The following is a 57,671-nucleotide window of genomic DNA, read 5'->3' as shown; positions in this document are numbered from 1 at the left end:
GCGCAGGAACAGGGCGTCGCCGTCCTTCCACTCGCCGGTCTGGCGGTCGAAGGTGCGCGGGGTGGACGCCACCGTGAAGTTGGCGACGGCGGCCCCGGACGGGGTGAAGCGAAGCTCCGGATCGGCGGTGAGGTTGCCGATCACCGTGATGACGGTCTCGCCGGCCATCGCGATGCCCTCAGCCCGCGGGGGCGGGTGCGACCCGCCGCGGCTCGGCTGCCTTGGCGGCGCGCTTCTTCGGGTCGCGCCGCAGCACCTTGGTGCGCAGCACCGACTCGTTGAGGTTCAGCTGCCGGTCGAGCTCGGACACGGTCGCCGGCTCGCAGGTGACCTCGAGGACCGCGTAGATGCCCTCGGAGTGCTTCGCGATCTCGTAGGCGAGGCGCCGCTTGCCCCACACCTCGATCTTCTCGACAGTTCCCCCGTCGTTGCGCACGACGTTGAGGAACGTCTCCAGGGACGGCGTCACGGTGCGCTCGTCGAGGCTGGGGTCGAGAATGACCATCAGCTCGTAATGACGCATGAGAACCACTCACCTCCTATGGACTGGAACGGCCGCGGTCCTTCCGCGGCAGGAGGTTCTCACCTGGCCCCGACGACGACCGCCGCCGAAGCGGCGGCGCGGACGGCGCTCGGCGAGCGCCGGTCGGGGCGACTCATCGAGGCTACCAGCGCGAACGTGGTGGCCCGCGGCCGGCACCGGGGTTCGCGGCGCACCGCACCCGTGACGCCGACGTCGGGGGTGGTCACTACTCTGGCCCGCATGCTCATCGGGGCCCATGCGCGCGAGGACGACCCGCTCGTCTCGGCGGCGGAACGCGGCGCCGACATCGTGCAACTGTTCCTGGCCGACCCGCAGAGCTGGAAGAAGCCACCGAGCCACCCGCAGGCGGCGCAGCTGCGCGAGAGCGACCTCGCGGTCGTCGTGCACTCGCCGTACCCGGTGAACCTGGCATCGCTGAACAACCGCATCCGCATCCCCTCCCGCAAGATCGTGGTGCAGCACGCGGAGCGTGCCGCCGAGCTCGGGGCGATCGGCCTCGTCGTCCACGGCGGCCACGTCACCCAGGGCGACGACCCGGCGAAGGGCTTCGAGAACTGGCGCAAGTTCATCCAGCGCCAGATGGACGAGGGCGGGTTCGCGGTCCCGATCCTCATCGAGAACACGGCGGGCGGTGAGAACGCGATGGCCCGCAGGCTCGACGACCTCGCCCGCCTCTGGGACGCCGTCGGCGAGTTCGGCGTCGGCTTCTGCCTCGACACCTGCCACGCGTACTCCGCGGGGCTGGAGCTCGCCGACGTCGTCGACCGCGCCAAGTCCATCACCGGCCGGATCGACCTGGTCCACCTCAACAACTCGCGCGACGAGTTCGGCTCCTCCCGCGACCGCCACGCCAACATCGCCGACGGCACGATCGACCCCGACGAGCTCGTCGCGGTGTGCGCGGCCGCGGGCGCACCGATCGTCGTCGAGACCCCGGCCGAGGGCCAGGCCGCCGACATCGCCTTCCTGCGTGAGCGGCTCGGATCGTGACGCCGGTCGCAGGGGCGGCGCCCGCCAGCGGGTCCGGGCCGTGACCGGCGCCGCCGTGAGCACCGCCCCGGGCACGCACGTGGCCGCCGCGGTGCCCCCGGCCGCCCGCACCAGCCGGGTCGTGCTGGCGGTGCTCGTGCTGCTCACCGGTTTCACGCTGCTGCTCGGCTACGCCAACAAGGCGCGGTGCGCCGGCCCCGAGTTCGACGCGGCCGGCCGCAGCACCCCCGACTACGCGGTCCGCATCGAGCGCGACGTCTGCTACTCCGACATCCAGCACCTGTGGATCGGCCGCGACATCGACCGCCACGTCTTCCCGTACGTCAGCGGCTCGATCACCCCGGAGGGGCAGCTGCAGGGCGGGTCGGTCGAGTACCCGGTGCTCACCGGGCTCCTGATCTGGGCGGGCGCGCTGTTCGCCACCACCGACGCGGGGTTCCTGCTCGGGTCCGCGCTGCTGATGGCGCCGTTCGGGCTGGTCACCGGGTGGCTGCTCGGCAGGCTCGCGCGGTGGCGCGCGCTGCTGTGGGCGCTCGGGCCACCGCTGGTGCTCTACGCGTTCCACAACTGGGACCTGCCGGTGGTCGCCTGCGCCGTGGCCGCCGTCTTCGTCGTTCACGGCTGGCGCACCGACCGACCGCTCGCCCAGCGCGCCACCGTGGCGGGCGTGCTGCTCGGCCTGGGCTTCGCGTTCAAGCTGTACCCCGGGGCGTTCGTGGTGCCGCTCGCGCTCCACGTCCTCGTGGCCTCGCGGCCGGGCCGCCTCGACTGGCGGGCCGCGCTGCGCGTGCCGCTCGCCGCCGCGGCCACCGTGGTGCTGGTGAACCTCCCGTTCGCGATCGCGGGCTACGAGGGCTGGCGGGCGTCCTTCACGTTCCAGCAGCTGCGCAAGGTCGACTTCACCACCAACTCGATCTGGTTCTGGGGCTTCCGCCCGCACTCCGACCCCGACGACGTCGACTTCCAGTCGACGATGAACTGGCTCTCGCCCACGCTCGTGCTGCTGTCGTTCGCGGTGGCCGTCGCGGTGGGCTGGTGGCGGTACCGCCGCGACGGCGACTACCCGTGGGTCGGGGTGAGCGCGGCGATGCTCTGCGGCTTCCTGCTGCTGCACAAGGTGCACTCGCCGCAGTACACGCTGTGGCTGCTGCCGTTCTTCGTTCTCGTGCAGGTGCCGTGGTCGCTGGTCGGCGCCTACCTCGTCGCGGACCTCGCGATGGGCATCGGGATCTTCCGCTGGTACTACCACCTGCATGCCGGCCTGCCGTCCGGCATCTACGACGGCTTCGCCGCGCAGGCCGTCACGATCGGCGTGTGGGGGCGGGCGGCGCTGCTGGTGGCGCTGTTCGTCGTGTTCCTGCGGCTCCCCGACCGGCTCGCGGCCACGCCGCCGCCCCGGCGCACGCCGCTGGTGGAAGCGGTCGTCTGACCGTTCCTTCGACGATCCCCCGGCCGGGGACGGCGTTTCGCCGCCGACGTGTCGGACCTCGACGGTACGGTGCCAACCACAACATCTAGTGGCGATGGCCCATGTGAATGCCCACATGTGCCACCGGAAAGGACATCGGCCGTTCATGGCGCTCCCGGCACCCAGCAGCGATCAAGCCCCGTCGGCCGAGCAACGGATGCCCCGCTCCCGCCGAGGTACCACCACGTCGTTCCACTTGGCGGGCGCGGAGGTCCACCTCATCGCGAACGCCGACGCGCAGGGCTCGCTGGGGGAGGTGTTCGCCCGGTTCGGCAAGGGGGGCTCCACCGCCGCGGGCCTGGTGGAGCTGCTCTCGATCGCGGTCTCGCTCGGCCTGCAGCACGGCGTCCCGCTCGAGCGGTACGTGGCGCGGTTCGCAGGCCAGCGCTTCGAGCCGATGGGACCGACCGACGACCCCGACGTCCCGCACGCCGGCTCGGTGGGCGACTACCTCGCGCGCAGGCTGGCCCACGACTGGCTGGACGTCGACGCCCGCAGGCGCCTCGACCTGCTCACCGCCGAGGAGGAGGCCGAGCTGCCCGCCGACGCGTACGCCCCCACCCCGCTGCGCCGGGCGGCGCGCCCCTGACGGCTCACCGCCAGGCGAACACCGGCTGCTCGAGGTGGGCCACCCTGGTGTCGCGACCGTGCAGCACCACCTCGCGGAACTGGTGGAGCACGGCGGCGGTCGGCGCGTGCACGTACCGGCCGAGGATCGGCAGCTGGATGACCGGCGCGTCGGACTCGGGGATCGCGACGAACCGGGGATCGACGTCGATCACGTCCAGCGGCACCCGGTGCACCTCGGACACCTCGCCCGGGTTGGGCCGCAGCGGCGGCTCGTCGCCCGCCCACAGCACGACCGGCGTGATCAGGTACCCCGAGCGGGTGGCGTAGTCGTCGAGGGCCCCGAGCTCGGCGTCGGCGTCCAGCGCGAGGCCGAGCTCCTCGGCGAGCTCCCGGCGAGCGGCCGCGGCCGCCGACTCGCCCGGGTCGGTCCGCCCGCCCGGCAGCGCCCACTGCCCCGCGTGCCCGCGCAGGGTCGGCGCGCGCCGCGTGAGCAGGAACGCCGACCCGTCGCCGACGAGGGTGATCCCGACGGCGGCGGGTTTCAGGTCGGGCCGGTCGAGCGGGCGGCGGGGGAAGCGGCGCAAGGCGGCGACGACGTGTTCGCGGGAGACGGGCACACGGGCAGGGTGCCAGCCGTCAGCGCGCCGCGCCGACCGCCACCGGGGATCGGGCCGGCGTCGCGGGCCAGTCCGGGTCGACCTCCGGTGAACCCGGGAACCGGCGCACCGGGTCGGTCTCCGGGTGCAGCACCGAGCGCACGACCAGCACGCACAGCAGTACCACCACGGCGTCGCGGACGACCACCGTGCCGAGGAACCAGTCCGGCGGCAGGCCCTTGTTCGCCGGGGTCAGGTAGTAGTACATCCGCGGCACCCAGACCAGCGCGTCCACCGTCATCCACGCGAGCAGCAGCCGCCAGTGGGGGAGCGCCAGCGCGGCGAGCGGGACGAGCCACAGCGAGTACTGAGGGCTCCACACCTTGTTCACCAGCAGGAACGCCGCGACGGTGAGGAACGCGAGCGAGGCGAGCCGCGGGGGCCGCGGCGCACGCAGCGCGAGCACGCAGATGGCGGCGCAGCACAGCGCGAACAGCACGGCCGACACGGTGTTGAGCACGACCGGCTGCTCGCCGTCGGCGAGCTCGCCGTCGAACCCGGGCCAGCCGGTGAAGTACTGCACGACGAAGTAGAGCGAGTCGGGGTCGGCCGGCCGGGTGCGGTTGAGCCGGAAGAACTCCGCCCACCCCGTGGGGTACAGCAGCGCGACCGGCGCGTTGACGAGCACGAACGCCACGACCGCTGCCGCGATCGTGCGCACGCCGGTGCCGATCCGGCGGCTCCGCACCGCCACGAGCAGGACCGGCAGCAACAGCATCAGGGGGTAGAACTTGAAGGCGCCGCCGACGCCGAGCAGGGCGCCCGCGAGCAGGGGCCTGCGCCGGGCGAGCGCGAGCATCCCCGCGGTGGCGCAGGCGACGGCGAGCGCGTCGAAGTTGGTGAACACGTGCACCGCCACCAGTGGGGACAGCGCGACGAGCGCGGCGTCCCACGGACGGCTGGGCCGCAGCGCGTGCACCGCCCACACCGCCACGAGCCACGCCAGCGCCAGCCACGCGGCGCTGATGTCGAAGTACACGACGACGGGCAGCGCGGTCGGCAGGATCGGGACGACGCCCGCCGCCCACAGCCACGCGTCGGCCAGCCGCGCGTTGGCGTACTGGAAAAACCCGGTGAGCACCGGGTACTCCATGTAGCGCACCCGTTCGCGGTCGGTGCCCGCCCCCTCGACCCACGGGTCGCGGTAGGGCACGGCGCCGCGGTCGAGCCCCTCGATGCCCCACAGCGGGACCGTGTCCGAGTAGCACATCGCGACGTACTGGCGGTTGTTGCGCCAGTCGAGCGCGAGCGTGCCGTCATCGGTCGTGTACTGCTGCAGGCACGGCGCCTTGCCCAGCCAGCCGATGGCGAGCACCACCACCGCGAGCAGCAGGACCACGCGCAGCGGCGTCCAGAACCGGCTCCGCCCCACCAGGGCGTGCTTGCCGAGCGGTCCGCCGACGAGCCGGCTGGCGCCGTAGGCCAGTGGCTCGGTCCACGTGGGGACCACGCGCGCGGGAGGAGTCTCCGGATCCCGCACCGGCCGGCTCACCCGACGGGACCGGTGTCGGTCGTCCTGTCCGCCGCGGTGCTGCCCGACTGGCCGCGGGTCGCGGCGCCCGACGTGCCGGTGTCGCGCGAGCTCGCCGACGTCGGCCGGTCGCTGCTGCCGCTGCTCGAGCTGCTGTCGTCGTCGTCGAAGTTCGACCGGGAGCTGCGGTTCGAGGACCGGTCGTCGTCGTCATCGTCGTCGGACGATCGACGCGAGTCGCGGTCGTCGTCGTCGCGGTCCTCGTCGTCGTCATCGTCATCGTCGTCGTCATCGTCGTCATCGGAGCGGGAGTCCTCGTCGGAGACCGACTCCGCGACCGGCGGGTCGCCGATCGGCACGAACGGGGAAAACTGCTCCGGCGGGTCGTCCTCGGTGGCCTCCTTCATGAAGGCGTGCCAGATCTGGCCGGGCAGGCCGCTGCCGAAGATCGGGCGGCCCTGCGCGTTGCGGATCGGCTCGCTCTTGTCGGTGCCCACCCAGACGGCCGTCGCCTTCGCCGGCGTGAAGCCGACGAACCAGGCGTCGCGGTTGTCGCTCGCGCTGCCCTCCAGCTGCGCGGTGCCGGTCTTCGCCGCCACCTGGCGTCCGCCCAGGTCGAAACCCTTCTTCGGGGCCACCTTCAGCATCGCCTCGATGACGTTGCGCGCCACCTGCTGCGACATGACCTGGCGGCCGTCGTCGCCGTCGTTCTCGTAGAGCACCTCGCCGTCGGCGGCCTCGACCCGGGACACGATGTAGGGCTCGTGGTAGACGCCCTCCGCGGCGAACGTGGCGTACGCCGACGCCATGTCGATCGGGTGCACCTCCTTGTCGCCGAGCGCGATGCCACCGGTCGGGTTGGGCAGCAGGTCCTGCGGGATGCCCGCCCGATGGGCGACCTCGGCGACGTTCCCCGGTCCGACCATGAGACCGAGTTCGTAGAACCAGGTGTTGATCGACTCGGTCATCGCGAGCTCGGCGCCGCAGCGGTTGCAGCTCACGCCCTCGACGTTGCGCACCACGCCGGGCCGGCCCGGGAACGCCCGCGGTCCGCTGCCGTCGAGCTGGGTGCCGAGCCCGAAGCCGGTGTTGCCCTCCAGCGCGGCGGCCAGCACGAACGGCTTGAACGACGAACCGGGCTGGCGGAAGGCCTCGCCCGCGTAGTCGACGCCCAGCCCGTTGCTGCCGCCGTAGTAGCTGAGGATCGCCCCGGTCTTCGGGTCGATGGAGACCAGCCCGGTGCGGAGGTTGTCGGGCTGGCGCGCCATCAGCTTCTTGACCGCGTCCACGGCCTCCGCCTGCAGCGGCTGCTGGACCGTGGTCGTGACGGTGACGCCCCTCGTGGCGATCACGTCCTGGGTGATCCCCTTGGACTCCAGCTCGGCGAGGGCGCGCTCGTAGATGTGGTACCGGTCGTCGTCGGGGATGCCGACGCCGGACTTCTCCTTGACCTCCGGGAGCTCGGGGAAGGTCTGCGCGGCCCGCTCGGCCGGGTCGAGCCAGCCCTTCTCGACCATGCCGTCGAGCACGAAGTTCCACCGCTCCTGGGAGCGCTCGAAGTTCTTCGCGGGGTCCCAGCGCGACGGGGACTGGATGATGCCGGCGAGCATCGCGCCCTCGGAGACGGTCAGCTCCCCGACGTCCTTGTCGAAGTACGCATGCGCCGCGGCCTGGATGCCGGACGCGCCGCGGCCCCAGTAGATCGTGTTGAGGTAGTTCTCGAGGATCTCGTCCTTGGTCTTCTCCTTGGAGATCTTGACCGCGAGGACGACCTCCTTGTACTTGCGCCAGAGGGAGAAGTCGTCCTCCCCCGTGGACACCTTGATGTACTGCTGGGTGATGGTCGACCCACCGCCGACGCCGCCGGTGAGCTGGTTGTAGACCGCCCGGCCGATGCCCATGAAGTCGAAACCGGGGTTGGAGTAGAAGGAACGGTCCTCGGCGGCCAGCACGGCGTGGCGGACGTGCATCGGCACCTTGTCGAGCGTGACCGCGATCCGGTTCTCGTTGTCCGGCCGCAGGGTGGCGAGGTCGGTGCCGTCGGCGAACTTGAACGTGGCCACCTGGGCGAGCGCCACGTCCTGCGACGAGGGCACCGGGAAGATGAACCAGCCGATCGCGAACGCGATGAACGGCCCGAGCAGCATCAGGCCGAGCGCTGCGAGGCCGATCCGGCGCACGCGGCGCCACGGCGAGACCTTCGTGCGGCCCCTGCTGCGCGCCGTGGGCGGGCGCGGCCGCGCCTGCGCGGCGGCGCGGGCGCCCGGGCCGCTGACGATCGCGGTGGCGTCGTCGTCCTCGTGGGTGAGCAGTGGCACCGCCGGGGCGGGGCCCGGCGGGCGCGACCGCCCCGCGGGGACCGGGGGCCCGTCGGCCCGGTAGCGCTGCGGCGGGACGCGGTGGTCCGGCGGCGGCCCCTGCCTGTGGTGCGGGCCGCGCGGCGCGCCGGGCCCGCCCCGCCTCGGCGGCGGGGGGCCGTACGGACTCCGGGGGCGGCCCCGTGGTGCGTCGAACCGGGGGTCGCGCTGATCACTCACCGCTGCTCCGGGGGTTCGGGGGAAGGGTTGGTGCGGTCACTCGGCGGCGGTCCTGCGTCGGTCGGACCCGCGGCTGTGGGGAGCGTCACCCCGGCCCATCACGTAGGACAGGACGAGGTGGTTCCAGCTGCAGGTGCGGCAGACCTCCACCACGTAGACGGTGAAGTCGGCGTGGACGTTCGCCAGCTGCTCGATCTCCTCGGGCTTGCGCGCCGATCCCGCGGCGTGCCGGAGCTCGTCTCCGAAGATCCACGAGACCTGCGTGAGGCGCTCCTTGCGGCAGACCGGGCAGCTGCGATCGGTCTCCTCGCCGTGGAAACGCGCTGCTCGGAGCAGGTACGGGCTCGCGTCGCACACCTCGGCGACCCCGACCCGACCGGCGTGGACGTCCGCGAGCAGCGCACGGCGCTGCAACGCGTAGTCGACCACCTGCCGCTGGGTGCGCACCCGGTCAGGGTACGCGGAGAGCGCCCGCGAACGCGCGTGAACGCCTCCGGCAGCCCGATCGATCGACGACGGGTCGTCCCGTCGCGATTTCAGGACTGCACCCAGATGTATCGGCTCGATATACTGCAGCGCGCTATCGACGCGTCGTATCGCAGCGCGGCAACGGAGGTGAGGTCGTCATGCTCGAGCTGGCGATCCTCGGCGTGCTCCAGGAGGCCCCCGCGCACGGCTACGAGCTGCGCAAGCAGCTCAGCCTGCGGTTGGGCGGCTTCCGGCTGTTCTCCTACGGGTCGCTGTACCCGGCGCTGCGCCGCCTGACCCGCGCCGGCCTGATCGTCGAGGACCCCGAACACCAGGAAGCGGAGCCGGGGTCCTGGTCGCGGCGCAGCAGGCGGGTGTACCGGATCACGGCGGAGGGAAAGGAGCGCCTCGCCGAGCTGCTGTCCGAGTCCGGGCCGCAGGCGTGGGACGACGAGGGCTTCGGGGTGCACCTGGCCTTCTTCTCCCGCACGCCGGCGGAGGCGCGGATGCGGATCCTCGAGGGCCGCAGACGCGCCATGGAGGAACGTCGCGAAGGTCTGCGCGCGGCGCTCAGCCGGGCCCGCGAGCAGATCGACAACTACACCCAGCAGCTCCACCAGCTCGGGCTCGACGCGTGCGAGCGGGAGGTGCGTTGGCTCAACGAGCTGATCGCCACCGAGCGCGCGGCGCAGGACGAGGCCCGGGAATCGCCAGCACCTGAAGGGCAAGACCAGGAAGACGAGAGAAGGAGCCGCAATGAGTGAGGTCCGTGTCGCGATCGTCGGCGTGGGGAACTGCGCGGCGTCGCTGGTGCAGGGCGTGCACTACTACGCGGACGCCGATCCGGCCACGCGCGTCCCCGGTCTCATGCACGTCGACTTCGGCGGCTACCACGTCCGCGACGTCAAGTTCGTCGCCGCCTTCGACGTGGACGCCAAGAAGGTCGGGCGCGACCTCTCCGAGGCGATCACGGCGAGCGAGAACAACACGATCAAGATCTGCGACGTCCCGCCGCTCGACGTCCAGGTGCAGCGCGGCCACACCCTCGACGGGCTCGGCCGGTTCTACCGCGAGACGATCGAGGAGTCCGACGACGAGCCGGTCGACGTCGCCCAGGTGCTGCGCGACACCCGAGCCGACGTGCTCGTGTCGTACCTGCCCGTCGGCAGCGAGGCGGCCGACCGCTTCTACGCGCAGGCGGCCCTCGACGCCGGCGTGGCGTTCGTCAACGCCCTTCCGGTGTTCATCGCCTCCGACCCGGAGTGGGCCGAGAAGTTCCGCGTCGCGAGCGTGCCCATCATCGGTGACGACATCAAGAGCCAGGTCGGCGCCACCATCACCCACCGGGTCCTGGCCCGCCTCTTCGAGGAGCGCGGCGTCCAGCTCGACCGCACGATGCAGCTCAACGTCGGCGGGAACATGGACTTCCTCAACATGAAGGAGCTGGAGCGGCTCGAGTCGAAGAAGATCTCCAAGACCCAGTCGGTCACCTCCCAGGTCGACCGCGAGCTGGGCAAGGAGAACGTCCACATCGGGCCGTCGGACTACGTGTCGTGGCTCGACGACCGCAAGTGGGCCTACGTCCGGCTCGAGGGCAGGGCGTTCGGCGACGTGCCGCTGAACCTCGAGTACAAGCTCGAGGTCTGGGACTCGCCGAACTCGGCGGGCATCATCATCGACGCCGTGCGCGCGGCGAAGATCGCCAAGGACCGCGGCATCGGTGGGCCGATCCTGTCCGCGTCGAGCTACTTCATGAAGTCCCCGCCGGAGCAGTACAGCGACGACGTCGCCCGCGAGGCGGTGGAGAAGTTCATCAGGGGTGAAGTGGAGCGCTGACCGGCTCCCGTAGCCCCTTCGGCCCCGGGCGTGGCCTCGAGCCACGACCGGGGCCGATTTCTTTGCAGATCGACAACCTTTACGAAAACGGGCACTCGGTTCCAGACCGGAAACAACTTCACTCGTCCGCACCAATCACGAACGCATCACGGCACATCTTGTGCCGCAGGTCACCCAGGGTATGGCGACCGGACGCGCCGCCAGGCCAGCCAAATCACACCACTATGCCCCGTTCGGCGTAGCGCGCGGGCGCCGAGATTCACCGGATAGCGCGGGCCATATTGAGAGATGCGTCATGGCAACCCGATGAAATGCGTTCGTAATCTGCCGGACGGCCGTGCGCCACCGATGCCCACCCGGGGCGTCGGGCGCAGGGTCACCGCCGGACAGGCGGGAGGCGGCACGGCCCAGCTGCGAGACGAGGCCGTGCAGGGCGCCCCCGTCGGCCCCGCGGGCTCCCCCCGGCTCGCGGGGCCCGTCCGCCGGTGCGACACCCCGAGGACCACCCGTGCCCAAGAAGCTCCCCTCTCTCGTGGCTCGCGTCGCGGTCGTGACCACCACCGCCGCCGCCGCGTCCGTGTTCTCCGTGCTCCCCGCCGCCGCCGAGCCGGCACCGGCCGTCACCCCGGTCGCCGCCGCCGGCGCGCTCCCGCAGCCCGCAGCCGCGGCGGCCGCGACCCGCACCGCCGCCCTCGAGCACGCGATGAGCAAGATCGGCGCCCCGTACCGGTACGGTGCGGCCGGCCCGAACGCCTTCGACTGCTCCGGCCTCGTGTCGTGGGCGTTCAAGAAGGCGGGCGTGTCGCTGCCGCGCACCAGCCGGGCGATGTCGAAGGTCGGCACGCCGGTCTCGCGCGACCAGCTGCGGCCGGGCGACCTCGTGTTCTTCTACAAGCCGGTGAGCCACGTCGGCATCTACATCGGCAACGGCAAGATCGTGCACGCCAGCAACAAGAAGAGCCCGGTGAAGGTCTCCGACATGAGCCGGATGAAGTTCAACTCCGCCCGCCGCATCTGACCGGCGGGTCCGTCGAAGGATCGATGCCGGGCCCCGCCCGCGCTCGTACGATCGAAGGCGTGAGCCAGGACGCCGACCGCCGTCACCTGCGGGTCTCCGATGCCGACCGCGCCGAGGTGGCCGAGCGGCTGCGGATCGCCCTCGACGAGGGCAGGCTCGACATCACCGAGTACGACGAGCGGGTGCGCTCGGCGTACGCCGCCACCACCTACGGCGAGCTCGAGCCGCTCACCGCCGACCTGCCGCCCCCGGCCCCGCCCGCCGTCAAGGAGACGGCCGCCGTCGACCGCCGCAAGTGGGTCGAGGAGTGGCGCGAGTGGGCGGGCGGCGCGATCATCATGATCACCATCTGGGGCGTGGTGTCGCTCGTGTCGGGCTCGCTGCACATGTTCTGGCCGGCCATCCCGCTCGCGATCTGGGCGGCCGTCATCGTCGCGGGCGCGATCGAGAAGAAGAAGGAGAACGACGCCTAGCCGCTGTTACCGCGTGGCCTCGGCGAGGGCGAGCAGCGAGAGGGCGTCGTGGTCCGGCGTGCCCGGCTCGGCCTGGAAGACGGTGATCCGGATCCCGTCGTCGCTCGTGCGCAGCACCTCCCACGTGGTGGTGACCGTTCCCACCGCGGGGTGGTGGAAGGCCTTCTGGGTCCCGACCTTGCGGCGGACGTCGTGGCGCGCCCACAGCGAGGCGAACTCCGGGCTCGCCGCGGACAGCTCCTCGACCAGCGCCGCGACGTCGGGCGCCTCGGGGTCGGTGGCGAGCACGGTGCGCAGGTCGGCCACGGCGCCCGCGGCCGTCGTCTGCCAGTCGGCGAACAGCGTCCGCGCGAGCGGGTGCCGGAAGATGTAGCGAACCGTGTTGCGCTGCTCGGGCGGCCAGTCCGTGAGGCCCTGGTAGAGCGCGTACCCCTCGGGGTTGGCGGCGAGGACGTCGCCGGTGCGGCCCAGCACCAGGGACGGGCACGGCCGCAGGTTCTCCAGCAGCAGCCGCAGCCCCGCCGGGACCGTCCGCGCAGCCGGGCGGCGCACCGGCCTGCGCCGTGCGGCGTGGTCGGCGAGCGCGAACAGGTGCGCCCGGGCGTCGTCGTCGAGCTGCAGGGCGTTCGCCAGCGCCCCGAGCACCGCGCTGCTCGGGTTGCGCTCCTTGCCCTGCTCCAGCCGGATGTAGTAGTCGACGCTCACCCCGGCGAGGGCGGCGAGCTCCTCCCGCCGCAGGCCCGGCGTGCGCCGCAGGCCCACGCCGACGGGCAACCCCACGTCCTCCGGCCGCACCCGGGCCCGGCGGGCCCGCAGGAACGCGGCCAACGCTGTCGAGCTCACGCCACCATGGTCGCGCGAACGGCGCGGTCGTGGGTGGCCCTGTCACTGCTACCGACGCGAGGACCAGGAACGGCACGACCTGAACGGCGCGCGCGAACGGCCCGATCGTGGTGGCATGCAGACCTCGACCCCTGTGCGTGAACGCCCCACCTCGACCGCGCCGCGGCGCTGGAAGATGTGGGTGCTGCTGACCCTCGCGATCTACCCGCTGATCCTCCTTCTCGTCACGCTGACGAATCCGCTGCTGGCCGGGCTACCCACGGCCGTGCGCTTCCTCGTCGTGGTGCCGCTCATGTCCTCGACGGTGGTCTGGGTGGTGATCCCCCAGATCCACCGCTGGTTCGGGCGGTGGCTCACGACCTGACCGCCGATCGGCGAGATCCGGCCCGGTCGGCGGCCCCGGTGATCCGTACGGCGGCGCACGTGCTCGAGGGCTCGGCGGGCGGCTGCGCGTCCGCGACCGCGGTGACAGGTGTGGCCGGGGGCAGCCTTCTCGCGCCTCCGAACCGGAGTCGGCGGCCGGCGGTCCGCGCCCGGGGCCCACGATCTCGATCATGCCGACCACCGACCTCGCGCCGTTCCACCTCGCCGCCCGGAACGGCTACTTCGAGGGCGTGCACGTCGAGACGGTCACCGCACTGACGCGGCCAGGCGTCGCTCGCCGAGCTGATCACCGGCGAGGTGGACGTCGCCTACGGCGGCTGCACCCGTTCTCCGTGGCGCAGAGCCGGGGCGCAGCCGACCTGCGCGTCGTCGCGGACGCCTCGTCGGCCGCGCCGGCCACCACGATGGTCGTGGCGCTGCCCGGCTCCGGGGTGCGCTCACTCGCCGATCTCGCGGGCAAGCGGATCGCGGTCACCGCGACCAACACGATCTCCGCCACGTTCGGTGAAGTCGGCGGTGCGGGAGGCCGGGGTCGCCCCTTCCGGGGTGCAGCGGATCAGCATCCCGTTCCCCGAGACGGCGGGCCGGGCTCGACCGCGGTGACGTCGACGCGGCGTTCCAGCGCGCCCCGGCGTTCCGGGGCGGGCACCGCGCGGTCGCCGACCTGTGCTTCGCCGTGGCGGCGGGCGAGCTCGTGTGCGTGGTCGGGCCCCGTCCGGTTGCGGCAGGTCGACGCTGCTGCGCGCCGTCGGCGGGTTGCTCGCGCCGGAGCACGGCGAGGTCCGGCTGCGCGGCGACCCCGTCCGCGGGGTGCCGCCGGACCTCGCGATCGTGTTCCAGGACTACACCCGCTCCCTCTTCCCGTGCTCACCACGCGTCAGAACGTCGCGTTCCCCCTGCGGTGGCGCGGGTTCGACCGGGCCACCCGGCGCCGGCCGAGGACGCCGTGCACCGCGTCGGGCTCGCCGGCAGCGGCGACCGGTAGCCGTGGCAGCTGTCCGGCGGCAGGCAGCAGCGCGCGGCGATCGCCAGGGCGCTGGTCTGCCGGCCCACCGTCCTCCCGGTGGACGAGCCGTTCGCGTCGGTCGACGCGCAGACCCGCCTCGAGCTGGAGGACCCGCTGCCCAGGTCCAGCCCGGGTTACCGGACGTCAGACCACCACGTTGACCAGGCGGCCGGGCACCACGATCACCTTGCGGGGCGAGCGGCCGTCCAGCGTGGCGGCGACCTTCTCGTCGGCCAGCGCCGCCTGCTCCACCTGCTCGTTGGTGGCGTCGGCGGGCACGGTGACGCGCGAGCGCACCTTGCCGTTGATCTGGATCGGGTACTCGACGGTCTCGGCCACCAGGTAGCGCTCGTCGGCCACCGGGAACGGCTGGTAGGCCAGGGTGGTGTCGTGGCCCAGCTTCGCCCACAGCTCCTCGGCGATGTGCGGCGTCAGCGGCGCCATCATCAGCACCAGCGGCTCCGCGACGGAGCGGGGCACGCCGACCGAGCCGTAGACCTTGGTCAGGTGGTTGTTCAGCTCGATCAGCTTCGCGGCGGCGGTGTTGTAGCGCAGGCCCTCGTAGTCGCTGCGCACCCCGGCGATCACCCGGTTCAGGATGCGCAACGTCTCGGTGTCCGGCTCGTCGTCGGTCACCCGGGTCTCGCCGGTGTGCTCGTCCACCAGGTTGCGCCACACGCGCTGCAGGAACCGGTGCGAGCCGATCACGTCGCGGGTGGACCAGGGCCGGGACGCCTCCAGCGGGCCCGTCGACATCTCGTACAGGCGGAACGTGTCGGCGCCGTAGCGCTCGCACATCTCGTCGGGCGTCACCACGTTCTTCAGCGACTTGCCCATCTTCCCGTACTCCTGGCGCACGGGCTGGCCGTTCCACGTGAAACGGCCGTGTTCGTCCTCGACCACCTCCTCGGCCGGGACGTAGGCGCCGCGGGCGTCGGTGTAGGCGTAGGCCTGGATGTAGCCCTGGTTGACCAGCCGGCGGAACGGCTCCTCGGAGCTCAGGTGGCCCAGGTCGTACAGGACCTTGTGCCAGAACCGCGCGTACAGCAGGTGCAGCACCGCGTGCTCGACCCCGCCGACGTACAGGTCGACGCCACCCGGGTCGTCCGGCCGCGACGGGTCCTTGCCCATCCAGAACTTCTCGACCTCGGGGTCGACGAACCGCTCGTGGTTCTCCGGGTCCAGGTAGCGCAGCGGGTACCAGCACGAACCCGCCCACTGCGGCATCGTGTTGGTCTCGCGCCGGTAGCGCTTCCTGCCCTCGCCCAGGTCCAGCTCGACCTCGACCCAGTCCTTCGCGCGCGACAGCGGCGGCTCGGGCTCGGTGTCGGCGTCCTCGGGGTCGTAGGTCTTGGGGGAGTAGTTCTCCAGGTCCGGCAGCTCGACCGGCAGGTGGTCGGGCGGCAGGGCGATCGGGCCGTGCTCGTCCCAGACGATCGGGAACGGCTCGCCCCAGTACCGCTGGCGGGAGAACAGCCAGTCGCGCAGCTTGTACTGCACGACCGCCTCGCCTGCGCCCTTGCCCGCCAGCCACTCGGTGATGGCCTGCTTCGCCTCGGCGACGCCCAAGCCGTTCAGGCTGATCTCGTCGTTGGCCGAGTTGATCGCGGGCCCGTCACCGGTGTACGCCTCGCCGTCCCAGCCCTCGGGCGGCTGCACGGTGCGCACGATCGGCAGACCGAACTCCTTCGCGAAGTCCCAGTCGCGCTGGTCCTGGCCGGGCACGGCCATGATCGCGCCGGTGCCGTAGCCCATCAGCACGTAGTCGGCGACGAACACCGGGATGTGCTCGCCGTTGACCGGGTTGGTGGCGTACGCGCCGGTGAAGACGCCCGTCTTCTCCTTGTTCTCCTGCCGGTCCAGCTCCGACTTGCGCGCGGCGGCGTCCCGGTAGGCGGAGACGGCCTCGCGCGGCGTCGCGGCGCCACCGGTCCAGCGCTCGTCGACGCCGTCGGGCCACCGCTCGGGCACGATCTCGTCGACCAGCGGGTGCTCGGGGGCCAGCACCATGTAGGTGGCGCCGAACAGCGTGTCCGGGCGGGTGGTGAAGACCTCGATCTCGGTGCCGTCGACGGGGAAGCGGACCTGGGCGCCCTCGGAGCGGCCGATCCAGTTCCGCTGCATCGTCTTGATCGACTCCGGCCAGTCCAGCCGGTCCAGGTCGTCGATCAGGCGGTCGGCGTACGCCGTGATCCGCATCATCCACTGCTTCAGGTTGCGGCGGAACACGGGGAAGTTGCCCCGCTCGCTGCGCCCCTCCGCGGTGACCTCTTCGTTGGCCAGCACCGTGCCCAGGCCGGGGCACCAGTTGACGGGCGCCTCGGAGACGTAGGCCAGCCGGTAGCCGTCCAGCACGGCACGCTGCTCGGGCCTGGTCAGCTCGGACCACGCACGGCCGTCGGGCGTGGGCCGCTTGCCCTGCGCGAACTCGGCCTCCAGCTCGGAGATCGGCCGGGCCTTGTTCTGCTCCTCGTCGTACCAGGAGTTGAAGATCTGCAGGAAGATCCACTGGGTCCAGCGGTAGAACTCCACGTCGGTGGTGGCCACCGACCGGCGCTCGTCGTGGGCCAGCCCCAGCTGGCGCAGCTGCGCCTTGTACCGCTTGATGTTCTCCTCGGTGGTCTTCCGCGGGTGCGTGCCGGTCTGCACCGCGTACTGCTCCGCGGGCAGGCCGAACGCGTCGAAGCCCATGGCGTGCAGGACGGTGCGGCCGTTCATCCGCAGGTAGCGGCCCAGCACGTCGGTGCCGATGAAGCCCAGCGGGTGGCCGACGTGCAGCCCGGCTCCCGAGGGGTACGGGAACATGTCCAGCAGGTAGACCTTGTCGCGGCCGACGACACCGGGCTCGCCCCACGGCCCTGCCGGGTTGGGGGCGTGGAACGTGCCCTCGCGCTCCCACCGGTCCTGCCACCGGCGCTCGATCTGCGCGGCCAGCGCGGCGCCGTAGCGGAACGGCGGGGTGCCGTCGTTGCCGGCGGTCTCGGCGCGCTCGGGCGCGGCTGCGGTCGTGTCCGTGCTCATGTCCCGCTCCTGGGAAGTCCGTTGGTGGCCCGAAACCAGAAGACCCCCCTGCCCGAGGCAGAGGGGGTCGGCCGCGCCGGGGCGTGTGACACGCTCAGTGCGGCGCGGCCTCGAGAAGAAGTCGGCGAGCCACGTCCCCAGGGTAGCGCCGCCCCTTCGGCCGGCGCGATCGGGTATGCGCGGGACAGCCGGACGAGCCCGCGAGCGGGCCGGTGGTGACCTGCGGAGGAGACACGCAGGACCCGAGGAACGAGCACCCCAGCACCGAGGGAGCGGGACGCCGCCTCACCGGGGCCCACGAGCCGCCGCAACGACCACGGACACCCCCCGAGCGGGCCCGGCGGCGACCCGCGGAGGAGGCCCGCAGGGCGCGAGGAACGAGCGCCCGAGCACCGGGGAGCGGGGCGCCGCCTCATCGGGGCCCGCGAGCCGCCGGAGCGAAGCGGAGGCGATCCAACGCAGTAGCCTGGTTCGCGTGCCGCTTCCCGTCCGCCTGACCCTCGGCGTCCTGCTCGTCGTCCTCGGTGCCGCGCTCCTCGTGATCGCGCTGCTGGGGATGCGGCGGAAGCTGCGGCGCAACCGCTGGGCCGGGGTGCGCACGGTCGCGAGCCTGCGTTCGGAGGCCGCCTTCGCGGTGGCCAACCAGGTGGCCGCGGCGCCGCTGGGCGCGGCGGGTGGCGTGGCCGTCGCGGGCGGCGCTGCGCTGCTGGCGGGCGCCACCGGCGTGCTCGGGTGGACGCTGTTCGCGGTGAGCACGCTCGCGGCCCTCGTCCTCACCGGGGTGGGGGGTGTCGCGGGCGACCGCGCGGCCGCCGCCGTGCCGCTGCCCGCGCCCGGGCCGTCGGCCTGCGCGGGGACGTGCGCCGGCTGCGACCTGGTGGCGGGCTGCCGCACCGCGGCGGCGACCACCCAGGAGGCGGCCTCCCGGAACGGCTAGTTGTTCCGCAGGTCCAGCGGGTACGTCGCGAGCAGCGCGAGCGGCATCCCCTGCCGGCGCAGCACGTGGCCCCACAGGCTGCCGTTGTTGCGGGCCAGCACGTCGTCGGGGATGGCGGGCACGACGATCCAGTCGCCCCGCGCGATCTCGGCCGCGAGCTGCCCGGCGTCCCACCCCGAGTAGCCGGCGAACACGCGCAGGCCGCGCAGCCGCGGCGCGATCGCGGCCGGGTCGGAGTCGAGGTCGACCAGCGCCACCGGGCCGCGCACCGCGATCAGCCCGTCGACCGCGTTCGGGTCCTGCCCGGTGCGCACGGCCGCGAGGCACAGCGCCGTCTCGCTCTCCACCGGGCCCCCGACGAAGACCGACGGCGGCTGTGACGACAGCGGCGCCCACGACGGGAGCACGTCGCGCACGGTGACCTCGCTCGGGCGGTTCAGCACGACCCCGAGCGTGCCCCGCGGACGGTGCTCGATGATGTAGATCACGGTGCGGCGGAAGTGGGGGTCGAGCAGGCCGGGAGCCGCTACGAGCAGCGTGCCCGGGGCCACCTCCGAACCGGGAACCGAACCAGAACGGGAGCGCTCGTCCACCACGCGAACATCGTTGCACCCCGCCCGGGGCAGTAGCCTCCAGCCGTGCCGTCTTCGGGCTCGGGTGCGCCGTCCGCCGCTGCCGAGGCCCCCGGCTCGACCCGGGGGAGCAGGCTCGGCCTCGTCCGGTTCGTGCGGACCGGGGGCTTCCGGCGGCTGTTGGGTGTGCGCTTCGCCACGCAGTGGGGCGACGGCATGTTCCAGGCCGCCCTGGGTGGCGCCGTGCTGTTCAACCCCGAGCGGCAGGCCGACCCGCTGGCCGTCGCGGCCGGGCTCGCCGTGCTGCTGCTGCCGTACTCGCTCGTCGGGCCGTTCGCGGCGGCGCTCATCGACCGCTGGGACCGCAGGCGGGTCCTGCTGGGCGCGAGCCTCGTCCGGGCGGTGCTCGTGGTGGTCGTCGCGGCGGTGGTCCTGTCCGGCGGGGCGGGCCTCGCGCTCTACCTGCCGGCGCTCGCGGCGGCCGGGGTGAACCGGTTCGTGCTCGCCGCGCTGTCGGTCGCGCTGCCCCACGTCGTGCCGCGGCAGCACCTGGTGGAGGCCAACACCTTCGCCGTGACGGCAGGCGCCGCGGTGGCCGCCGTCGGTGGGGCGAGCGCGATCGGGTTGCGCGAGCTCGTCGGCACGGGCGACGCGGGATCGGGCGTGGTGACCCTGGTCGGCGTCGCGGGGTCGCTCACGGCCGCGGTCGTCGCCGCGGGCTTCCGGCGCAGGCAGCTCGGCCCCGACCGCACCGACGGGCGCCGGTCCACGATCGCGAGCGTCCTGCACGGGTTCTCCGACGGGGCGCGGGCCACGATCGCCACCCCGTCGGTCGCGGGCGCGTTCCTGGCGCTCGGGACGCACCGGCTCGCGTTCGGCGTCTCGACGCTGCTCACGCTGCTGCTGTTCCGCTACGCGTTCACCGACGCGGGCCCGCTCCGCGCTGGCATGGCCGGCCTCGGCGAGGCCGTCGTGCTCGCCGCGGCCGGGCTGGGCGCGGCCGCCGTGGTCACGCCGTGGATGGTGCGCCGGTGGGGGCGGCCGCGCACGGTGCGGGTGTCGCTCGTCGTCGCCACACTCGCCCAGCTCACGCTCGCGGCCCTGCTGTCGCTGCCGATCGTGATGGTGGCGGCGTTCGTCCTGGGTCTCACCGGGCAGGTCGTCAAGCTCTGCGCCGACGCCGCCGTGCAGGCCGAGGTCGGCGACGAGGTGCTCGGGCGCGTGTTCGCCCTCTACGACATCGTGTTCAACGTCGGCTACGTGCTGGCCGTGGCGTGCGCCGCCCTGCTCAGCCCGCCGGACGGGGCGGCGCCGTGGCTGTTCGGCAGCGCCGCCGTGCTGTACGTGGTCGGCCTCGCGGGGCACGACCTGCAGCTGCGCCGGGCCCGCAGGCGCGCGGCGGCCTGACCGTCAGGCCAGGCCGTTCTCCGCAGCCCACCGGCGCAGCTCGGCCTCGGCCTCCTCGCGGGGGAGCGGCCCGCGTTCCATGCGCAGCGCCAGCATGTGCTTGTAGGCCTTGCCCACCAGCGGGCCGGGCGGGATGCCCAGGATCTCCATGATCTCGTTGCCGTTCAGGTCCGGGCGGATGGCGTCGAGCGCCTCCTTCTCGCGCAGGCGGGCGATCCGCTCCTCGAGGGAGTCGTAGTTGCGCTGCAGCGCGGCGGCCCGGCGGCGGTTGCGGGTGGTGCAGTCCGATCGCACGAGCTTGTGCAGCCGGTCCAGCAGCGGGCCCGCGTCGGTGACGTAGCGGCGGACCGCGGAGTCGGTCCACTCGCCGCCCGAGTACCCGTGGAAGCGCAGGTGCAGGAACACCAGCTTCGAGACGTCGTCGACGATCGCCTTCGGGTACTTCAGCTCGCGCAGCCGCTTGCGCACCATCTTCGCCCCGACCACCTCGTGGTGGTGGAAGCTCACGCGCCCGTCGGGCTCCTTGCGTCGCGTCGCGGGCTTGCCGACGTCGTGCAGCAGGGCGGCGAGCCGCAGCACGAGGTCCGGCCCCTCGGTCTCGCGGTCGATCGCCTGCTCCATGACGACGAGCGAGTGCGTGTAGACGTCCTTGTGCTGCATGTGCTCGTCGATGGCGAGCCGCATGGCGGGGACCTCGGGGAGCACCTGCTCGCACAGGCCGGTGTCGACCATCAGCTCGATCGCCCGGCGCGGGTGCTTGCCGAGGATCAGCTTCGTGAGCTCGGCCTGTACGCGCTCGCGGGTGATGCGCGAGAGCTCGCCCGCCATATTCGTCATGGCGACGACAACCCGCTCGCTCGGGGTGAGGCCGAGCTGCGAGACGAACCGGGCGGCGCGCAGCATCCGCAGCGGGTCGTCGGCGAAGGAGTCTTCGGGCGCCGTCGGCGTGTCGAGGACGCCCGCGGCCAGCGCGGCGAGCCCGCCGTGCGGGTCGACGAAGCGCCGCTGCGACCCGGTGAGCTCGACCGCCATCGCGTTCACCGTGAAGTCGCGCCGGACCAGGTCGTCCTCGATCGACTCGCCGAAGCTCACGACCGGCTTGCGCGAGACCCGGTCGTAGGCGTCGGCGCGGAACGTCGTGATCTCGACGGTGGTGTCGCCGACGCGGGCGCCGACGGTGCCGAAGTCGATGCCGGTGTCCCACACGGCGTCGCTCCAGCCGCGCAGGACGCGGAGGATCTCCTCCGGCCGGGCGTCGGTGGTGAAGTCGAGGTCGGACACATCGCGGCCGAGCAGGGCGTCGCGGACGCTGCCGCCCACGAGGTAGAGCCGGTGGCCCGCATCGGCGAACCGGGCGGCGAGCTGCTCGGCGACCGGGCCGATCGTGACCATCTGCACAACCGCATTTTCCTGGGCTCGCAGGAGTTCGGCAGGTGCGGCGCCGGAGGCCGTGGCGGGTGCAGACACGGCGCGCCAGTCTATGCGTCCCCCGTCCGGGCGGCGACGAGGATGTGGCGAGGTCGCTACCGGCCCGGTCACCGTCGGTAGCGAGCCGGGGACCGACGGACACGGCGCACGGCTCGTGGCGGCGTTCACCGCCCATCGCTCGTTACGATCGCCACATGTCTTCATCCCGCGGCCGCTCCGGGGGGCGTCGCGGGGGCAGGTCGGTCGAACGCCGCAGGCGGCTGCGCACGGTCGACGAGACGTCGGCGGGCGGGCTCATCGTCGACCACGCCACGGGCGCAGCCGCGATCATCGGCCGCCTCGACCGCAAGGGACGACTGCTGTGGTCGCTGCCGAAGGGCCACATCGAGCCGGGGGAGACGGCCGAGGAGGCGGCGGTGCGCGAGGTCGAGGAGGAGACCGGCATCATCGGCCGTGTGGTCGCACCGCTCGGCACGATCGACTTCTGGTTCGTCGCCGAGGACCGCCGCGTCCACAAGACCGTGCACCACTTCCTGCTGCAGGCGCTCGGCGGCGAGCTGTCCGACGACGACGTCGAGGTCGCCGAGGTGGCGTGGGTCCCGCTCGAGGAGCTCGAGCAGCGCCTCGCCTACGCCGACGAACGCCGTTTGATCAGGAGAGCCACCGAGCTGCTGGAGGAGACCGCGTGAAGCCGGTCGCGACGCTCGTCGCGATCACCCTGCTGGCGCTGGCCGGGCTGTTCGGCACCGGTCCGGTCGCCGGCGCGGCCGCGGAGCCCTCGGCGGCGGGGCAGCGGGCGGCGGACGGCCCGCTGCGGCTGGACCTCACGGACATGTCCCCCCGGGTGGTCGCGGCGGGCGGCCCGCGCGACCTCGTGGTGGCCGGCACGATCACCAACACCGGCGACGTGCCGGTGCACGACCTGCTCATCCGGGTGCAGCGCGGCGACCCGCTCCAGTCGGAGGGCGCGCTGCGCGACGCGCTGGACGGCACCGCGCGCACCGACGCGATCACACCGCAGTTCATGCCGCTCCCGGGCGAGCTCGCGCCCGGTGAGCAGATGCCGGTGCGGCTCACGCTGCCGCTGCGGGGAGCGCCGGAGACGAGCCTCGCGCTCGAGTCCACCGGTGTGCACGAGCTGCTCGTCAACGTCAACGGGTCGCCGGGGGACGGGCCGCGCGCCCGGCTCGACGCGGCGCGGGTGCTGCTGCCGGTGCTGTCGCTGCCGCCCGACCCGGAGGCCCCCGACGAGGTGCCCCAGGCCACCACCGGGGGCGCGACGCCGTTCGCGATGCTGGTGCCGATCACGGACGTGCCGCGCAGGCTCGCGACCGTCCCCGGCGAGCCGACCCTGCTCACCGACGACGAGCTGGCCACCTCGTTCACCCCCGAGGGACGCCTCGGCGGCGTGGTGGGCGCGCTCGCCCGCAACGCCCCCGAGGGCTCCCGGGTGCGGGAGGCGACGTGCCTCGCGATCGACCCGGACCTGGTGCAGACCGCCGCGCTGATGAGCAGCTCGGACGGCTACCAGGTCCTCGGCCCGGACGGCGCGCCGGTGCCGGGCGCGGGCGGGGCGGCCGCGGCTCAATGGCTCCAGCAGCTCGCCTCGGTGGCGCGCACCGGCTGCGTGGTGGCCCTGCCCTTCGCCGACGCCGACCTCGTCGCCCTCACCCGCGCCGGCCTGACCGACCTCGCCGAACGCGCGATCACCGAGGGGCGGCAGGTGCTGCAGGAGATCCTCCAGGCGCCGGTGGTCCCGGACGTGACGTGGCCGGTCGAGGGCGCCGTCGACGAGGCGACGCTCGCGCTGGCGGCGCGCGCGGGCGGGCGGTCGCTGCTGCTGTCGGCGGACGCCGTCGAGCAGCGCCGCGCGACGGGGGACGCGGGCGTGTTGCCGATCGCGGGTGGGCAGCGCACCCAGTTCGCGGTGCTCACCGACCCGCTCCTCACCCGGGCCGCCGCCGGCCTCCCGGACGCGCCGGGAGGCGACCTCGGCGCGATGCGACGCAGCTCGGCGTCGTCGGCGAGCCCCGCGGGCACCTCGAGCCCGCTGTCCACGCAGGACCTCATCGGGGCGCTCGCGTTCCGCACGCAGGACCCGGAGGACATCGCCGAGCGCGCGAGCGGTCCGCTCGTGCTCGCCCCACCGCACCAGTGGATCGCGGGCGGCGCCGCCACCGAGGCGCTGCTCGGCGCCGTGGACCAGCTGCTCGACGTCGGGCGGATCGTGCCGCAAGCCCTCGACGACCTGCTCGCCGTCGGGCCGCCGACGGGCACGGCCGCCCTGCCGATCACCTACCCGCTGCACGTCGGCGCGCGCGAGGTGACCGGGCCCGCCATCGACCGGGTCCGCGCCACCTCGGCGGCCATCGAGGACCTCGCCACCGCCGCCGTGCCGAACTCCGAGGTCGGCGTCAGCCCCGAGGAGGCGTTCACCCCCCTGCGGCGCGGCCTGCTGCGCCCGGTGTCGGCGGCGTGGCGCGCCCGGCCCGAGGCGGCCGAGGCCGCGGCCGAGGAGCTCGCCGACCGGGTGGCCGCGCTCAGGGGTTCCATCCGCGTGCTCGAGCCGCCCGGCCCCTACTCGCTCGGCACGTCCGACGCGCCGCTGCTCATCACCGTGGCCAACGGCCTCCCGGTCACCGTGCGGGTGAACGTGGACATCCTGCCGTCGTCCGGCCTGCGGGTCGCCCCGATCGAACCCCAGGAGGTGCCGCCGCTGGGCAGGCGCCAGGTGCGGGTGAGCGCGCAGGTGACCCGGTCCGGCCAGTTCAGCGTCCAGGCGACGGTGCGGACGCCCGGCGGCGAGCTGCTCGGGCAGCCGAGCCGGTTGCGGGTCCGCTCCACCGCCTACGGCACCATCACGGTGTGGCTGACGGCGAGCGCGGGCATCCTGCTGGTGGTGCTGGCCGGCCGCAGGATCGTGCGCCGAATCCGTGGGGAGCCGCCGAACGGACGGCCCGGCTCGGCCCCGCCGCCCAGCCCCCCGGACCGCCCGACCGACCCGCGCGCCCCCCACGCGGGGGAGGCGTTCCCCGACCCGAACGCCGTCACGGACCGCCTCCCGGCGGTCCCGCCGCCGGGCCACCGCCGCCCGCCCGGCCCCCCGCGCGTCCCGAGCCCGTGACCGACCCGGCGCCGGACGACGCGGTCACCGAACGGATCCCGGTCGTGCCGGCGTCGCAGCCGCGGTCCGAACCGTCGCTGGGCCGGTCCAGCAGCCTGATGGCGCTGGGCAGCCTGGCCAGCCGGATCACCGGGTTCCTGCGGCAGGTCGCGCTGTTCACGGTGCTCGGCGCCACCGTGCTCAACGACTCCTACACGCTGTCGAACACGCTGCCGAACATCGTCTACGAGCTGCTCATCGGCGGCGCGCTCAGCAGCATGATGATCCCGCTGCTGGTGCGGGCGCAGCGCGAGGACCCCGACGGCGGCGAGGCCTACACCCGCAAGCTGATCACGATCACCGGCGCGGCGCTGCTGCTCGCCACGGCGGCGGGCATGCTAGCCGCCCCGCTGCTGACCCGGCTCTACCTGGGCGGGCAGACCAGCAGCACGGCCGACCCCGAGCTCGCCACGACGCTCGCCTACATGCTCCTGCCCCAGGTCTTCTTCTACGGCCTGGGCGCGGTGCTCGGCGCGGTGCTCAACAGCCGCGGCTCGTTCGGGGCGTTCGGCTGGGCGCCGGTGCTGAACAACGTCGTGGTGCTCGGCGTCGTCGGCGTCTACCTCGTGGTGCCGGAGGGCGCCCGCCTGCTCGTGCTCGGCCTCGGCACGACGCTGGGGATCGCCGCCCAGACCCTCGTGCTGCTGCCCGCGGCGCGGCGCGTCGGCTTCCGGTACCGCCCACTGTGGGGTTGGGACCCACGCCTGACCAAAGCGGCAGGTCTCGGCGCGTGGGCCGTGGTCTACGTCCTGATCGGACAGGCAGGTCTGATCGTCACCACCCGGGTGGCGACCTCCGCCGACGCGGGCGCCTTCGCGATCTACACGAACGCGTGGCTCCTGCTGCAGGTGCCCTACGGCGTCCTCGGGGTCTCGCTGCTCACCGCGCTGATGCCGCGCATGTCGCGGGCCGCGGCCGAGGGCCGCACCGCGGACGTGGCCGCCGACCTGGGGCTGGGCGGCAGGCTCGCCTCGGTGCTGCTGGTGCCGATCTCGGTGTTGCTCACGGTGTTCGGCACCGCGGTCGGGGTCGCGCTGTTCGGCCTGAGGTCGGGCAACCTCGACGGCGCCGGCCGGCTCGGCGCGGCCCTCGCGGTGTCGGCGTTCGGGCTGCTCCCGTTCGCCTTCACGATGCTGCAGGCCCGCGTGTTCTACGCGCTCACCGCGCACCGCACGGCGACGTTCGTGCAGCTCTGCGTGGTGGCCACCAAGATCCCGCTGATGCTCGCCTGCCCGGCGCTGTTGGCACCGGAGGACGTCGTGCTCGGCCTCGCGGCCGCCAACAGCGCCTCGTTCGTGGTGGGCGCGGTGATCGGCCAGCTGATCCTCCGGCGGATGCTCGGCAGCGTCCCGACCGCGTCCGTGCTCGCCACCGCGGGCCGCAGCGCGATCGCCGCCGCAGTGGGCGTGCTGCTCGCCGCGGGGATCGTCGCGCTGCTCGCCGCGGGCCCGCTCGCCGGGCTCGCCCCGCTGCCCCGGGCGTGGGTCGAGCTGGGGGTCGCGGTCGTGGTCGGCGGACCGGTAACGGTGCTGGTCATGCGGCTGATAGGCATAAGTGAGGTCCGGGTCGTGATGGACCGACTCGAACGGCTCGTCGACAGGGGGAAGTCTCAGCGCGGCGCACGCCGCTGACGTAGGCTTTCCCACGGGCGAGGTGTGGTTCGCGATTGCCGGGGAGGGCGGAGCGGTGAGTGAGTTGGCGAGCCCACCGTCCGGTGCGGCCGCGCCCGGGGAGTCGACCGAGGAGGCGGCTGCTCCGGTGGACACCTCACCCCACGTGCCCGAGCAGCAACGCGCCGACGACCGGGCCGCCGCGGTCGCCGACCTGCCCACCGCGCCCGCGGTCCCGCCGGTGCCCTCGGGCACCATCGCGGGCAGCCTGCTGGCCAGCCGCTACCGGCTGCGCACCCGCGTCGGCACCGACCCCGCCGCCTGCGCGGAGTTCTGGCGGGCCGAGGACACGATCCTGCGCCGCGACGTCGCCGTCACCGTGCTGCGGCGGCCCGCGCCCGACGCGGTGTTCGACGACGGGCTCTCCGCCGTGGCGCGCGCCGAGCAGATGGTGGTGCGCACGCTGCGGTCCGGCAGCTTCGAGCACAGCGGGTGCGCCCGGCTGCTCGACGTGCTCACGCCCGGCGCCGCCAGCCTCCCGGAGGACGTACTGGGCGCCGCGGTCACCGAGTGGGTGCCCGGCCGCAGCCTCGGCGAGGTGGTGGCCGACGGCCTGATCAAGCCGCTCGCCGCGGCCCGCGCCGTCGTCCCGCTGGCCGAGGCCGCCGAGGCGGCCCATCGGCACGGGCTCGTCCTCGGCTGCGACCACCCGCAGCGCGTCCGGATCACCCCGGACGGGCGCGCGCAGCTCTGCTTCGCGCTGCCCCGCTCGAACGTCACGCCGGCCGACGACGTCCGCGGCCTCGGCGCCGTGCTCTACACGCTGCTGACCAGCCGCTGGCCGCTGTCGCCCGCGGACGCCGCCCGCGCGGGCCTCGCCGCGGCCGAACGCACCGAGGGCGGGGCGCTGCTGCCGCCGTCGGAGGTGCGGCCGGGCGTCCCGGTCGAGCTCGACACGCTGACCCAGGGCACCCTCGGCCCAGACGGCGTCCCGGGCCACGTCCACACCGCCGCCGCGGTGCAGCGCCTGCTCACCGAGGTGGTCGCCGAGGACGACCGGATGGCCCTCTTCCCGCCCGCCGACGACGGCGTTCCCTCTTCGCCCGAGGACGTGTGGCAGGACCGGGGCCACGCGGTCACCCCGCCCGACCCGCAGCGCCGCCGGAAGATGACCATCGCGCTCACCTCGCTCGGCGCCGCGGTGCTCATGGTCCTCGGCTACCTGGGCGTGCAGCTGGGCGACATGTTCGTCGACAGCGGTGGGCCGCCCATCGTCGTCGAGGGCGAGCCGGTGCAGCCCGAGCCGGGCCAGGCGCAGATCGTGCCGCTGCCCGCGGCGCCGATCGTCGGCGGCGTCAACGTCGAGGTCTACGACCAGGGCGGCGACCCCGACAACGCCGAGCGGGCCACCCGGGTCATCGACCGCGACCCGGCCACCGGCTGGAACACCTCGACCTACTACCAGCAGTTCCCGGCGTACCGGCCCGGCATCGGGATCATGGTGTCCTTCGCGTCGGCGGTGCAGCTGTCCGATCTCACGATCGTGTCGCAGAGCCGGGGCACCGTCGTCGAGATCCGCTCGGCCCCGTCGGCCGACGCCCCGCTCGCGGAGACGGAGAAGATCACCGAGGTCACCCTCGAGGGCGGTCGCACGCCGGTGTCGCTCGCCGGGAGCCAGCCCGTCGAGCACGTGCTGCTGTGGATCACCAAGCTGTCCGAGCGCGACGGGGGCTACGGCAGCGAGATCAACGAGATCGAGTTCCGCCGCGCCGGGGCCTGAGCCCGCGACTTCTGCGAAACGCCCACGGGAACGGGGCCTTGCGGCCTAGTGTCCGATCATGGGCGGGCGAAGCGACGCGGAGCTGCTCGCCGCGCACCGGGCGGGCGACCCGCGCGCGTTCGCCGAGCTGGACGCCCGGTACCGGAAGCGGCTGTGGGGGATCGCCCTGCGCACCCTCGGCCACCCCGAGGACGCCGCCGACGTCGTGCAGGAGACCCTGCTCGCCGCGTTCCGGCGGGCCGACGGCTACCGGGGCGACGCGTCGGTGCGGACGTGGCTGCACCGGATCCTGGTCAACGCCTGCATCGACCGGATCCGAAGGGAGAACCGCCACCGCACCGTCCCGCTCCCCGAGGCCGAGCCGCGGGAGCGGGGAGCGGACGTGGCGTCGGACGTCGTCACCCGGCTGTCGGTCGACGCCGCGCTCGCCGAGCTGCCCGCCCACCAGCGGGTGGCGGTGGTGCTCGTGGACGTGCACGGTTGGCCGGTCGAGGAGGTCGCCCAGGTCCTGGAGGTGCCGGTCGGCACGGTGAAGAGCCGGTGCGCCCGCGCCCGGCTCCGGCTGGGCGCGCTGCTGGGCCACGTGCGGGAGGAGGAGCGGTGACCGACCGAACCGAACGCCCCGCCCTGCCCGCCGAGCTGCTGGCCGACCTCGACGCGGGCCTGCTCGACCCCGAGCGCGCGGCCGAGGTGCGGGAGGCGGCGGCCCGGGACGCCGACGCCACGGCCGTGCTCGCCGGCCTCGCCGCGACCCGGGCCGAGCTCGCCGGGCTGGCCGACCCCCCGCTTCCCGCGAGGTACGCGGCCCGGTGGGACGCCGCCCTGGCCGCGGAGGCCGCCGCCCGCCCGAGCCGGCGGTCCCGGCGCCGGCGGGTGCGGCCGGCGCTCGTCGCGGCGGCCGTGCTCGCGGCCACCCTCGTCGTGGGGCTGCTGTGGGGACCGCGCGAGGGGGAGCCGATCTCGCTCGACGGGGTGGACCCGGTGGCGGCGGGCCTCACCGTCCGCGGCGACTTCGACGTCGGCGACCTCGCCGACCCGGGCCGCAGGGCCGCCTGCCTGCGCGCCGTCGCCCCGCCCGGCGTGGATCCGCAGGCCCCGCTGCTGGGCGGCCGCGACGTCGTCACCGGTGGGCGGGACGGGGTGCTCCTGCTGCTCGCGGGCGGGGCGCGGGGGCGCCTGCACGTCGTGGTCGTCGCGCCCGGCTGCGGACCGGACGGCGGGGTGCTGCTCGAGGCGCGCACGATCGGCGGGTGAGCCCGCTCACGTGGCCGACGGGTCCCTCTGCGGTGGAATGCCCGTTGCTGGGAAGGTGTTGCACGGCCTGTAGGAGACGAGGGAGGACGCAACCCGTGAGCAGCGATCGAGCGAGCGACGTTCGCGAACTGATCATCGTCGGGTCGGGCCCGGCCGGCTACACCGCAGCCATCTACGCGGCACGTGCCCAGCTGCGCCCCCTCGTGTTCGAGGGCACCCAGTTCGGCGGTGCGCTCATGACCACCACCGAGGTCGAGAACTACCCCGGCTTCACCGACGGGATCATGGGCCCCGAGCTGATGGAGCAGATGCGCGGCCAGGCCAAGCGCTTCGGCGCCGAGCTGCGGGCCGAGGACGTGGAGGAGATCTCCCTCCAGGGCGAGGTCAAGTCGGTGGTGGCCAACGGGGTCACCTACCGCTCTCGCGCGATCATCCTCGCGATGGGGGCCGCCGCCCGCTACCTGCACGTGCCCGGTGAGCAGGAACTGCTCGGGCGCGGCGTCAGCGCCTGCGCCACCTGCGACGGCTTCTTCTTCCGCGACAAGGACATCGCGGTGATCGGCGGCGGTGACTCGGCGATGGAGGAGGCGACCTTCCTCACCCGCTTCGCCCGCTCGGTCACGATCGTGCACCGCCGCGACGAGTTCCGCGCCTCGAAGATCATGCTCAAGCGGGCGCAGGACGACCCGAAGATGCGCTGGCGCACCAACGCCGAGGTCGTCGAGGTGCTGGGCGAGGGCAGCGTCTCCGGTTTGCGTCTTCGTGACACGAAGACCGGCGAGGAGTCGGTGCTCGAGGTCAGCGGCATGTTCGTCGCGATCGGCCACGACCCGCGCAGCGAGCTGGTCAAGGACCAGCTCGAGACCGACGAGAACGGTTACGTGAAGGTCCAGTCGCCGAGCACCCGCACCGCCATCCCGGGCGTGTTCGCCGCGGGCGACCTCGTCGACCGCGTCTACCGCCAGGCCATCACCGCCGCGGGCTCCGGGTGCGCCGCGGCCATCGACGCAGAGCGCTGGCTCGCCGAGGCCCCGGTGCCGAGCGAGTTGGTGGGCGGCGGGTACGGAACCGCGTCCGACGCGGTCGCGGCCGTCACCGCCTGAGCAAGGCAGCCAGAACCCGTCCGAGTTCGGGCAAGTTCCAGGGAACGGAGTACACATGGCCAACACCGTCGAGGTCACCGACGCCTCGTTCGAGAGCGCGGTCCTCAAGAGCGACAAGCCCGTCGTGGTCGACTTCTGGGCGACCTGGTGCGGGCCGTGCAAGATGGTCGCGCCCGTGCTCGACGAGATCGCGGCGGAGAACAAGGACAAGCTCACCGTCGCGAAGCTCGACATCGACGCCAACCCGGCCACCGCCCGGGACTACCAGGTGATGTCGATCCCCACGATGATCGTCTTCAAGGACGGCAAGCCGGTGAAGCAGATCGTCGGTGCCAAGCCGAAGTCGGCTCTGCTGTCCGACCTGGCCGACTACCTCGCCTGACCCGAGATCAGGCGCCGAAGCCCCGCCTCCGCTTCCCGGGGGCGGGGCTTCGTTCGTCGTGCGGCTTATCACGACACGAACACGGACGGACACGGCCCGCTGTCCGCGAGCCGCCCCCGGGCAGGGCAGAATGGTCCCTGGATCCGGATCGGGGGCGGGCGGTCCGAGCACGGGAAGCCACGACAGCGAGCGAGGGGTGCATGCAGCTGCTGCGCCGAGGTGACAGCGGTCCGGGTGTCGTCGAGATCCGGTCCACGCTGCGACGGTTCGGTCTGCTGCCCGAGACCGCCGCGAACGGGTCCCGCGAGGACTTCTTCGACGAAGAGGTCGAGCAGGCCGTCCGCGCGTTCCAGCAACAGCGGGGCCTCATCACCGACGGGATCGTGGGCCCCGCCACCTACCGCGCGCTGCGCGAGGCGGGCTGGCGCCTGGGCGACCGGATGCTCGCCTACATGGTCTCGTCGCCGATGAGCGGCGACGACGTCGTCGCGCTGCAGGAGCGCCTCCTCGAGCTCGGCTACGACCCCGGGCGCCCGAACGGGGTGTTCGACGAGCAGACCGAGGCGGCGCTCAAGAAGTTCCAGCGCGAGTACGGCCTCGTGCCCGACGGCCTGTGCGGGCCGGCCACCCTCCGGTCGCTGCGCCAACTCGGCCGGAAGGTCACCGGCGGCCGGCCCCGGCTGCTGCGCGAGCAGGAGCACCTGCGCCAGGCCGGGCCCCGCTTGCGCGGCAAGCGCATCGTGGTCGACCCGGGCCACGGCGGGCCGGACCGCGGCGTCGTCGTGGCGGGGGTCGCCGAGGCCGACATCGTGTGGGACATGGCCCGCCGGCTCGTCGGCCGGATGGCCGCCACCGGCATGGACGCCATGCTGTCGCGGCAGGAGGACACCTGCCCCACCGAGGCCGAGCGGGCCGCGTTCGCCAACCGCGCCGACGCCGACCTGGTGCTGTCGCTGCACACCGACGCCAACTCGAGCATGCAGGCCCAGGGCCTGGCCACGTTCCACTTCGGCAACGGGTCCGGCGCCACCTCCACGGTGGGGGAGGCGCTCGCCGGCTTCATCCACCGCGAACTGCTCATCCGCACCGGCATGTACGACTGCCGCATCCAGGCCCGCACGTGGGAGCTGCTGCGGCTCACGCGGATGCCTGCGGTGCGTGTCGAGATCGGCTACCTCACCAACATCGGCGACCGGCGCAGGCTGCTCGACCCGGTGTTCCGCGACATCGTCGCCGAGGGCATCCTCGTGGCGGTGAAGCGGCTGTACCTGCTCGGCAAGGACGACCAGCCGACCGGGACGTTCACCTTCTCCGACGTGCTCGCCCGCGAGCTGGAGCGGAACGAGGCCCAGGCCATCTGAGAGCCGTCCGACCCCCGGGTTGCGCCCACGGGGTTCGGTGGCCCCTGCGCGGCCGTCAGTGGGGCGTACGGAGCGGCCTGAGCGGGCCGCAGACGGTCGCTCCGGACCGGGTGGGTACGGAACGGAGGGGCTCGGTGCGGGCACCGCCTGCCTGCATCGGGATCGTGATCGTGCCGATCAGCTGTTCCAGCGCCGCCTCGACGTCCTCCTTCCACGCCATCGCGGAGCGCAGCTCCATGCGCAGGCGCGGGAAGCGCGGGTGCGGGCGGATCGTCTTGAACCCGACGCGGCGGAGGAAGTCCGCGGGGATGAGGCAGCCCGGCTCGCTGCCCGGCCGCTGCTCGCCGAACACCTCGATGGCCTTGACGCCGCGGCGCGTCAGGTCGCGCACGACCGCCTGCGCCAGCATCCGGCCCAGGCCCTCACCGGAGAACTCCGGCAGGACCTGCATCGTGGTGAGCAGCACGGCGTCGGCGGACACCGGGCCGGTGGGCATCTCGGCGGCGCGCGGGACCGCGGACGGAGGAGCGTAGATCACGTAGCCGGCGGGCGCCCCGGCCATGTAGACGACGCGGCCGCACGACCCCCACTCGAGGAGCACCTCGGAGACCCAGGCCTCCTTCTCCAGCTCGGTGGAGCCGAAGTCGGCCGCCTGCTTGCCGAGTTTCTCCGACAGCTCCCAGAAGACGCACCGTCTGCACCGCTTGGGCAGATCATCCAGGTTGTCCAGGGTGAGCGCCGCCACATGCCAGGACAAACCAACCTCCGGGCGGCGAGGAGCCATCGCGAATTCGGACATACGGCGCCACTCGCCGCGCCGACCCGAAGACCATAGATCGATCCAGCCGGAAAGGACACCCCGCCTGCTGCGACCGGTGCCCCCACCACGACGATCGGTCGCAGGTTCCCCCATTCCGGCTATCGCGGCGACCGCGGCGGGCCGGTCGCGGCCACCCCATAGACTCGATCTGGGACTCAGAGAGGATCCGGGAGGTCCACCGTGCCGCAGCCCGCCACGCCCCCACCACCGTTCGACGCCACTCCTGCGGGTGCGGGGGCAGCAGCAGCGGCGGCGGGTGCGTCTCGGCCGGCCGTGGAGCGGTTCGCCGCCCGAACCGCCGGCATGACCGCCTCCGAGATCCGCGCGCTCTTCGCCGTCGCGAGCCGGCCGGAGGTGGTCTCCCTCGCCGGAGGCATGCCGAACCTCGCCGCCCTCCCGCTCGACGAGCTCGCCGCCGAGGTCGCCGACCTCGTCGCCCGCGAGGGGCAGGTCGCCCTGCAGTACGGCTCCGCCCAGGGCGTGCCCGCGCTGCGCGAGCAGATCTGCGAGGTGATGGCGCTCGAGGGCATCCGCGCCGACCCCGACGACGTCGTCGTCACCGTGGGCTCGCAGATGGCGCTCGACCTCGTCACGCGCATCTATTGCGACCCCGGCGACGTCGTGCTGGCCGAGGGGCCGTCCTACGTCGGCGCGCTCGGCAGCTTCGCCGCCTACCAGGCCCGCGTCGTCCACGTCGCGATGGATGAGCACGGCCTCGTGCCCGACCTGCTGCGCGAGGCGCTGCGGTCGCTCGCGGCCGAGGGGATCACACCGAAGTTCCTGTACACGATCCCGAACTTCCACAACCCCGCCGGCGTCACGCTGGCCGTCGAGCGCCGCACCGAGATCCTCGAGATCTGCGCCTCGTACGGCGTGGCCGTCGTGGAGGACAACCCGTACGGGCTGCTCGGCTTCAGCGGCCGCACGTACCCGGCGCTGCGGTCGTTCTCCCGCGACGTCGTGTACCTCGGGTCGTTCTCGAAGACCTTCGCGTCCGGGTTGCGCGTCGGCTGGGCCCTCGTGCCGCCCGCGGTGCGCGACCGCCTCGTGCTCGCCGCGGAGTCGGCGACGCTGTGCCCGCCGAGCTTCACGCAGATGCTCGTGTCGCGGTACCTCTCGGCGCACGACTGGCGCGCCCAGATCAAGACCTACACCGAGGCCTACCGCGAGCGGCGCGACGCCATGCTCGACGCTCTGGCGACGTACCTGCCCGAGGGTTGCACGTGGAACGTGCCGGACGGCGGCTTCTACGTGTGGCTCACCGTCCCGGAGGGCGTCGACACGAAGGCGATGCTGCCGCGGGCGGTCACGGCGCGCGTCGCGTACGCGTCCGGCACCGGCTTCTACGCCGACGGGTTCGGCAGCCGCCAGCTGCGGCTGTCCTACTGCTACCCGCCCCCGGAGCGCATCACCGAGGGCGTGCGGAGGCTGGCGGGCGTGCTCGAGGCCGAGCTCGACGTCCTGCGCACGTTCGGCAGCCCGGCCCGGCCCGCCGTGGGCAGCGGCCCACAGGCGCCGAGCCCGCACACCCCCTGATCCGGGCGGTACCGCAGAATGCCTCGGTGACTGATCGATCCGTGGCCGTCCTGGCCGGTGGGCTCTCCCACGAACGCGAGGTGTCCCTGCGGTCCGGTCGGCGGCTCGCCGCCGCCCTCCGGGAGTCCGGGGTGGACGTGCGGGAGTGGGACGTCGACAGCTCGCTCGTCACGCAGCTGCGCACCGACCCGCCGGACGCGGTCGTGATCGCGCTGCACGGGGGAGAGGGCGAGAACGGATCCGTGCAGGCGGTCCTGGAGCTGCTCGACGTCCCGTTCGTCGGCACGGCGGCGCAGGCGTGCCGACGGGCGTGGGACAAGCCGACGGCGAAGGCCGAGCTCGCCGGCGCCGGCCTCGACACGCCGGACTGGGTCGCGCTGCCGCACTCCACGTTCCGCGCGTTGGGGGCGCAAGCCGTCCTCGACGCGATGGTCGACCGCCTCGGCCTTCCCCTGATGCTGAAGCCCGACCAGGGCGGGTCGGCGTTGGGGGCGCAGGTCGTGACCGACCGGTCCGAGATGCCCGCGGCAATGGTCAGCTGCCTCGCGTACTCCGACACCGTGTTGGCCGAGCGCTTCGTGCGCGGCACCGAGGTCGCCGTCACGGTCGTGAACGACGGACCGGAACTGCGGGCGCTGCCCGCGGTGGAGATCGACGCGCGGGGCGGCGTCTACGACTACACCGCGCGCTACACGCCCGGCACCGTCGCCTTCCACTGCCCGGCGCGACTCGACGACGCCACCCAGGCCCGCCTTGCGGAGACCGCGCTCGCCGCGCACCGCCTCCTCGGCCTGCGCGACGTCTCCCGCATGGACGCAGTGGTCGACGAGGAGGGTCGGGTCCAGGTCCTCGAGGTGAACGTCTCCCCGGGGATCACGGAGACCTCCCTGCTCCCCATGGCGGTCCGAGCGGCGGGCATGGACCTGGGGCGGCTCTACTCCGCGCTCGTCGAGCGCGCGATCGCCCGCTCGCGTTTCACGTGAAACGTCCGCCCGCCCAGCGTTGTTTCACGTGGAACACCGCGAGAAGCGCTCGCGGTGTTCCACGTGAAACCCTCCCGATCCGACCGACCATCGAGTCGCCGGTCCACACGCGCCGCGTGTTCCACGTGAAACAACACGCCCGGACCCTCGCACCTGCGCCGCGGTGACCGCGTTCCACGTGAAACGAGCGCGACGACACCGCCGCACCGGCCACCCGCCCGCCACCCACGACCGAGCCGCCAACGGGTCGCGCTACCCCTGGGCATACCCGAGCGCACACCCGATCGACCGGCTGGCGCCCCCGCAGCCGGCGGCCGACGGCCGAGCGCGCGACCACCCGCAACGCCTACTCGGCGTGCGCCGCCGCTGCGCGGCCGACCGCCGATCCGTCACTCGGTCCCGACTCGCCTGCGCGCACCGCCAGCGGCCGTTTCACGTGGAACGCCACGACAGCGGAACTCACCCGACCAACCCGCCGCGACGCGGGCTCGTGTTTCACGTGAAACGGCGGCGCCCTCGTCACCCAGCCAAGGCGCAACAACGTGGTCGGACGACCGGCGGGGCTGGATCCCGAACAGTCCGATGCACCCGGAACCGAGCAGCTGCGCCCGACCGCGGAGGAGGTTCCAGCGGCAACTGGTCGGCCGTTCGGGGTGCGGTTCGGCGCCGCCGGTCGCGCCACACGCGACGGATGACGCGACCCCGGTGGGCGTGGCAAGCCGATCCCCCCGCGAGCAGGGTGGAGCCGCAGGCGTCGATCGGCCGGGCCATCCGGCGGGTCAGGGGCGCGGGTGCACGCCGGTTCAGCTCGGCGGTGTCGCGGTGCAGCTCGACCGGCAGCACCTGCGCGCCACCGCGCATGCCCGCCCCCCACCAGGTCGCCTTCCGACCGTCACCGACCGTTCGCCCGAGTCGATCCCACCACCAGCTCCCGACGTGTGCGTGGACGGCGGATGGCGGGGCGGGCACGGCAATGCCGGTTCAGCAAGGGCAGGCTCCTTCACGCCACCGCCACCCCACACGCCCGGCAGGTCGGAACCACACGAGCGCCCGACAAGGCGCCGGCGAGACGCAGAGCCACGGCACGCCGCGGCAGGCACGGTGTGACCTGGCCAGGCCACCCCGCCCACGAACCAGACACCAGCGGAACCCGCCGTGTCGGGGCTACGCGGCCGCCGGCGGCACCGGGCCGGCCTCGGATCCGATCTTGTGCGGGCCCTCGACGATCTTCGGCCGGCCGGTCGATCGAAAATCGGCCTCAGATGCCCGAGACCCGGCGCGACCCCCTTGCCGACCCGATGACACGAACACATGCCCGCGAAGCCGCGAGCGTGGCGCACAGGGCGCCCTGAATCGGCCTCTGGCGGCCCGGGGGACGGCTCCTCGGGTCAGCCGTCGGAGCGTTCCATGAGCTTCGCGATCCGCTCGAGATCTTCGACCGAGCCGAACTCGACCACGATGCGCCCCTTGCGCTGCCCGAGCTCGACCTTCACGCGGGTGTCGAACGTGTCCGACAGCCGCTCGGCGAGGTCCTGCAGCCCGGGCGCTTGCATCGGCTTGCGCCGCGCCGGTTTGCGGCTGGGGGTCGCCCCCTCCCGCCGGAGGAGCACCACAGCCTCCTCCGTGGCCCGCACCGACATGCCCTCGGCGACGATGCGCGCCGCCAGCTCCTCCTGCTGGCCCGGGTCCTCCAGCCCGAGCAGCGCCCGCGCGTGCCCGGCGGACAGCACGCCGGCCGCGACCCTCCGCTGGACGGACACCGGCAGCTTCAGGAGGCGGATCGTGTTCGTGACGACGGGGCGGCTGCGCCCGAGCCGGTCGGCGAGCTCGGTCTGGGTGACGCCGAACTCGGCGAGCAGCTGCTCGTACGCCGCCGCCTCGTCGAGGGGGTTGAGCTGGACGCGGTGGATGTTCTCCAGCAGGGCGTCGCGCAGCATCTCGTCGTCGCCGGTGCGGCGGACGATCGCGGGGAGGCGGGTGAGGCCGGCGCGCTGCGCGGCCCGCCAGCGCCGCTCGCCCATGACGAGCTCGTAGGAACCAGGCCCGATCTCACGCACGACGATCGGCTGCAGGAGCCCGAACTCGCGGATGGAGTGCTCGAGCTCGGCGAGCGCCTCCTCGTCGAACTGGGTGCGCGGCTGCTTGGCGTTCGGCCGGATCGCCGAGATCTCGATCTCGCGGTAGACCGCACCGTCGACGGGGACCGGCTCCGCCTCGTCCGCGGGCGGCTCCGCGGCGCGCTGCTGGGTGGCGGAGGGGATCGCGGTACCGCCGGTGACCACGGACGCCGCCCGGCCGGCGACGCCGGGGGCCGTGGCCGGTCCGCCCTCGCCGTGGGCCGACGTGGTGGGGATGAGCGCGGCCAACCCGCGTCCGAGCCCGCCCTTCCGCTGCGGGGCGGCCTTCTGGGTGGTGGCGCGCGTCGGAGGCGCCTCGCGCTCTGGCATCGTCGGCTACCGCCCGTCCTGGTCCGGTGGCACGGGCATCGCCGCGCCACGCTCGGCGATCTCACGGGCCGCGTCGACGTAACTCATCGCGCCGCGCGAACCCGGGTCGTAGGCCAGCACCGTCTGGCTGTAGCCGGGCGCTTCGGAGACCTTGACGCTGCGCGGGATCACCGTCCGCAGCACCGTGGACCCGAAGTGGCTGCGCACCTCGCTGGTGACCTGGTCGGCGAGCTTGGTCCGCCCGTCGTACATGGTCAGCAGGATCGTCGAGACGTGCAGGCCGGTGTTGAGGTGCGCACGCACCAGGTCGATGTTGTTCAGCAGCTGGCCGAGCCCTTCCAGCGCGTAGTACTCGCACTGGATCGGGATCAGCACCTCGTTGGCGGCCACCAGCGCGTTGACCGTGAGCAGGCCGAGCGACGGCGGGCAGTCCACGAAGACGTAGTCCACGTCGAGCTCGTCGAGTGCCTCGCGGGAGAGCGCCTGGCGCAGCCGGTTCTCCCTGGCCACCATGCTGACGAGCTCGATCTCGGCGCCTGCCAGGTCGATCGTGGCCGGGACGCACAAGAGGTTCGGCGACGCCGTGCTCTGCGCGGCCGCCTCGGCCAGCCGGAGCTCACCGAGCAGGGCCTCGTACACCGACGGCGTGCCCAGCCGGTGGTCCACCCCGAGCGCGGTGCTCGCGTTGCCCTGCGGATCGAGATCGATCACGAGCACCCGGACCCCGTGCATCGCCAGCGCCGCCGCCAGGTTCACCGTGCTGGTGGTCTTGCCGACGCCGCCTTTCTGGTTGGCGACGGTGATGATGCGGCGGTGCGACGGACGCGGCATCTTGTACCGGTCCGGGTGGAGCACCCGGGCGGCCCGCTCCGCCTCCTCCGCGATCGGCGTCCACACCGGCGTTTCACGTGAAACATGGTCAGGGGAGATCTCGTACTGGGACACCTTGAACGTCACGCCCGCCCTCTCCTGCGCCTCGTGCGGACCGGGGCACCGGCCTCCCGCTCGACGACGACCACCGTGCTCGGCGGGTCGATGATCCCCGACCCGCAGCGTTCGATGCGGGGAGCCCCGCCGCCGAGCCGTCGCACGGCCGCCGAGTCCCGCCGCACCTCGTCCGCCGCCGCTGCACCCTTGATCGCGAGCATCCGCCCGCCCGGCCGGAGCAGCGGCAGGCACCAGCCGGCGAGACGGGCCAGCGGCGCGACGGCACGAGCGGTCACCACGTCGGCTCCCTCCCATCGCCGCCGCACGTCATCTTCCTCGGCCCGGCCCCGCTCCACCTCGACCGCCACGCCGAGATCGGAGATCACTTCGCGCAACCACTCGACTCGACGAGCGAGCGGCTCCACGAGCACGACGCGGGCGCTGGGCAGGGCCAGTGCCAACGGTATCCCGGGAAGGCCCGCGCCCGAACCCACGTCGACCACACGCGCGCCATCCGGCACCAGGTCGGCGACGACCGCGCAGTTGAGGATGTGCCGCTCCCACACCCGATCCGCCTCGCGCGGACCGAGCAGCCCGCGCTCGATCCCGGACGTGACGAGGTGCTCGGCGTACCGCTTCGCGAGCGGGAGCCGATCACCGAAGACGAGACCGTCCCGGTCCACGTCCGCGGGGCCGGTGGCGGTCCCGGTGGGGTCAGGCACTGCGGAAGATGACGACCTGCCGGCGCGGCTCCTCGCCCTCGCTCTCGCTCGACACACCCTTGATCTTCGCGACCGCGTCGTGCACGACCTTGCGCTCGAACGGGGTCATCGGGCGCAGCCGCACCGACTGACCGGTCTCGAGCACCTCCTTGGCCGTGCGCGTGCCGAGGGCGGTCAGCTCGGCGCGGCGGTTCTTGCGCCAGCCCGCGATGTCGAGCATCAACCGGCTGCGGTTCCCCGAGGCCTGCTGCACGGCGAGCCGGGTCAGCTCCTGCAGCGCCTCCAGCACCGCGCCCCGCTCCCCGACGAGCTTGTCGAGGTCGTCCCCGCCGTCGATGCTGACGACCGCCCGACCCGCCTCGACGTTCATCTCGAGGTCGCCGTCGTAGTCCAGGATGTCGAGCAGTTCCTCGAGGTAGTCGGCCGCGATGTCGCCCTCACGCATCAGCTGGTCCGAGGTCGAGCTCGGCCCGTCCTGCGCAGTCTTCGGCACGATGCGTCTCCTCTCTGAACGTGCGGCGCGCCCGGTGCCCCGGGACGCGCCGCTGCGGCCGCTGGGGGGCGACCGCGAATGGCTCGTGGGTCAGCGGCGCTTGCGCGGGCGGCGCGCCGGCGGCCGCTGGCCGCCTCCGCTGCGCGCTCCGCGCTCCGCACCGCCGACGCTCTTACCCGCGCCGTTGCCGGAGGAGGTGTCCTTCGGCTCGCCGGCACGAGGAGCGCCGTTCGCACCGGAACCGGTGGGCTTGCGCGTGATCGGCTTGGCCCCCGGCCGCTTCGCCGGCTGCTTCGGCTCGTCGGACTGCCCCTGCGCGCGCACGGGCTTCTGGCCGGGGCGCGGGGCCCGCGCCTTCTGGACGGCCGCCTGCTGCTCCTTCTTGGCGCTCTCCTCCGCGTCGATCTTGCGGTACACGACGTACTGCTGACCGAGCGTCCAGAGGTTGTTCGACACCCAGTAGAGGAGAACGGCGAGCGGCAGGAACGGTGCACCGACGACGACGCCGATCGGGAACACGTAGAGCATCAGCCGGTTCATGATCGCGGTCTGCGGGTTCTCGGCCTGCGCCGCGGTCTGCCGGGCCACCGAGTGCCGCGCCGTGATGTGGGTGAAGATGCCCGCCGCGATCATCAGCGGGATCATCACGATCAGCATCGAGGTGATCGACGTCCCGGCGGCGTTCAGGACCTCCTCGCCCTGCAGCACCCAGTTGCCCAGCTTCGCCCCGAACAGGTCGGAGCGGTTGAAGGACTCGACGTCCTCCTGGCCGAAGAAGTAGTTCTCGGTGCGCGGCTGGCCGTTGCTCAGGACCGGGTTGAACTCGCGCAGCACGTGGAAGAGGCCGATGAACACCGGCACCTGCACAAGGACCGGGAGGCAGCCGCCGAGCGGGTTGACGCCGTGCTCCCGCTGGAGCCGCTGCATCTCCTCGGCCTGCTTCTGCCGGTCGTTGGCGTACTTCTTCCGGATCTTCGCGATCTCCGGCTGGAACTCCTGCATCCGCCGCATCGAGCGGACCTGGTGCACGAACGGCTTGTACAGGATCGCGCGGAGCGTGAAGACCAGGAACATCACCGACAGCGCCCACGCGACGCCGCTGTCCGGTCCGAGGAGGAAGCCCCAGACCTCGTGCCAGACCCAGAGGATGAAGGAGACCGGGTAGTAGATGAAGTTCAGCACGGGGCTTGCTCCTCGATGTTCTTCCGGGCCGGGCGGGTGCGGCGCGGCGGCACCGGGTCGACCCCGCCAGGGTGCCATGGTGCGCAGCGGACCAACCGCCGAACCGTGAGCCACGACCCGACCAGCAGCCCGTGCACCTGGAGCGCCTCGATCGCGTACGCGCTGCAGGTGGGGTAGAAGCGGCAGGTCGGGGGGAGCCCGGGGGAGATCCAGCGCTGGTAGCCGCGCAGGAGTGCGACGGGCAGCCGGGTCAGGGGGGAGCGCCGGTCGTCACCCACGGCAGCTTCCCCCCGCCTTCCGCAGGACGCCGCGGAGGCAGGCGTCGAGGTCGTCGCCGAGCTCGGCCGACGAGGCGTCGGCGGCGGGCGGCAACGCCCTGACCACGACCATCGCCGTCTCGGGCAGCTCGCGCAGCCGCGGCGCGAGGAGGTGGCGCAGCCGGCGGCTCACCCGGTGCCGAACCACGGATCCGCCCACGGCCTTGCTCACGATGAGCCCGGCGCGCGGGCCGCCACGGGCTGCGGAGCAGTGCATGTGGACCACGAGCCTGCTCCGGCCGCTGCGCCGCCCTCGCTTGAGGACCGCGGCGAACTCGTCCCGGCGCGTGAGCCGGGACCTGGCCGGCAGCACCGGGCCCGCCTGATCAGGCGGAGAGCCGCTGGCGGCCCTTGGCACGGCGGGCCGCGATGATGGCGCGCCCGGCGCGGGTGCGCATGCGCAGCCTGAAGCCGTGCGTGCGGGCCCGGCGGCGGTTGTTGGGCTGGAAGGTGCGCTTGCCCTTGCTCACGGTCGGCTCTCCTGGTCGACGGCGATGCGGGGCAGGCCGTCGCTGATCATCATTCGGGTGGTTCGGACAGTGGTGCTTCGGCGCCCGCGTGGGTCGGGCGCGGCACCAGGCGAACCAGGGCAGCACACGACCCGCATGCGCGGGCACGCTTGCTGCCAGGGTACATGGCGGGTGTGCCGACGTCGTCCCGCGGGGGATGCGCACCGGCGGCGACGCGGGGCTCGGGAGCAGGCGGCGTGGCCTCGCCCCGAGGGGAGCAACGCGCGTCACACCCGATCATCCCCTTGCCCGATTGCGTGACCCGGGCGGCTTGTGGCAGCGGCCCGACGTTGTTAGCGTGCCTCCTCCACGAGTTGGATCCGGGGGATCGCCACAACAGCCGGCAGCACGGGCCCGCGCGTGTTTCACGCTGCGTGCCCGCGTACCGTCTTGCGCACAGGTGTGGACAAGTCTGGGGATGATCGCCCCTAATATCCGGGGTGCGTGATCGTCCGGGGCGACGACCGGAGGGGAGCGCAGACCGGTGGCCGACCAGCCGAGTGAGTTGGGACAGGTCTGGAACCGCGTCATCGCCGATCTCTCCGGCGCCGCGGCGGGCCCGGGACACCAGTCCCTGTCCCCGCAGCAGCGTGCCTTCCTCCGTCTCACGCGCCCGCTGGGCCTGATCGACGGTACGGCGCTGCTGGCGGCGCCGAGCGAGTTCGCCAAGGACGCGATCGAACGAATCCTGCGCAGGCCGATCAGCGAGGCGCTCGGCAGGCACCTCGGCGTCACGGTGAACCTCGCCGTCGTCGTCGACGCCTCCGCCGCGTCCGGCGGCACCGAGGTGCCCGATCCGCCGGGGGCGGCCCCGCGCCCCGGCCCGGGGGCCGAGGGCAACGGCGATCGGCCGCACGCCGAGCAGCCCGACGAGCCGGCCGCGGCCGACGACGGCTCCACGCTGCCTGGCGCGGGCCCGCTCGGGCCGGTGGTCGACGCCGAGGGCCAGCGCCCGAACGGCGGCCCCCGCGAGCCCGGCGAGGGCAGGCCCGCCGACGTGTGGCCCACCTACTCCGGCCCGCCCGCGGGCGAGACCGTCACCCCGAGGTCGCAGACGCGGCTGAACGAGAAGTACACCTTCGACACGTTCGTCATCGGGGCGTCGAACCGGTTCAGCCACGCCGCCGCGGTCGCCGTGGCCGAGGCGCCTGCCCGCGCCTACAACCCGCTGTTCATCTGGGGCGACTCGGGGCTGGGCAAGACGCACCTGCTGCACGCGGTCGGCCACTACACCCAGCGGCTGTTCCCGGGCATGCGCGTGCGCTACGTGTCCACCGAGGAGTTCACCAACGACTTCATCAACTCGCTGCGCGACGACCGCAAGGTGGCGTTCCAGCGCCGCTACCGCGACGTCGACGTGCTGCTGGTGGACGACATCCAGTTCCTGGAGGGCAAGGAGGGCACCCAGGAGGAGTTCTTCCACACCTTCAACACCCTCCACAACGCGAACAAGCAGATCGTCGTCTCCTCCGACCGCCCGCCGAAGCGCCTCGAGACCCTCGAGGACCGCATGCGCACGCGGTTCGAGTGGGGCCTCATCACCGACATCCAGCCGCCCGAGCTGGAGACCCGCATCGCGATCCTCCGCAAGAAGGCGGCACAGGACCGCCTCGCCGTGCCCGGTGACGTCCTCGAGTTCATCGCCGAGCGCATCGAGCGCAACATCCGGGAGCTGGAGGGCGCGCTGATCCGGGTCACGGCGTTCGCGTCGCTGAACCGGCAGCCGGTCGACACCCAGCTCGCCGAGATCGTGCTGCGCGACCTCATCCCCGACTCCGCGACGTCGGAGATCACGGCGCCCACGATCATGGCGGTCACGGCGGAGTTCTTCGGCGTGACGATCGACGAGCTGTGCGGGCCGGGCAAGTCCAAGGCCCACGCCCAGCCGCGCCAGATCGCCATGTACCTCTGCCGCGAGCTGACCGACCTCTCCCTGCCCCGGATCGGCCAGACCTTCGGCGGCCGCGACCACACCACGGTCATGCACGCCGACAAGAAGATCCGCAACGAGATCGCCCAGCGCCGCAAGACCTTCGAGCAGGTGCAGGAGCTCACGGCGCGGATCAAGCAGCGCGCCCGCCACTGATCGCACCTCCTGCGGGCCCGCGGGCTACGCGCCCCGGCGGGCCCGCAGGACGTCGACGACGCGCGGGAGGTCGAACTCGCCCCCCGAGGTCTCCGGCCGCGCGGAGAGGTAGGCCCGCGCCCCCGCGAGGCCGGCCTCGCGCTCGGCCCGCGGGACCGTCAGCACCCACGAGCGCGTGCCGAGCTCCGCGACCAGCGCATCGACGGTGGTGGGGTGGGAGAAGGGGAACCGCCTGAGCTCGGCCGCGGCGAACCCGTGGCCGTCGGGGAGCTCCTTCGCGTCGTCGTGCAGCTGCGCGACCGGGTCCCACGAGCCGGCCTCGAGGAAGCCGCGCACCCAGCCGACGCTCACGTCGAAGGCGATCCACAGCGCGGCCAGCACGCCGCCCGGGCGCAGCACCCGCGCGATCTCGGGCACGGCCCGGTCCGGGTCGAACCAGTGGAAGGCCTGCCCGACGAGCACCCCGTCCACCGACGCGTCGGGGAGCGGCACGGACTCGGCGCTGCCCTCCCGGGCGTCGACGGACGCCAGCCGGGACCGCAGCTGCGCGAGCATCGCCGGGTCCGGGTCGACGGCCGTCACCCGGCCCCCGGGCCCCAGCCGGCCCAGGAGCGCCTCGGTCAGCTTCCCCGTGCCGGCGCCGACGTCGAGCAGGTGCACGCCGGGGCGCCCGGCGAGCTCACCCAGCGCCCACGCGACGGCGTCGGCCGGGTAGCCGGGGCGGTGACGGGCGTACGTCACGGCCACGGAGCCGAAGTTCGGGGCGGGCGGTCCGGGCACGGCCCGACCGTACGACCGCGCCCGCACCGGGCACACCCGAACCGACACTCCCGGTCACGGTTCGTGGTCACCCGTGCGCGCCCCGAACACGCCGGCGGGCTGCGCGGAGTGAGGAAGGACCGCCGGATCCGATCGCACTGCGTCCCCACCCGACCACTCTTCACCCACATCTGGGGACAACTCTGTGGATTGCCGCCGCGGAGCCCGTGGACGGATCGGGCCTCGACGGTGGAAAACCCGTGTCTGACGCGGGGACAGATGGCCCTCCGGGAGCGCCATCCACGGGCCGGCGCAACCGCCCACGGGCGCGCCCACCCGCGTCTCCACATCGAGACACGGCCTCTGACCAGCGCGGATCCCAACCATCCACACTGCGCACAGGACCTTCCACTACTGCTGGGGTTCTCTCTTTGAACATCCAGAAGAAGAGAAGCGGCGTGGATGGATCCGGACGGGCGGTCCCGATCGGGGAAGCCCATGGCCGGGATGACACCCGCCCGCCGGAGGCTCTACGGTTGTCCTCCCCGGGCCGGCTCTCCCGGCACCGCGGCGGCGTCCGGGCGCCGCACCCACAACGCCCGCCGGCCTCCCAGCCGGCAACCCCGAGTCGTCCCCAGCGCGAGAGGTCCCTCCATGAAGTTCCGGGTCGAACGCGACGTCCTCGCCGACGCCGCCGCCTGGGTGGCCCGCAGCCTCCCGGCGCGGCCGCCGGTCCCGGTGCTCGGCGGCGTTCTCATCGAGGCCACCGGGGGAGCCGACGGCGATCGGCTCACGGTCTCCGGGTTCGACTACGAGACCTCCGCCCGGGTCGAGCTCGACGCGACGATCGGCGACCCGGGGCGCGTGCTGGTCTCCGGGCGGCTGCTCGCCGACATCACCCGCGCGCTGCCGCCGAAGCCGGTCGACCTCGTCGTCGACGGCGCCCGCGCCACGATCAACTGCGGCAACAGCCGGTTCAGCCTCCCGACGATGCCGGTCGAGGACTACCCGCAGCTGCCGGACATGCCCCAGCTCGCCGGTTCGGTGGCCGCGGGCGAGCTCGCCGAGGCGGTCGGCCAGGTCGCCGTCGCGGCCGGTCGGGACGACACGCTGCCGATGCTCACCGGCATCCGGCTGGAGATCGAGGGCGACCGGCTCACCCTCGCCGCCACCGACCGGTTCCGGCTCGCCGTCCGCGAGCTCGAGTGGACCCCCGAGGACGACGCGCAGTCGAGCGCGGTGCTCATCCCGGCCCGCACCCTCGCCGAGGTCGCGAAGACGCTTTCCGGGGCGGGCACCGTCGAGATCGCGCTGTCGGCGGGCGACGGCATGCTGGGCCTCACCGGAGGCGGCCGCCGTGCCACCACCCGCCTGCTCGACGCGGAGTTCCCGCGGTTCCGCCAGCTGATCCCCACCGAGCACACCACCGCGGCGGTCATCGAGGTGGCCCCCCTCGTCGAGGCGATCAAGCGCGTGGCGCTCGTGACCGACCGCGTGGCACAGGTCCGGATGGAGTTCGCCGACGACGGCCTGCGGCTCGCCGCGGGCGGCGACGACGTCGGCAGCGCCGAGGAGGAGCTTCCGTGTGAACTCGACGGCGCGCCGCTCGTCATCGCGTTCAACCCCGCGTACCTTCTCGACGGACTGGGTGCCCTGCACACCGAGCGGGCGCAGCTCACCTTCACCACGCCGAACCGGCCGGCCCTGGTGCGTCCCGTGCTGGCCGCGCCCGCGGACGACGAGGCGGCCGAGAAGCCCGCAGAGCCCGCGGAGCCGGTGCCGGGGTACCTGCACCTGCTGATGCCCGTGCGCCTGCCCGGCTGAGCGTCCGCGGGCACCCCGACTCCAGGAGAGGCAACCGTGCAACTGGGACTCATCGGGCTCGGCCGGATGGGCGGCAACATGCGCGACCGGCTGCGCTCGGCGGGGCACGAGGTCGTCGGGTACGACCCGCGCCCGGAGGTGAGCGACGTCGCGTCGCTCGAGGAGCTCGCGAAGGCGCTGCAGGCGCCGCGCGTGGTCTGGGTGATGGTGCCGTCCGGCGAGCCGACCCGCAGCACGATCCGGGCGCTGCGCGACGTGCTGGAGCCGGGCGACCTCGTGATCGACGGCGGCAACTCGCGCTACACCGACGACGGGCCGAACGCCGCCCTGCTCGACGAGAAGGGGATCGGCTACCTCGACGTCGGCGTCTCCGGCGGCATCTGGGGCAAGACCAACGGCTACGGACTGATGGCGGGCGGGTCGGCCGAGCACGTCGAGCGCGCCATGCCGATCTTCGATGCGTTGCGGCCGGAAGGCCCGCGCGAGGAGGGCTTCGTGCACGCCGGCCCGGTGGGCGCGGGCCACTTCTCGAAGATGGTCCACAACGGCATCGAGTACGGCCTCATGCAGGCCTACGCCGAGGGCTACGAGCTGCTGTCGGCCGCCGAACTCATCACCGACGTGCCCGGGGTGCTGCAGGCGTGGTCGCGCGGCACGGTGGTGCGCTCGTGGCTGCTCGACCTGCTCGTCGTAGCGCTGAAGGACGACCCGGATCTCGCGAAGCTCGACGACTACGTCGAGGACTCCGGCGAGGGCCGCTGGACGATCGAGGAGGCGATCCAGCACGCCGTGCCGCTGCCGGTGATCTCGGCGGCCCTGTTCGCGCGGTTCGCGTCGCGACAGGAGGCGTCGCCCGCGATGAAGGCCGTCGCCGCGTTGCGCCACCAGTTCGGCGGGCACGCCGTGAAGTCCGCGGCGGGCCCCTCGGGCGTCCCGGGCGAGCACGCGGGGCCCAGCTCGGGCACCGGCTCCACGCAGGGCTAGCAGAATCTCCTCGTGCACCTGCGTCGCCTCGCCGTCACCGACTTCCGGTCGTGGGAGTCCGCCGAGCTCGACCTGCGGCCCGGCGTCACGGTGCTCGTGGGGCCGAACGGCGTCGGCAAGACCAACCTGGTCGAGGCAGCCGGCTACCTGGCCACCCTCGGTTCGCACCGGGTCGCGACCGACGCCCCCCTCGTCCGCCGCGGAGCGTCGCGGGCGCTGGTGCGCGGGTCGGTGGTCCACCAGGGCCGTGAGCTGACCGTCGAGCTGGAGATCGCGCCTGGGCGGGCCAATCGGGCCCGGGTCAACCGCGCTCCGGCGAAGCCGCGCGACGTGCTGGGGATCCTGCGGACGGTCCTGTTCGCGCCGGAGGACCTCGCGCTGGTGCGCGGCGACCCGGGCGAGCGCCGCCGGTTCCTCGACGAGCTGCTCGTGGCGCGATTCCCGCGCTACGCCGCCGTCCGCTCCGACTACGACCGGGTGCTGCGGCAGCGGTCCGCGCTGCTCAAGACCGCCCGCGGCGGCGGCGACCTGCGCACGCTCGACGTGTGGGACGGCCACCTCGCCCGGCACGGTGCTGCGCTGCTCGCGGGGCGGCTGGAGCTCGTCGCGGCCATCGCCCCGCACGCGGTGGAGGCGTTCGCCGAGGTCGCCCCCACGTCCGACCCCATCTCGCTCGGCTACCGCTGCAGCCTGGAGGGCGAGCTGCCCGCCTCGGCGGAGGAGCTGGAGCCGCTGCTGCTGGACGCGATGGCGCGGCTGCGCAAGCAGGAGGTGGAGCGCGGTGTGTGCCTCGTCGGCCCGCACCGCGACGACCTGGAGCTGCGGCTCGGCGACGGGCCGGCGAAGGGCTACGCGAGCCACGGGGAGTCCTGGGCGCTCGCGCTCGCGCTGCGGCTCGCGTCGTACCGGCTGCTGTGCGCGGACGACGTCGAGCCGGTGCTCGTGCTCGACGACGTGTTCGCCGAGCTGGACGCGCGCCGCCGGACAGCGCTCGCCGACGTCGCCCGGCGCGCCGAGCAGGTGTTGGTCACCGCGGCGGTCGCCGAGGACGTCCCCACCGAACTCGACGGCGATCGGTTTGCGGTGAGCGGCGGACGGGTCGAGCGGCTCGCGCAAGAGGCCACGTCAGGAGGTCGGCTGTGATCTCGCCCACCTGGGGAAAAAGGTGTGGATACTGTGGATAACTCCCGCCGCACTGGTGATGACGAGCGGAAACGACCGCCCGTCGCACCCGAGGAACCGCCCGTCGCACCCCGATCGGGGTCGGTTATCCCCAGCCCTGGGGATGGATCGGAGCCGACCGCTGGGCGCAGCCGGGGTGCGGACCTCGCCCGCGAGGCGCTCCGCGCGGCCCGCGAGGCCAACGCCGAGCGCGCGGCCCAGCGCGCCGCCGAGGCGGAGGGGCGCAGGCCGGCCCAGCCCCGCGGGCGGCGCAAGAGGTGGTCCGGCCCCGGCCCCGACGACCGGGACCCGCAGCCGTTCGGGAAGCTGGTCTCGCGGGTGGCGTTGGACCGCGGCTGGTCGCCGAAGCTGACCGACGCCACGGTCCTCGGTCGCTGGCCGCACCTGGTCGGTCCCGAGATCGCCGACCACTGCACGCCCCTGTCGCTGCGCGACGGCGAGCTCGTGCTGCAGGCCGAGTCCACGGCCTGGGCCACGCAGCTGCGCCAGCTGCAGCGCCAGCTGCTCTCGCGGCTCGCCGCCGCGGTCGGCAAGGACGTCGTGCGCCGCATCCGCGTGGTCGGACCGTCCGGGCCGAGCTGGCGGCACGGTCCGCGGCACATTCGGGGCAGGGGGCCCAGGGACACGTACGGATGACGGTCGGCGCGGCACGTGGCGAATCAGGGCGGCGTGACGGGCTCGTAGCCCGGCCGACCCCCCTTCACGGCCGACCGAACCCGAACGGAGTCCCGATCGGCGCTCTGTGACGATTCTGGGGGTGTCCTAGCCGCGTTCCTGCCCACCTGCCCCGGTATGATGGAGGTGTGTTTTCCGGGCGCTCCCCGATCGCCCGGTCGTAAGGCCCAGGACGCGGGGGTGCTCACGTGCGCCTGCTCCGGGCCGTCATGGCGAGGAGACAGGCTGCCAGTGCCGGAGAAGAAGAACTCCTACAGCGCGTCGTCGATCACCGTCCTCGAGGGTCTCGAGGCAGTCCGCAAACGTCCCGGCATGTACATCGGCTCCACGGGTGAGCGCGGGCTGCACCACCTCGTCCAGGAGGTCGTGGACAACGCCGTCGACGAGGCGATGGCGGGCTACGCCACGCGCGTCGAGGTCACGCTGCTCGACGACGGCGGCGTGCGGGTGTCCGACGACGGCCGCGGCATCCCGGTCGGCATGCACCCCGTGGAGAAGCGGCCGGCGGTCGAGGTCGTCATGACCGTGCTGCACGCGGGCGGCAAGTTCGACAGCAAGTCCTACGCGGTGTCCGGCGGCCTGCACGGTGTCGGCGTGTCCGTGGTCAACGCGCTGTCCACCAAGCTCGACGTGGAGATCCACACCGAGGGCAAGGTGTGGCGCCAGCACTACGAGCGCTCGGTGCCCGGCCCGCTGATCAAGGGCGAGGACACCGACCGCACGGGCACCACGGTCACGTTCTGGGCCGACCCGGACATCTTCGAGACCACCACGTACAACGTGGAGACGATCCGCCGCAGGCTGCAGGAGATGGCCTTCCTCAACAAGGGCCTCACCATCGTCCTGCGCGACGAGCGCAACGGCCACCCCGCCGAGGAGGAGGAGCCGGACGCCGAGGGGTACGTGGCGAAGGTCAGGGAGCACACCTTCTGCTACCCGAACGGCCTCGAGGACTTCGTCGCCTTCCTGAACAAGGCGAAGGACCCGATCCACAAGAAGCTCATCGCGTACTCGGCCGAGGGCGAGGACCACGCGGTCGAGGTGGCGATGCAGTGGAACTCCGGCTACACCGAGTCGGTCTACACGTTCGCCAACACGATCAACACGCACGAGGGCGGCGCCCACGAGGAGGGCTTCCGCGCGGCGCTCACCTCCACGGTGAACCGCTACGCGCGCGAGAAGAAGCTGCTCAAGGACAAGGACCCGGCGCTGTCGGGTGAGGACATCCGCGAGGGCCTCGCCGCGATCGTCTCGGTGAAGGTCAAGGAGCCCCAGTTCGAGGGCCAGACCAAGACCAAGCTGGGCAACACCGAGATCAAGTCGTTCGTGCAGCGGGTGAGCAACGAGTGGCTCGCCGACTGGTTCGAGCGCAACCCCACCGAGGCCAAGGCCATCGTCAACAAGGCGGTGCAGTCGGCGCAGGCGCGGATCGCCGCCCGCAAGGCGCGCGAGCTGGTGCGCCGCAAGACCGCGGGCGACATCGGCGGCCTGCCCGGCAAGCTCGCCGACTGCCGCTCGACCGACCCGTCGAAGTCCGAGCTCTACATCGTGGAGGGCGACTCGGCGGGCGGCTCGGCCAAGTCCGGGCGCGACTCGATGTTCCAGGCGATCCTGCCGATCCGCGGCAAGATCATCAACGTCGAGAAGGCCCGGATCGACCGCGTGCTCAAGAACGCCGAGGTGCAGTCGATCATCACGGCGCTGGGCACCGGCATCCACGACGAGTTCGACCTGTCGAAGCTGCGGTACCACAAGATCGTGCTGATGGCCGACGCCGACGTCGACGGCCAGCACATCCGCACGCTGCTGCTGACGCTGCTGTTCCGCTTCATGCGGCCGCTGATCGAGCACGGCCACGTGTTCCTCGCGCAGCCGCCGCTCTACAAGATCAAGTGGTCGGGGCGGGGCGTCGAGCCGGAGTTCGCCTACAACGACCGCGAGCGCGACGGCCTGATCGAGGCCGGCCGGGCAGCGGGCAAGAAGCTGCCCAAGGACGAAGGCGTCCAGCGCTACAAGGGCCTCGGCGAGATGAACGCCAAGGAGCTGTGGGAGACCACGATGGACCCGGCCAACCGGATCCTCCTGCAGGTCACCCTCGACGACGCGGCCACGGCGGACGAGCTGTTCTCGATCCTGATGGGCGAGGACGTCGAGTCCCGCCGGTCGTTCATCACGCGCAACGCGAAGGACGTGCGGTTCCTGGACGTCTAGTCCCGGTGTCCGCGAGCCGAACCGCACGAGCAGAGAAGGACCATGACCGACACCCTGGACCCCACGCTGCCCCCGCCGCCGGATGGCGACCGCACCGAGCCGGTCGACATCCAGCAGGAGATGCAGCGCTCCTACATCGAGTACGCGATGAGCGTGATCGTCGGCCGCGCGCTGCCGCTGGTCGAGGACGGGCTCAAACCGGTGCACCGGCGCGTCCTGTACTCGATGGGGGAGAACGGCTTCCGGCCGGACCGCTCGTACGTCAAGTGCGCCCGCGTCGTCGGGGAGGTGATGGGTAACTACCACCCCCACGGCGACTCGGCGATCTACGACGCGCTGGTCCGGCTCGCGCAGCCGTGGTCGATGCGCTACCCGCTGATCGACGGACAGGGCAACTTCGGTTCCCGCGGCAACGACCCCGCGGCGGCGATGCGGTACACCGAGTGCCGGCTTTCGCCGCTCGCGATGGCGATGCTGCAGGACATCGACGAGGACACCGTCGACTTCGCCGACAACTACGACGGCAAGACGCAGGAGCCCATCGTCCTGCCGTCGCGGGTGCCCAACCTGCTGATCAACGGCAGCGTGGGCATCGCGGTCGGCATGGCGACCAACATCCCGCCGCACAACCTGCGCGAGGTCGGCGAGGGCATCGTCTGGGCGCTGAACAACTGGGAGGCCTCCGACGAGGAGCTCCTGGACGCGCTCATCGAGCGGATCAAGGGCCCTGACTTCCCGACCGCCGGCCTCATCGTCGGCCGGGACGGGATCGAGCAGGCCTACCGCACCGGCCGCGGGTCGGTGAAGATGCGCGCGGTCGTCGAGGTCGAGGAGGACGCCAAGGGGCGCACCTCCCTCGTCATCACCGAGCTGCCGTACCAGGTCAACCCGGACAACCTGATCGAGTCGATCGCGCAGCAGCACCGCGACGGCAAGCTGTCGGGCATCGCCGAGATCAACGACGAGTCGTCCGACCGCGTCGGCATGCGCATCGTCATCACGCTGAAGCGCGACGCCGTGGCCAAGGTGGTGCTGAACAACCTCTACAAGCACACCCAGCTGCAGCAGGGCTTCGGCGTCAACATGCTGACCATCGTCGACGGGGTGCCGCGCACGCTCCGGCTCGACCAGCTGGTCCGCAACTACATCCGCCACCAGATCGACGTCATCGTCCGGCGCACCCGCTTCCGCCTGCGCAAGGCCGAGGAGCGGGCCCACATCCTGCGCGGCTACGTCAAGGCGCTCGACGCGCTCGACGAGGTCATCAACCTGATCCGGTCGTCGGAGACGGTGGACGTCGCGCGCGAGGGCCTGATGCAGCTGCTCGACGTCGACGAGATCCAGGCGCAGGCGATCCTCGACATGCAGCTGCGCCGGCTCGCCGCCCTCGAGCGCCAGAAGATCGTCGACGAGCTGGCGGAGATCGAGCGCACGATCGCCGACCTCGAGGACATCCTCGCCCGGCCGGAGCGGCAGCGCGAGATCGTGCGCGACGAGCTCACCGAGATCGTCGAGAAGCACGGCGACGAGCGGCGCACGCAGATCATCCCCGACGACGGCGAGGTCACCAACGAGGACCTCATCGCGGTCGAGGACGTCGTCGTGACGATCACCCAGACCGGCTACGCGAAGCGCACGAAGACCGACCTCTACCGGGCGCAGAAGCGCGGCGGCAAGGGCGTGCAGGGCGCGCAGCTGAAGCAGGACGACATCGTCGCCCACTTCTTCGTGTGCTCCACGCACGACTGGATCCTGTTCTTCACGAACAAGGGCCGCGTGTACCGGCTCAAGGCCTACGAGCTGCCCGAGGCCAACCGCAGCGCTCGCGGCCAGCACCTGGCGAACCTGCTCGCCCTCCAGCCGGACGAGCACATCGCGCAGGTCATGCAGATCAAGGACTACCAGGCCGCGCCGTACCTCGTCCTCGCGACGAGAAGCGGTCTGGTGAAGAAGTCCCGGCTCACGGACTTCGACTCCAACCGCACCGGCGGCCTGATCGGCATCAACCTGCGCGAGGACGACGAGCTGGTCGGGGCGGTGCTCTGCTCGGCGGAGGACGACCTGCTGCTGGTGTCCGCCGAGGGGCAATCCATCCGCTTCAACGCGAGCGACGCGGCGCTGCGCCCGATGGGCCGGGCCACGTCCGGCGTGCTGGGGATGCGCTTCAACGACGGCGATCGGCTGCTGTCGCTCGACGTGGTGCGACCCAACACCTACGTCCTCGTCGCGACGGCGGGCGGGTACGCCAAACGCACCCCGATCGAGGACTATCCGGTGCAGGGTCGGGGCGGCAAGGGTGTTCTGACCATCCAATACGACCGCCGTCGTGGCACCCTGGTCGGCGCGCTCATCGTCGGGATCGACGACGAGCTCTACGCGATCACCTCCACCGGCGGGGTGATCCGCACGACCGCTCGGGAGGTCCGCAAGGCAGGCCGGCAGACGAAGGGGGTCCGTCTGATGAACCTCGGTGAGGGTGCCACGCTGCTCGCGGTGGCCCGCAACGTCGAGGACGACGCGGACGACCAGTCGGCCGGCTGAGCTCGCGAGCCGCCCTACCCACGAGGCCCCGAGGAGACGTTCACCTCGTGAACGACACGACGAGCACACCGGACGAGTCCGACGGCCGCGGCCGCGTGGCCACCGGAGAGCAGGCTGCGATCCCGCAGCAGGCGAACGGCCAGCAGGGCGGGGCGGAGGCCCCCGCCCAGCCCGGTGACACCTCCGGGACGAACGGGTCGGCGGCCACCGAGACCGAGGGCACCGCGCAGCAGGACCCCGACCCCACGGGGGTGGACGCGCCCACCGCGCACATCCAGGTTCCGCAGCCCGCGGAGGGGCAGAGCGGGCAGGCGGAGGCTGCCGCGGAGACCGCCTCCGCGCCACGCCCGTCGCCGACGCCGCGGGTGCCCGAGCCGGAGCCCGCGCCCGGCCCGATGCCCGGGCCGGGGCCCGAGGCGGCGGCACCGCCGCCGTGGCACCGGATGTCGGCGGGCGGTGGCACCGCGGAGCCGGTGACCGAGCCCGAGACCCAGCCGCGGAACGCGGCACTGCTCGACGACGGGCCGACGGCGTTCCTCGAGCCGCCCGCGCGCCAGGAGGAGCAGAGCACGGAGGCCGGCACGGCGCCCGAGTCGGCCGGCTGGTCCGGTGTGCGGACGGTGCGCAACCGGCCGCCCCGGCAGGCCGTGCTCCAGCTCAAGCGGATCGACCCGTGGTCGGCGCTGAAGCTCGGCCTCGTCCTGGCCGTGGTGCTGTTCTTCATCTGGCTGGTGGCCGTCGGCGTCCTGTACGGGGCGCTCGACGGCATGGGCGTGTGGGACCGGCTCAACGGCACCTACGCCGACCTGGTGTCCGGGGACACCCCCACCGGGAGCCCGCTCATCAGCGCGGGCCGGGTGTTCGGCTTCGCCGCGGTGATCGGAGCGGTCAACAGCCTGCTCTTCGCCGTGGCCGTGACGGTGGGCGCGTTCGTCTACAACGTGTCCGCCGACCTGGTCGGAGGCATCGAGGTCACCCTCTCCGAGAGGGACTGACCCGGTTGAAGGCGGCCGGGGGCGCTGCGGTAACCTCGTCCCCGTCGCAAGGGCCCATAGCTCAGACGGTTAGAGCGCGTCGCTGATAACGACGAGGTCGCTGGTTCAAGTCCAGCTGGGCCCACTCTCCTTGAGCTCCACTCCCACTCCTTCGGGACGAGTTAGGACGTGATCCTCGTGAAGAAGCTCATCGCCGTCGCTGTCGCGCTGGCCGCGGGCGCTTTCATCTTCTCCAAGGTCCGTGCCTCCCGCGAGAACGACCTCTGGCACGAGGCCACCAACAACTGAGCCCGGGCGATACCGCCCGCTGCTGAGCGGGTAACGTCCCCGCTCAGCCAGGGGACGTAGCTCAATTGGCAGAGCACCGCCTTTGCAAGGCGGGGGTTAGGGGTTCGATTCCCCTCGTCTCCACCAGCAGGAACGGGCCCCAGCAAGATCGTCTCGCCGAGGGCCGTGCCACATACGTGCCTCAGCGTCACGTGCCGGATGTGGCGGGGATCCGCCCGGGCCTCGATCGCGGCCACCGCGATGTTCTTGACGATCCAGCCGACCACGATGACGCCGGCCGCGGCGACGAGGCCGATCACGAGCGCGGTGAGCAGGTCGACCGCCGCCTTCAGCGCAGCGACGATCACGGGTGCGGCGATGAAGGCGAGCGCCACGAGCGCGGCCACGCCGATCCAGCTGGACCCGCCGGCGCGGTGGTTGCTGCGGTGGTTGTGGTGGTGGCAGTGGCAGTTGACGGTGATCCGGCACATCACGACACCTCCTCGTCGTCGTCCCAGTCGTCTTCGTCGTCGGTGTAGGAGCGCCGAGCGAGGGACGGCTGTGCCATGACCGAGCTGTGCGAGGTGGTGATCACTGCCCCGGAGCCCGCGTGGCTGCGCAGCTTCACGCGGGAGCTCGTTGATCGGCACCTCTGTTCGAGCGTCCACAACTTCGCCCCGGTCCACTCGATCTACCGATGGCAGGGCGAGGTCCACGAGCGCACCGAGGGGCGCGCGTCTCTGCACACGCGACGCGCGCTCGTCCCCGAGATCGTCCAGTACGCCAAGGAGCGGCACCCCTACCAGGTACCCGGCATCAGCGCCCGCCCGATCTACGACGGCAACCACGAGTACCTCGACTGGATCGTCGCCGAGACCGGCCAGTCGACTGCCGACGCAGAGGACGCGTGACCTCCCATCGCAGCCGCGTGGCCCACTTCGTGATCGACGTGGAGGACCTCGAACGTGGCACCGAGTTCTGGTCCGCAGCCCTCGGTGCCACCGAGGAACCGCTGCACCCAGCGAGCAGCCGGGTCTACCGCCGACTGCGCCTGCCCGACGCGCCGATCCGCGTGTTACTACAGCTCACCGCAGACCCCAAGGTGGGCAAGGAGCGGATGCACCTCGACCTGGAAACCGACGACGTGGAGACCGAGGTCCGCAGGCTCGAAGCGCTCGGCGCCACGCGGTGGAACCACCAGCAGGAGCGCGGGCATGACTTCTGGATCATGCGCGACCCATGGGACAACGAGTTCTGCGTCCTCCAGACCGAGTTCCCCGCCCTCCTCGCACAGCGCCCACCGTGGCCACCGGTGGCGGCTGCTCGATAGCCCATCGGGCCCCTGGTGCCGGGTTCCCCTGGCTGTGTTCAGACTTTCCTTCCTTGTTCAAAGCGGCGCCTGCGGCGCCGCGGCCGGGACTGTGTCTGATGCCGGGCGCCATGCGGCGACGGGGCGTGCGGCCTCCGGCCGGTCCCCGTCGCCGCGCGCCCGGCTGGTGCGGCGGACCCGGCCGCGGCACCGCGAAGAGCAGTGCGCCGTTCACTCCGACAAGAACAAGAGCATGTCCTCGCCGGACGGGCAGGTCTTCGGGATGCCGGGGAGTAAGGTGACGGAATGGTCATGCGGGTGGCGGTTCCCGTGCTGCCGTGCCGAGATGTGCAGGCAGCGCGTTCGTACTTCACGGACGTGCTCGGATTCGACACCATCTTCACCTGGGAGACCCCACCTAGCTACGCGGCCGTGATCCGCGACACCGCCGAGTTCCACCTGTACGCCGAAAGCAGCGTCGGCCCGGCCAGGGTGACGGTTGTCGTCGACGACGTCGATTCCTGCCACGACGAGCTGCGCGCCCGCGGCGCCGACATCGTCGAGCCACTGGCTGACCGGCCCTACGGGATGCGCGACTTCAACGTACGGACACCCGATGG

54 protein-coding genes, 2 tRNA genes and 1 pseudogene (1 of these 57 running past the window's edge) are annotated in these 57,671 nt (G+C 72.9%); 37 read left to right on the top strand and 20 right to left on the bottom strand.

All coding sequences use genetic code 11. The annotated features are described in order from the left end of the window. Together VKZ81_RS17210 and rpsF are read right to left on the bottom strand one after the other, a co-directional pair. Positions 1-168, bottom strand: the beginning of a protein-coding gene (locus VKZ81_RS17210) for a single-stranded DNA-binding protein (RefSeq protein ID WP_324242592.1). 327 nt of this gene lie to the left of the window's left edge; only the first 168 of its 495 coding nucleotides appear in the window; it begins with the start codon at positions 166-168; the stop codon falls past the left edge of the window. A 10-nt stretch (positions 169-178) separates the two neighbouring features. Further along, positions 179-523, bottom strand: a complete 345-nt coding sequence (gene rpsF, locus VKZ81_RS17205) for a 30S ribosomal protein S6 (RefSeq protein ID WP_324242591.1) — start codon at positions 521-523, stop codon at positions 179-181. A gap of 240 nt (positions 524-763) precedes the next feature. On the opposite strand from rpsF, the gene VKZ81_RS17200 reads away from it, so the two are divergent. The 3 genes from VKZ81_RS17200 (at position 764) to VKZ81_RS17190 (ending at position 3,591) form a co-directional block, all read left to right on the top strand. Next, positions 764-1,534, top strand: a complete 771-nt coding sequence (locus VKZ81_RS17200) for a deoxyribonuclease IV (protein ID WP_324242590.1) — start codon at positions 764-766, stop codon at positions 1,532-1,534. Between the two features lie 55 nt (positions 1,535-1,589). Continuing rightward, positions 1,590-2,963, top strand: a complete 1,374-nt coding sequence (locus VKZ81_RS17195) for a glycosyltransferase family 87 protein (protein ID WP_414709396.1) — start codon at positions 1,590-1,592, stop codon at positions 2,961-2,963. Positions 2,964-3,159: 196 nt separating this feature from the next. Further along, positions 3,160-3,591, top strand: coding sequence for a TSCPD domain-containing protein (locus VKZ81_RS17190; RefSeq protein WP_324242589.1), 432 nt, complete (start codon positions 3,160-3,162; stop codon positions 3,589-3,591). A gap of 4 nt (positions 3,592-3,595) precedes the next feature. Here VKZ81_RS17190 and VKZ81_RS17185 read toward each other — a convergent pair whose 3' ends face one another. From VKZ81_RS17185 to VKZ81_RS17170, 4 genes are all read right to left on the bottom strand, one after another. Continuing rightward, complete coding sequence (locus VKZ81_RS17185; protein WP_324242588.1) at positions 3,596-4,189, bottom strand: NUDIX hydrolase; 594 nt, start codon at positions 4,187-4,189, stop codon at positions 3,596-3,598. A gap of 19 nt (positions 4,190-4,208) precedes the next feature. Continuing rightward, on the bottom strand, positions 4,209-5,678 hold the full coding sequence (locus VKZ81_RS17180; protein ID WP_414709395.1) for a glycosyltransferase family 87 protein: 1,470 nt from the start codon (positions 5,676-5,678) through the stop codon (positions 4,209-4,211). Between the two features lie 38 nt (positions 5,679-5,716). Then, positions 5,717-8,017 carry a transglycosylase domain-containing protein gene (locus VKZ81_RS17175; RefSeq protein ID WP_324242586.1) on the bottom strand — a complete coding sequence of 767 codons (2,301 nt, stop codon included), beginning with the start codon at positions 8,015-8,017 and terminating at the stop codon, positions 5,717-5,719. Between the two features lie 255 nt (positions 8,018-8,272). Then, complete coding sequence (locus VKZ81_RS17170) at positions 8,273-8,683, bottom strand: DUF5318 domain-containing protein (RefSeq protein WP_324242585.1); 411 nt, start codon at positions 8,681-8,683, stop codon at positions 8,273-8,275. A 179-nt stretch (positions 8,684-8,862) separates the two neighbouring features. Between VKZ81_RS17170 and VKZ81_RS17165 the strand changes: the two genes are divergently transcribed. The 4 genes from VKZ81_RS17165 (at position 8,863) to VKZ81_RS17150 (ending at position 12,031) form a co-directional block, all read left to right on the top strand. After that, complete coding sequence (locus tag VKZ81_RS17165) at positions 8,863-9,468, top strand: PadR family transcriptional regulator (protein ID WP_324242584.1); 606 nt, start codon at positions 8,863-8,865, stop codon at positions 9,466-9,468. After that, complete coding sequence (locus VKZ81_RS17160; protein ID WP_324242583.1) at positions 9,461-10,540, top strand: inositol-3-phosphate synthase; 1,080 nt, start codon at positions 9,461-9,463, stop codon at positions 10,538-10,540. Before VKZ81_RS17165 ends, VKZ81_RS17160 begins: the two co-directional genes overlap by 8 nt. Positions 10,541-11,090: 550 nt before the next feature. Then, positions 11,091-11,558: a C40 family peptidase gene (locus tag VKZ81_RS17155; protein WP_324242582.1), complete on the top strand. Its 468-nt coding sequence runs from the start codon at positions 11,091-11,093 to the stop codon at positions 11,556-11,558. Between the two features lie 59 nt (positions 11,559-11,617). Further along, complete coding sequence (locus tag VKZ81_RS17150; protein ID WP_324242581.1) at positions 11,618-12,031, top strand: DUF1707 SHOCT-like domain-containing protein; 414 nt, start codon at positions 11,618-11,620, stop codon at positions 12,029-12,031. 6 nt (positions 12,032-12,037) lie between these two features. Here the strand turns inward: VKZ81_RS17150 and VKZ81_RS17145 are convergent, their stop codons facing one another. Beyond that, a complete protein-coding gene (locus VKZ81_RS17145; RefSeq protein ID WP_324242580.1) occupies positions 12,038-12,874 on the bottom strand; it encodes a helix-turn-helix domain-containing protein in 837 nt (278 codons plus the stop codon). Positions 12,875-12,989: 115 nt separating this feature from the next. Here VKZ81_RS17145 and VKZ81_RS17140 point away from each other — a divergent pair, with 115 nt between their 5' ends. Together VKZ81_RS17140 and VKZ81_RS35160 are read left to right on the top strand one after the other, a co-directional pair. Next, complete coding sequence (locus VKZ81_RS17140) at positions 12,990-13,238, top strand: putative antibiotic biosynthesis monooxygenase (RefSeq protein ID WP_324242579.1); 249 nt, start codon at positions 12,990-12,992, stop codon at positions 13,236-13,238. A gap of 1,014 nt (positions 13,239-14,252) precedes the next feature. Further along, a pseudogene (locus VKZ81_RS35160) lies at positions 14,253-14,327 on the top strand (ATP-binding cassette domain-containing protein); the annotation flags it as partial. Positions 14,328-14,408: 81 nt separating this feature from the next. On the opposite strand, the gene leuS reads toward VKZ81_RS35160, so the two are convergent. After that, a complete protein-coding gene (gene leuS, locus VKZ81_RS17130; RefSeq protein WP_324242578.1) occupies positions 14,409-17,285 on the bottom strand; it encodes a leucine--tRNA ligase in 2,877 nt (958 codons plus the stop codon). Between the two features lie 475 nt (positions 17,286-17,760). On the opposite strand from leuS, the gene VKZ81_RS17125 reads away from it, so the two are divergent. Continuing rightward, the gene (locus VKZ81_RS17125) at positions 17,761-18,222 is read left to right on the top strand and encodes an SdpI family protein (protein ID WP_324242577.1); all 462 of its coding nucleotides are present in this window, start codon (positions 17,761-17,763) and stop codon (positions 18,220-18,222) included. Here VKZ81_RS17125 and VKZ81_RS17120 read toward each other — a convergent pair. Further along, positions 18,219-18,773: a YqgE/AlgH family protein gene (locus VKZ81_RS17120; RefSeq protein WP_324242576.1), complete on the bottom strand. Its 555-nt coding sequence runs from the start codon at positions 18,771-18,773 to the stop codon at positions 18,219-18,221. The two genes, VKZ81_RS17125 and VKZ81_RS17120, sit on opposite strands and share 4 nt — an antisense overlap. 87 nt (positions 18,774-18,860) lie before the next feature. On the opposite strand from VKZ81_RS17120, the gene VKZ81_RS17115 reads away from it, so the two are divergent. Next, complete coding sequence (locus tag VKZ81_RS17115) at positions 18,861-20,201, top strand: MFS transporter (protein ID WP_324242575.1); 1,341 nt, start codon at positions 18,861-18,863, stop codon at positions 20,199-20,201. A 3-nt stretch (positions 20,202-20,204) separates the two neighbouring features. Here the strand turns inward: VKZ81_RS17115 and VKZ81_RS17110 are convergent, their stop codons facing one another. Next, positions 20,205-21,668 carry a CCA tRNA nucleotidyltransferase gene (locus VKZ81_RS17110; RefSeq protein WP_324242574.1) on the bottom strand — a complete coding sequence of 488 codons (1,464 nt, stop codon included), beginning with the start codon at positions 21,666-21,668 and terminating at the stop codon, positions 20,205-20,207. A 155-nt stretch (positions 21,669-21,823) separates the two neighbouring features. On the opposite strand from VKZ81_RS17110, the gene VKZ81_RS17105 reads away from it, so the two are divergent. From VKZ81_RS17105 to VKZ81_RS17065, 9 genes are all read left to right on the top strand, one after another. Beyond that, entirely contained in the window at positions 21,824-22,318 is a 495-nt protein-coding gene (locus VKZ81_RS17105) for an NUDIX domain-containing protein (protein WP_324242573.1), read from the top strand. Then, entirely contained in the window at positions 22,315-24,753 is a 2,439-nt protein-coding gene (locus VKZ81_RS17100; protein WP_324242572.1) for a DUF6049 family protein, read from the top strand. Before VKZ81_RS17105 ends, VKZ81_RS17100 begins: the two co-directional genes overlap by 4 nt. After that, positions 24,750-26,423, top strand: coding sequence for a murein biosynthesis integral membrane protein MurJ (gene murJ, locus VKZ81_RS17095; RefSeq protein ID WP_324242571.1), 1,674 nt, complete (start codon positions 24,750-24,752; stop codon positions 26,421-26,423). Before VKZ81_RS17100 ends, murJ begins: the two co-directional genes overlap by 4 nt. Positions 26,424-26,478: 55 nt before the next feature. Then, complete coding sequence (locus VKZ81_RS17090) at positions 26,479-28,182, top strand: protein kinase family protein (protein WP_324242570.1); 1,704 nt, start codon at positions 26,479-26,481, stop codon at positions 28,180-28,182. A gap of 58 nt (positions 28,183-28,240) precedes the next feature. After that, the gene (sigM, locus tag VKZ81_RS17085; RefSeq protein WP_324242569.1) at positions 28,241-28,786 is read left to right on the top strand and encodes an RNA polymerase sigma factor SigM; all 546 of its coding nucleotides are present in this window, start codon (positions 28,241-28,243) and stop codon (positions 28,784-28,786) included. Continuing rightward, positions 28,783-29,436 (top strand): RsmA family anti-sigma factor, encoded by a 654-nt coding sequence (locus tag VKZ81_RS17080; RefSeq protein ID WP_324242568.1) that lies wholly within the window; start codon positions 28,783-28,785, stop codon positions 29,434-29,436. The genes sigM and VKZ81_RS17080 overlap by 4 nt, the downstream gene beginning before the upstream one ends. Before the next feature lie 95 nt (positions 29,437-29,531). Further along, the gene (gene trxB, locus VKZ81_RS17075; protein ID WP_324242567.1) at positions 29,532-30,539 is read left to right on the top strand and encodes a thioredoxin-disulfide reductase; all 1,008 of its coding nucleotides are present in this window, start codon (positions 29,532-29,534) and stop codon (positions 30,537-30,539) included. A 55-nt stretch (positions 30,540-30,594) separates the two neighbouring features. Further along, positions 30,595-30,921: a thioredoxin gene (trxA, locus tag VKZ81_RS17070; RefSeq protein ID WP_324242566.1), complete on the top strand. Its 327-nt coding sequence runs from the start codon at positions 30,595-30,597 to the stop codon at positions 30,919-30,921. A gap of 200 nt (positions 30,922-31,121) precedes the next feature. After that, complete coding sequence (locus VKZ81_RS17065; RefSeq protein WP_324242565.1) at positions 31,122-32,282, top strand: N-acetylmuramoyl-L-alanine amidase; 1,161 nt, start codon at positions 31,122-31,124, stop codon at positions 32,280-32,282. A 55-nt stretch (positions 32,283-32,337) separates the two neighbouring features. Here the strand turns inward: VKZ81_RS17065 and VKZ81_RS17060 are convergent, their stop codons facing one another. Next, entirely contained in the window at positions 32,338-33,039 is a 702-nt protein-coding gene (locus tag VKZ81_RS17060; RefSeq protein WP_324242564.1) for a GNAT family N-acetyltransferase, read from the bottom strand. A 336-nt stretch (positions 33,040-33,375) separates the two neighbouring features. On the opposite strand from VKZ81_RS17060, the gene VKZ81_RS17055 reads away from it, so the two are divergent. Continuing rightward, positions 33,376-34,638, top strand: coding sequence for an aminotransferase-like domain-containing protein (locus VKZ81_RS17055; RefSeq protein WP_324242563.1), 1,263 nt, complete (start codon positions 33,376-33,378; stop codon positions 34,636-34,638). Positions 34,639-34,664: 26 nt separating this feature from the next. Then, the gene (locus VKZ81_RS17050; protein ID WP_324242562.1) at positions 34,665-35,621 is read left to right on the top strand and encodes a D-alanine--D-alanine ligase family protein; all 957 of its coding nucleotides are present in this window, start codon (positions 34,665-34,667) and stop codon (positions 35,619-35,621) included. Positions 35,622-37,009: 1,388 nt separating this feature from the next. Here the strand turns inward: VKZ81_RS17050 and VKZ81_RS17045 are convergent. The 8 genes from VKZ81_RS17045 to rpmH form a co-directional block, all read right to left on the bottom strand. Beyond that, entirely contained in the window at positions 37,010-38,068 is a 1,059-nt protein-coding gene (locus VKZ81_RS17045; RefSeq protein ID WP_324242561.1) for a ParB/RepB/Spo0J family partition protein, read from the bottom strand. Positions 38,069-38,074: 6 nt separating this feature from the next. Further along, the gene (locus tag VKZ81_RS17040) at positions 38,075-38,998 is read right to left on the bottom strand and encodes a ParA family protein (protein ID WP_324242598.1); all 924 of its coding nucleotides are present in this window, start codon (positions 38,996-38,998) and stop codon (positions 38,075-38,077) included. A gap of 23 nt (positions 38,999-39,021) precedes the next feature. Next, the gene (rsmG, locus tag VKZ81_RS17035) at positions 39,022-39,717 is read right to left on the bottom strand and encodes a 16S rRNA (guanine(527)-N(7))-methyltransferase RsmG (protein WP_324242560.1); all 696 of its coding nucleotides are present in this window, start codon (positions 39,715-39,717) and stop codon (positions 39,022-39,024) included. Then, entirely contained in the window at positions 39,710-40,162 is a 453-nt protein-coding gene (locus VKZ81_RS17030) for a Jag family protein (RefSeq protein ID WP_324242597.1), read from the bottom strand. Before VKZ81_RS17030 ends, rsmG begins: the two co-directional genes overlap by 8 nt. A gap of 138 nt (positions 40,163-40,300) precedes the next feature. Continuing rightward, a complete protein-coding gene (gene yidC / locus VKZ81_RS17025; protein ID WP_324242559.1) occupies positions 40,301-41,392 on the bottom strand; it encodes a membrane protein insertase YidC in 1,092 nt (363 codons plus the stop codon). Beyond that, positions 41,386-41,670 carry a membrane protein insertion efficiency factor YidD gene (gene yidD / locus VKZ81_RS17020; RefSeq protein ID WP_324242558.1) on the bottom strand — a complete coding sequence of 95 codons (285 nt, stop codon included), beginning with the start codon at positions 41,668-41,670 and terminating at the stop codon, positions 41,386-41,388. Before yidD ends, yidC begins: the two co-directional genes overlap by 7 nt. Beyond that, positions 41,663-42,022 (bottom strand): ribonuclease P protein component, encoded by a 360-nt coding sequence (gene rnpA, locus VKZ81_RS17015; protein ID WP_324242557.1) that lies wholly within the window; start codon positions 42,020-42,022, stop codon positions 41,663-41,665. Before rnpA ends, yidD begins: the two co-directional genes overlap by 8 nt. A 13-nt stretch (positions 42,023-42,035) precedes the next feature. Next, complete coding sequence (gene rpmH / locus VKZ81_RS17010) at positions 42,036-42,179, bottom strand: 50S ribosomal protein L34 (protein ID WP_324242556.1); 144 nt, start codon at positions 42,177-42,179, stop codon at positions 42,036-42,038. Between the two features lie 523 nt (positions 42,180-42,702). Here rpmH and dnaA point away from each other — a divergent pair. Next, entirely contained in the window at positions 42,703-44,304 is a 1,602-nt protein-coding gene (dnaA, locus tag VKZ81_RS17005) for a chromosomal replication initiator protein DnaA (RefSeq protein WP_414709394.1), read from the top strand. Between the two features lie 24 nt (positions 44,305-44,328). Here dnaA and VKZ81_RS17000 read toward each other — a convergent pair whose 3' ends face one another. Then, the gene (locus VKZ81_RS17000; RefSeq protein ID WP_324242555.1) at positions 44,329-45,084 is read right to left on the bottom strand and encodes a class I SAM-dependent methyltransferase; all 756 of its coding nucleotides are present in this window, start codon (positions 45,082-45,084) and stop codon (positions 44,329-44,331) included. A gap of 633 nt (positions 45,085-45,717) precedes the next feature. Here VKZ81_RS17000 and dnaN point away from each other — a divergent pair. The 14 genes from dnaN to VKZ81_RS16930 form a co-directional block, all read left to right on the top strand. Next, positions 45,718-46,887: a DNA polymerase III subunit beta gene (gene dnaN, locus VKZ81_RS16995; RefSeq protein ID WP_324242554.1), complete on the top strand. Its 1,170-nt coding sequence runs from the start codon at positions 45,718-45,720 to the stop codon at positions 46,885-46,887. Positions 46,888-46,923: 36 nt separating this feature from the next. Further along, positions 46,924-47,871 carry a phosphogluconate dehydrogenase (NAD(+)-dependent, decarboxylating) gene (gene gnd, locus VKZ81_RS16990; protein ID WP_324242553.1) on the top strand — a complete coding sequence of 316 codons (948 nt, stop codon included), beginning with the start codon at positions 46,924-46,926 and terminating at the stop codon, positions 47,869-47,871. Positions 47,872-47,883: 12 nt separating this feature from the next. Further along, positions 47,884-49,014 (top strand): DNA replication/repair protein RecF, encoded by a 1,131-nt coding sequence (gene recF / locus VKZ81_RS16985; RefSeq protein ID WP_324242552.1) that lies wholly within the window; start codon positions 47,884-47,886, stop codon positions 49,012-49,014. 24 nt (positions 49,015-49,038) lie between these two features. Then, a complete protein-coding gene (locus VKZ81_RS16980) occupies positions 49,039-49,689 on the top strand; it encodes a DciA family protein (RefSeq protein ID WP_324242551.1) in 651 nt (216 codons plus the stop codon). Between the two features lie 270 nt (positions 49,690-49,959). Next, positions 49,960-51,939 carry a DNA topoisomerase (ATP-hydrolyzing) subunit B gene (gene gyrB / locus VKZ81_RS16975; protein ID WP_324242550.1) on the top strand — a complete coding sequence of 660 codons (1,980 nt, stop codon included), beginning with the start codon at positions 49,960-49,962 and terminating at the stop codon, positions 51,937-51,939. Between the two features lie 42 nt (positions 51,940-51,981). Beyond that, complete coding sequence (gyrA, locus tag VKZ81_RS16970) at positions 51,982-54,480, top strand: DNA gyrase subunit A (protein WP_324242549.1); 2,499 nt, start codon at positions 51,982-51,984, stop codon at positions 54,478-54,480. A 47-nt stretch (positions 54,481-54,527) separates the two neighbouring features. Next, positions 54,528-55,475, top strand: coding sequence for a DUF3566 domain-containing protein (locus VKZ81_RS16965; protein ID WP_324242548.1), 948 nt, complete (start codon positions 54,528-54,530; stop codon positions 55,473-55,475). Between the two features lie 50 nt (positions 55,476-55,525). After that, positions 55,526-55,599 (top strand) — tRNA-Ile (locus VKZ81_RS16960). 44 nt (positions 55,600-55,643) lie between these two features. Further along, a complete protein-coding gene (locus VKZ81_RS16955) occupies positions 55,644-55,763 on the top strand; it encodes a DLW-39 family protein (RefSeq protein ID WP_324242547.1) in 120 nt (39 codons plus the stop codon). A 50-nt stretch (positions 55,764-55,813) separates the two neighbouring features. Beyond that, positions 55,814-55,889: transfer RNA gene (locus tag VKZ81_RS16950), tRNA-Ala, on the top strand. Positions 55,890-55,963: 74 nt separating this feature from the next. After that, positions 55,964-56,281 carry a hypothetical protein gene (locus VKZ81_RS16945; RefSeq protein WP_324242546.1) on the top strand — a complete coding sequence of 106 codons (318 nt, stop codon included), beginning with the start codon at positions 55,964-55,966 and terminating at the stop codon, positions 56,279-56,281. 27 nt (positions 56,282-56,308) lie between these two features. Further along, positions 56,309-56,653, top strand: coding sequence for a divalent-cation tolerance protein CutA (gene cutA / locus VKZ81_RS16940; protein ID WP_324242545.1), 345 nt, complete (start codon positions 56,309-56,311; stop codon positions 56,651-56,653). Next, positions 56,650-57,072, top strand: a complete 423-nt coding sequence (locus VKZ81_RS16935; RefSeq protein ID WP_324242544.1) for a VOC family protein — start codon at positions 56,650-56,652, stop codon at positions 57,070-57,072. Before cutA ends, VKZ81_RS16935 begins: the two co-directional genes overlap by 4 nt. A 285-nt stretch (positions 57,073-57,357) precedes the next feature. Then, a partial coding sequence (locus VKZ81_RS16930) for a VOC family protein (RefSeq protein WP_324242543.1) occupies positions 57,358-57,671 on the top strand: 314 nt, incomplete at its 3' end.

The sequence above is a fragment of the Pseudonocardia sp. genome, assembly GCF_035305885.1.
Classification (GTDB): domain Bacteria; phylum Actinomycetota; class Actinomycetes; order Mycobacteriales; family Pseudonocardiaceae; genus Pseudonocardia.
This window is presented reverse-complemented; position numbering and strand designations above follow the sequence as displayed.

Excerpts from the sequence above, each read along its gene's own strand:
- rpsF (WP_324242591.1), bottom strand. The coding sequence starts at position 523 with ATGCGTCATTACGAGCTGATGGTCATTCTCGACCCCAGCCTCGACGAG.
- VKZ81_RS17200 (WP_324242590.1), top strand. The coding sequence starts at position 764 with ATGCTCATCGGGGCCCATGCGCGCGAGGACGACCCGCTCGTCTCGGCG.
- VKZ81_RS17190 (WP_324242589.1), top strand. The coding sequence starts at position 3,160 with ATGCCCCGCTCCCGCCGAGGTACCACCACGTCGTTCCACTTGGCGGGC.
- VKZ81_RS17165 (WP_324242584.1), top strand. The coding sequence starts at position 8,863 with ATGCTCGAGCTGGCGATCCTCGGCGTGCTCCAGGAGGCCCCCGCGCAC.
- VKZ81_RS17160 (WP_324242583.1), top strand. The coding sequence starts at position 9,461 with ATGAGTGAGGTCCGTGTCGCGATCGTCGGCGTGGGGAACTGCGCGGCG.
- VKZ81_RS17140 (WP_324242579.1), top strand. The coding sequence starts at position 12,990 with ATGCAGACCTCGACCCCTGTGCGTGAACGCCCCACCTCGACCGCGCCG.
- leuS (WP_324242578.1), bottom strand. The coding sequence starts at position 17,285 with ATGAGCACGGACACGACCGCAGCCGCGCCCGAGCGCGCCGAGACCGCC.
- VKZ81_RS17105 (WP_324242573.1), top strand. The coding sequence starts at position 21,824 with ATGTCTTCATCCCGCGGCCGCTCCGGGGGGCGTCGCGGGGGCAGGTCG.
- sigM (WP_324242569.1), top strand. The coding sequence starts at position 28,241 with ATGGGCGGGCGAAGCGACGCGGAGCTGCTCGCCGCGCACCGGGCGGGC.
- trxA (WP_324242566.1), top strand. The coding sequence starts at position 30,595 with ATGGCCAACACCGTCGAGGTCACCGACGCCTCGTTCGAGAGCGCGGTC.
- VKZ81_RS17065 (WP_324242565.1), top strand. The coding sequence starts at position 31,122 with ATGCAGCTGCTGCGCCGAGGTGACAGCGGTCCGGGTGTCGTCGAGATC.
- VKZ81_RS17045 (WP_324242561.1), bottom strand. The coding sequence starts at position 38,068 with ATGCCAGAGCGCGAGGCGCCTCCGACGCGCGCCACCACCCAGAAGGCC.
- VKZ81_RS17030 (WP_324242597.1), bottom strand. The coding sequence starts at position 40,162 with ATGCGTGAGGGCGACATCGCGGCCGACTACCTCGAGGAACTGCTCGAC.
- dnaN (WP_324242554.1), top strand. The coding sequence starts at position 45,718 with ATGAAGTTCCGGGTCGAACGCGACGTCCTCGCCGACGCCGCCGCCTGG.
- gyrA (WP_324242549.1), top strand. The coding sequence starts at position 51,982 with ATGACCGACACCCTGGACCCCACGCTGCCCCCGCCGCCGGATGGCGAC.
- cutA (WP_324242545.1), top strand. The coding sequence starts at position 56,309 with ATGACCGAGCTGTGCGAGGTGGTGATCACTGCCCCGGAGCCCGCGTGG.